Annotated in this window: 23 protein-coding genes and 1 pseudogene (1 of these 24 only partly in view); 11 read left to right on the top strand and 13 right to left on the bottom strand. The window is 68.2% G+C overall.

Annotated elements, in window-relative coordinates; translation table 11 throughout:
- From HWW87_RS14265 to HWW87_RS14215, 11 genes are all read right to left on the bottom strand, one after another.
- On the bottom strand, positions 1-19,466 hold the 5' portion of the coding sequence (locus HWW87_RS14265) for an SDR family NAD(P)-dependent oxidoreductase (protein WP_347879291.1). 1,345 nt of this gene lie to the left of the window's left edge; the window shows 19,466 of its 20,811 coding nt (coding positions 1-19,466); it begins with the start codon at positions 19,464-19,466; its stop codon lies beyond the left edge, outside the window.
- A complete protein-coding gene (locus HWW87_RS14260) occupies positions 19,463-31,978 on the bottom strand; it encodes an amino acid adenylation domain-containing protein (RefSeq protein WP_175820816.1) in 12,516 nt (4,171 codons plus the stop codon). Before HWW87_RS14260 ends, HWW87_RS14265 begins: the two co-directional genes overlap by 4 nt.
- A 142-nt stretch (positions 31,979-32,120) precedes the next feature.
- Entirely contained in the window at positions 32,121-33,218 is a 1,098-nt protein-coding gene (locus tag HWW87_RS14255; protein WP_175820815.1) for an alpha/beta hydrolase, read from the bottom strand.
- Entirely contained in the window at positions 33,215-34,156 is a 942-nt protein-coding gene (locus HWW87_RS14250) for a chlorinating enzyme (protein ID WP_175820814.1), read from the bottom strand. Before HWW87_RS14250 ends, HWW87_RS14255 begins: the two co-directional genes overlap by 4 nt.
- Entirely contained in the window at positions 34,157-35,986 is a 1,830-nt protein-coding gene (locus HWW87_RS14245; protein ID WP_175820813.1) for a non-ribosomal peptide synthetase, read from the bottom strand.
- Entirely contained in the window at positions 35,974-38,283 is a 2,310-nt protein-coding gene (gene fabD / locus HWW87_RS37120) for an ACP S-malonyltransferase (RefSeq protein WP_175820812.1), read from the bottom strand. Before fabD (HWW87_RS37120) ends, HWW87_RS14245 begins: the two co-directional genes overlap by 13 nt.
- Before the next feature lie 9 nt (positions 38,284-38,292).
- On the bottom strand, positions 38,293-39,180 hold the full coding sequence (gene fabD / locus HWW87_RS14235; RefSeq protein WP_175820811.1) for an ACP S-malonyltransferase: 888 nt from the start codon (positions 39,178-39,180) through the stop codon (positions 38,293-38,295).
- On the bottom strand, positions 39,177-39,932 hold the full coding sequence (locus HWW87_RS14230) for an enoyl-CoA hydratase-related protein (protein ID WP_175820810.1): 756 nt from the start codon (positions 39,930-39,932) through the stop codon (positions 39,177-39,179). The genes fabD (HWW87_RS14235) and HWW87_RS14230 overlap by 4 nt, the downstream gene beginning before the upstream one ends.
- Positions 39,933-39,985: 53 nt before the next feature.
- Positions 39,986-41,218 (bottom strand): hydroxymethylglutaryl-CoA synthase family protein, encoded by a 1,233-nt coding sequence (locus HWW87_RS14225; protein WP_174429059.1) that lies wholly within the window; start codon positions 41,216-41,218, stop codon positions 39,986-39,988.
- A gap of 138 nt (positions 41,219-41,356) precedes the next feature.
- Positions 41,357-42,166 (bottom strand): 4'-phosphopantetheinyl transferase superfamily protein, encoded by an 810-nt coding sequence (locus HWW87_RS14220; protein WP_175820809.1) that lies wholly within the window; start codon positions 42,164-42,166, stop codon positions 41,357-41,359.
- Positions 42,163-42,537: a DUF3224 domain-containing protein gene (locus HWW87_RS14215; protein WP_208449938.1), complete on the bottom strand. Its 375-nt coding sequence runs from the start codon at positions 42,535-42,537 to the stop codon at positions 42,163-42,165. Before HWW87_RS14215 ends, HWW87_RS14220 begins: the two co-directional genes overlap by 4 nt.
- Positions 42,538-43,211: 674 nt before the next feature.
- Between HWW87_RS14215 and HWW87_RS14210 the strand changes: the two are divergent.
- The 11 genes and pseudogenes from HWW87_RS14210 to HWW87_RS14160 form a co-directional block, all read left to right on the top strand.
- A pseudogene (locus tag HWW87_RS14210) lies at positions 43,212-43,544 on the top strand (transposase); the annotation flags it as partial.
- 240 nt (positions 43,545-43,784) lie between these two features.
- Positions 43,785-44,315 (top strand): DUF1697 domain-containing protein, encoded by a 531-nt coding sequence (locus tag HWW87_RS14205; RefSeq protein ID WP_279608017.1) that lies wholly within the window; start codon positions 43,785-43,787, stop codon positions 44,313-44,315.
- Between the two features lie 71 nt (positions 44,316-44,386).
- Positions 44,387-45,283 carry a DUF6039 family protein gene (locus HWW87_RS14200; protein WP_175820806.1) on the top strand — a complete coding sequence of 299 codons (897 nt, stop codon included), beginning with the start codon at positions 44,387-44,389 and terminating at the stop codon, positions 45,281-45,283.
- Positions 45,284-45,343: 60 nt separating this feature from the next.
- The gene (locus tag HWW87_RS14195) at positions 45,344-45,736 is read left to right on the top strand and encodes a DUF3224 domain-containing protein (protein WP_174429054.1); all 393 of its coding nucleotides are present in this window, start codon (positions 45,344-45,346) and stop codon (positions 45,734-45,736) included.
- On the top strand, positions 45,736-47,268 hold the full coding sequence (locus tag HWW87_RS14190) for a class I adenylate-forming enzyme family protein (RefSeq protein WP_175820805.1): 1,533 nt from the start codon (positions 45,736-45,738) through the stop codon (positions 47,266-47,268). Before HWW87_RS14195 ends, HWW87_RS14190 begins: the two co-directional genes overlap by 1 nt.
- Positions 47,269-47,311: 43 nt before the next feature.
- Positions 47,312-48,502 carry an FAD-dependent oxidoreductase gene (locus tag HWW87_RS14185; protein WP_175820804.1) on the top strand — a complete coding sequence of 397 codons (1,191 nt, stop codon included), beginning with the start codon at positions 47,312-47,314 and terminating at the stop codon, positions 48,500-48,502.
- A gap of 59 nt (positions 48,503-48,561) precedes the next feature.
- The gene (locus HWW87_RS14180; protein ID WP_175820803.1) at positions 48,562-49,551 is read left to right on the top strand and encodes a DUF6039 family protein; all 990 of its coding nucleotides are present in this window, start codon (positions 48,562-48,564) and stop codon (positions 49,549-49,551) included.
- Between the two features lie 162 nt (positions 49,552-49,713).
- On the top strand, positions 49,714-51,225 hold the full coding sequence (locus HWW87_RS14175) for an efflux transporter outer membrane subunit (protein ID WP_175820802.1): 1,512 nt from the start codon (positions 49,714-49,716) through the stop codon (positions 51,223-51,225).
- Positions 51,226-51,233: 8 nt separating this feature from the next.
- Positions 51,234-52,352, top strand: a complete 1,119-nt coding sequence (locus HWW87_RS14170) for an efflux RND transporter periplasmic adaptor subunit (protein ID WP_244107218.1) — start codon at positions 51,234-51,236, stop codon at positions 52,350-52,352.
- Positions 52,349-55,453, top strand: a complete 3,105-nt coding sequence (locus HWW87_RS14165) for an efflux RND transporter permease subunit (RefSeq protein ID WP_175820800.1) — start codon at positions 52,349-52,351, stop codon at positions 55,451-55,453. The genes HWW87_RS14170 and HWW87_RS14165 overlap by 4 nt, the downstream gene beginning before the upstream one ends.
- Positions 55,454-55,513: 60 nt before the next feature.
- Complete coding sequence (locus HWW87_RS14160) at positions 55,514-56,113, top strand: LysE family translocator (RefSeq protein ID WP_175820799.1); 600 nt, start codon at positions 55,514-55,516, stop codon at positions 56,111-56,113.
- Positions 56,114-56,437: 324 nt separating this feature from the next.
- On the opposite strand, the gene HWW87_RS14155 is transcribed toward HWW87_RS14160, so the two are convergent.
- Both HWW87_RS14155 and HWW87_RS14150 read right to left on the bottom strand, forming a co-directional pair.
- Complete coding sequence (locus tag HWW87_RS14155; RefSeq protein WP_175820798.1) at positions 56,438-56,893, bottom strand: sodium:proline symporter; 456 nt, start codon at positions 56,891-56,893, stop codon at positions 56,438-56,440.
- Positions 56,894-56,950: 57 nt separating this feature from the next.
- On the bottom strand, positions 56,951-57,619 hold the full coding sequence (locus HWW87_RS14150) for a nitroreductase (RefSeq protein WP_175820797.1): 669 nt from the start codon (positions 57,617-57,619) through the stop codon (positions 56,951-56,953).
- Positions 57,620-57,671: the final 52 nt, after the last annotated feature.

The following is a 57,671-nucleotide window of genomic DNA, read 5'->3' as shown; positions in this document are numbered from 1 at the left end:
CTAGCCATCGATACGTCGTGGCCGCGGTCGCACACGCGCTGTTCGAGCGCGCGCGTGATCGCTGGGTGATTGCTGGCCACGAGTCCGCCCGCATTGACGCCGAAATCCTTCGACATCGACAGCGTCAGCACGTCGGCCAAGCCGAACAATTCGGCGACGACCTCCCAGAACGACCGGTCGCTCGCCTCGCTGATCATCCACGCATTCTCGAGCCCGCGCGTCGCGTCGAACACGAGCGGGATCGACGCGGCCGCAAGCCGCGCCTTCACGGCGCGCAGGTTGTCGAGCGAGATTGCCCGGCCACCGGTTGCGTTCGGCGCCAGCTCGATGCAGCAGAGGCCGATCGTCGCCCGATGCTGCTCGATCATCCGGTCGAGATGCGCGAGGTCGATATCCGCGCTGCGCGGCAGCGTGGTCAGCCGATGCGGCACCCAGCCGAGTTCGAGCTGGTTGAAGGTCCAGCTCTGGAACAGATGGTTTTGCAGAATGCCTTTCCTCGGCCCCTCTGCCGCGCGCAGCAAGGCCATCTCGGCGGCGCGTCCCGACGGCGCCGCCTGCACGTACGAGAACGGCAGCAGGCGCTGATCCGCGAGGTCGAGGCAGATCGCATTGGCCATATCGGTCAGCTCGCGAACTCGCTCGGCGAACGCGAAGTCGTCGCGCTCCGCCCATGAATCGGTGACCAGATCGACGACGCCGGCAGCAGGCGGCAGGCGCAGCGGATTCCATCCCGCTTCACGCAGGCGCGCGCGCCGCGGACTTTCGCCGTGCACGGGCGCGCGGTCCACCGTCGCCGCGTCGATGCCGGCTGCCGCGGCGGCCTGCGCGTCATCCGGCACGACGGGCGGCGCGATCGATGCCGCGTCGCCGCGCGGCGGGATCGACGGGTTGACGATCAGCAGCAGCACCGACGAGACGTCGACTGCCGATGCCGCCGCGGGCTGGCACAGATACACCGGCAAATTGTCCGGCCGGTATTTGTTCTTGAACTGGAAATTGCCGTCGCCGCGGAAGATGCCCGAATCGCGCAATTCCCCGAGCGTGCGCTCGACATGCGGATTCGGATTCGGAGAATCGGCGACGACGACACCCAGCGTCGCGCCGAAGCTGAACATTTGCACGCCTTCCTGGGCGAGGCGCTCGATGATCGCCACGATCGTGTAGTCGAGCCCGCCGTCGCCCATCGCGTCGCCGAAAAACTCCAGATCGAGCAGATAGCCGTTTTCGGACGGAATCTTCGTCACGATGATCGCCGCGACGATCAGGCCGTCCACCCGGGTCAGGAACAACCGGTGACGCTTCGCGAGAATGCCCGCGCCGATCTCGTGCCGAACCGTGCCGACATACGGATTGACCATGTCCTTGCGTGCGGCCCATTCGTCGATCAGTTCGACGATCCGCCGGTCCGTGGCCGGCTCGCGGCCGAGCGCGTATTCCTCCACCGACACCGCGCCCGATCGCTCGAAGCGATTGATCTTCTTGCGCAGGCGTGTCATGTCCTTGCCGTTCAGGGAAAACGACGCGATGTCGGTCAGGCGCTGCACGGTGCCGAACGAGGTCGCGCAGAACGGCACCCCGGCCAGCTCGGGCAGCGGCATCATCGACAGCAGGTTCGGGCGCAGATTGCGCGACGTCGCCCATTCGACCCATTCCGCCGCGAGCGCGGCATAGCGGTGTTCGTCGACGACCGAGCTCCATGCGAGCAGCAGGCCGTCGCGCTCGGAAAAGTTCAGGTAGCCGCTGCCCTCGCTGCCGAGAAAGATCAGCGGCGCGATGTCGCGGCCGGGCAACCCGCCCTCCTTCGCCCATGCCGCTTCGAGCGACGCGACCGTGGCGGCGAGATCCGGATACGCGGACAACTCGCGCTTGGCGATCACGGCCGCCCCGTTGGCCAACCGCTCGGTTCGCACGGGAACGCGCGCGGTCGCGCCGCTAGCCGGGCGCGACGCGGCCAGCCTGATCGCCGCGTCGTCGCCGTAGGTGGCGGCGAGCCAGGATGCCAACGCTCGAGGCGTCGGGTAATCGAACAGCGAGCTTTTCGGCATCGGGCCGAACGTGGTCTCGAGGCCGGCGATCACGCGCAGCATGTCGAACGAGGTCAGGCCGGCGTTGCTGAAATCGTCTTGATCGCCGAGCTGCCGCCCGGTCAGCGCCTCGACGTGATCGCGAACCCACGAGGCATCGATGGCGCGGTCGGGCACGCTGTCGCGGGCCAGCGCGCTGTCGACCGCGTGGGACACGACGCCCGGCTGCGCCGTGGCGCCGCCGGCCGCACGGGTCGCCTCGACCAGTTGTGCGAGTGCCGCAACCGATTCGACGTTGTAGAGCGACTCACCGCTCAGTTGCGTCGCGAAGCGCTCGTTCAGGCGGCGCACCAGATCCATCCGAAAGATCGAATCGAGTCCGAGATCGTCGAAGCGCGCGTCGAGGTCGACCTGCTCCGGCGTCATCAGCAGGATCTCGGCCAGATCCCGTCGAATCGCATCGACGATCGATGGTGCCGAAGCCGCCGCCGTAACGGGCGCGCCGGTGTCCGTCACACGCGCCGTACCACGACGTGCCGCACCGGCTTCCGATGCCGCCGGCATGGCGTGCGACGGCGCCGGCGTGGCCGACAGCGGACGCAGCAGCACCGGCATCCGCGGCGCGACAGCGGACACCGGCGAAGGTCCGCTTTCCTTCACGGGCGTCCGCAGCGCCGCAGCGGCGGACGCATCCCGATCGGCAGGCGGCGTAGCCGGCGCAACCGCATCGGCGACCTCGTCGCCGCGCGTCGCGATACCGGGCGCCGCGAACCAGTGCCGCTCGCCCGCGAGCGGCACTGCAGGCAGCGAGCAGCGCCGGCCGCCGTGCTCCGGCCATGCGGCGCGAGCGGTGGACAGCCACTCGAGCGCCGCGTCGCGATCCGGCGCGGCAAGCAGGTCGAGCCGCGTTGCGTCGCGGGCGTCGCCACGCGCCAGCATCTGAAGCTGCCCCGTCAGTTCGGATATCGAATCGGCCACCAGCACGCAGCGGAGCGCGAGCGTGTCGCGCCCGTCGCACAGCGTGAACGCGACATCCTCGAGCGCGACGTCGCGCGTCGCCAGCGTGTTCGCCAGCGCGTCGGCATATGCGGCGAGGCGGCCAGCATCCGGCGCGGACAGCGGGAAAGCCAGCATGGCCGCTGCCGACGGCTCACGGACCATGGCCGGTGCGGACTCGAGAATCACATGGCTGTTGGTGCCGCCGAAACCGAACGCGCTGACGCCCGCCAGCAGCGGCGCGCCATCGGCCGCTGCCCAGGGCCGCCCATGATCGAGGAGCATGAAGGGCGAGCCGTCGAGGCGGATATAGGGATTGAGTTCGCTGAAATGGCGATTGGCGGCCAGACGCCCGTGCCGCATGCTGAGCACAGTGCGCAGGAAGCCCGCGATCCCCGCAGCCGCCTCGAGATGGCCGACCGTCGTCTTGACCGCGCCGAGCGCAACCCACGGCGACGCCGGGACGGTGACGCCGGCATCGTCACAGGCGAGCGCAAAGCCCTGCTTCAGGCCTTCGATTTCGACCGGATCGCCGAGCGGCGTGCCGGTTCCATGCGTTTCGACGAAGCTGATCCGGCGCGGATCGACCCCGGCATCGGCGATCGCGCGCCGGATGACCTGGGCCTGCGCGGCCGGATTCGGCGCGGTCAGCGAATTCGATTTGCCGCCGTGGTTGACGGCGCTGCCGCGCACGATCGCGAGCACGTTGTCGCGCTCGGCCAGCGCGCGCCGCAGCGGCTTGAGCACGACAGCGCCGACGCCTTCGCCGCGGACATAGCCGTTGGCTTTCCGGTCGAACGTCTTGCACGCAAAATCGGCGCTCAGCATGCCCGAATCGATGAACGCATGGAACAGGCCGGGCGACAGCGTGACATTGACCCCGCCCGCCACGGCCATCTCGCATTCGCCGTTGCGCAGCGCGCTAATCGCCCGGTGAACCGCGACGAGCGCACTCGAACAGGCGGTGTCGACGACCTCGCTCGGTCCATGCCAGTCGAACAGGTGCGACACCCGGTTCGCGATGATCGAATGCGCGACGCCGGATGCGACATGCGGTTCGACCCGGACACCCGCGTCCGTCAGCATGCTCTCGTAGTCGCTCGTCGATGCGCCGACGAACAGACCGATTTCGCGGCCGCCCAACCACTGCTGGCCATAGCCGGCATCTTCGACGGCCTGCAACACGGTCTCGAGAAAGATCCGCTGTTGCGGGTCCATCAGCGCGGCCTCGCGCGGCGAAATCCCGAAGCGGGCAGCGTCGAAGCGCGCGACGTCCGCGAGGAATCCGCCCTCGACGCGGCACGTGACCGGATCGTCGAGCAAGGCGGTGCGCTCGGACGGCGGAGCGCCGGTCAGGCTCACGCCGTGCTCCAGGGCATCCCAGAACGCGTCGAGCGACGCGGCGCCGGCGAGCCGGCCGGCCATGCCGATCACGGCGATCGCACCGGCCTCGCCGTCCACACCGCCCTCGTCACGCGACAGGCCGGTGGCGGATTCGGTCGGCTGAAGCACGGCCGCGCGCGTCGGCGTCTGCACCATCGCGTCCGCGACCTCACCCACCGGGCGCGAGGCCATCGCGACGGCCTCGGTCGACGGCGCCGCGGCAAACCGCGCCGCGATCCGCGCGCCATGCTCCCGGCCGAGATAATCCGCCACGTCGCCCAGCGTCGGGCATTCGAACAGCACGGTCGGCAGCAGGTCCAGCCCGAATTGTGCGTTGATCCGGTTGACCATGTCGGTCAGCGAGATCGAATCGAAGCCCAATTCGAGCAGTTCGCCTTCGGGATCGACTTCGGCCGGATCGACGAACAGATAGGACGCGCCGATTTGCTGCAACGTGGTCAGGATCGTGGCCCGCAGCGACGCGGGTGCAATCGCGCCCGCGGCAACCGGAGCAGCCGCCGGCGCGCGCGTTTCGTCGCGCGGCGTCACCGCCGGCGTGGACGCGTTGCCGGCCGGCGCGGCGACGTCACCGGACCGCGCGGCGAGGCCCGCGGTCCCGGCCCGATACCGCTGGACCAGCGCAAAGCTCGGATGGCGGCCGGCCAACGCGAATTCGAAGGCGGCCAGACCGGCTTCGGTGCTCAGGGCCGCCATCCCGAAACGCTCGCGGAACAACGCCTCGGTCGCCGCGTCGACGCGCATGCCGCCCGCCTCCCACAACGGCCACGCGATCGACACCGTCACCCCGTGCCGGCGCCCCGCCGCGCGTTCGCGCTCGCGTGCCGCGCCGAATTCGATCAGGAAGCGATTGGCGGACGCGTAGTCGATCTGGCCGATATTGCCGGTCTCCGCGACGAGCGATGAACAGAGCATGAAGAAGTCGAGCGGCGCGTCCGCCGTGGCCGCGTCGAGCGCGAGCGCGCCACGGACTTTCGGACGCAGCACGCGCGCGATCGCGCGATCGGTCTTGTTCAGCAGCAACGCGTCGTCGACGACACCCGCGGCATGCAGCACCCCGCGCACCGGTCCGTGCCGTTCGACGATCTCGGCGACTGCATCGGCAACGGCATCGGCATCACCGACATCGACGCGTGCGTATACGACACGGCTGCCGCGTACGCTAAGGCTCGCCATCCATGCATTCAGCTCGTCGGTCGCCTCGGAGCGGCCGAGCACGACCGCCGTCGCGGGGCCGCGCGAAACCAGATGCGCGGTGAACACTCGCCCGAGTGCGCCCGCGCCGCCGCTCACGATATAAACCGCGCCAGGACGCACTGCTGCCGCTGCCGTCGCGTCGCCCGCCATTGGCTGCAGACACCGCACGAGACGCGCATCACCGTCCAGACGCACCATTTCCTCTTGCGCCGGTGCGCAGAGTTCGTCGGCCACACCGTCGGCCTGCTCCAGCGCGCCCGGCGCAATGGCCAGATGACTGCAGGCGAGCCACGGAAACTCCATCGCCAGCGTTCGCGTGGCGGCCGCCAGCGCGCCCGCGACCAGATCGCCGCTGCGACCGACGACCAGCAGGCGAACCTTGCGCCCGTCGCGGCCGGCCTTCAGCCGTTCGAGCAGACGCCGCTGGCCGGCCAGTTGCGCAGCCAGCGCCGATGCTGGATCGGCGCCGGCCGCGTCGAGCAGCACCAGCACCGCATCGAGGCCCGACAGCGGCGCGCCGTCGTCGTGCAGTACGGACCAGCCGCGCCGGCGCAGTGTATCGCCGAGGACGGCATGATCGGCGCGATCGCCGCCCGACAGCAGGACCGTTCCCGCCGTCATCACGGCTGCCGGACATGGCATCGCGCGTTCGACCGCGCACAGATATTCCGGACCGCCGTTACCCGGCTGCGGCAGCGCCGCGATCCGCAGGCCGTCGAGCCGCAGCACCGCATGGCCGTCCGCATCCCAGAGCGTCAGGTCGAAACGCGCCGGGTCGGCCGTGCGCTCGACGAGCATGACGCGCGCCCGCTCAGGCGCACCGAATTGCATGACCGCGTCGATCGAGACCGGCACCGCGGGTTCGCGCGCCAGCAGCGCAACGAGCTGCATGGCGGCGTCTACCGCGACGGCGAAGGCCGTCTCGGGCACGAGCAGCGTCGCGTCGAGTTCGCCGACGACGCTGTCGTCAGTGGCGGCGAAGCGCGCTACCGCGCGCAGTTCGGGGCCGTATTCGAAGCCGCCTGCACGCAGCCGTTCATAGAGCGTCGCGCCTTCCGAGAAGTCGCCGTGAGTCGCCGTCAGTGCGGCAAGATCACGCGGGGCCGATGCGCTCGACGGCAGCTCGGCCGCCAGCGCGCGCGCGACGATCTCGCCGTCCTGCCCGCGTACCAGCATGCCGTCGGCATCGTCGGAGACAGGCAGATCGGTACCGTCCCCCTCGACCACCGCCTGGCGCAGCCAGCGCACCGCCCGCACCGCGCGTGGCGCGTCAGGCCCCTGTCGGTCGAGCATCAGGTCCAGCAGCGCTGCGCCCGGCACGAGCGCGCGGCCGCCGATGCGATGGGCCGCCGCGAGCCGCGTGAGCCGCGCGGCCGACTGCGCGGGCCGCGCATCGGCGGCGGCCCCGGGCGGCGGCATCATCCAGATTCGTTTGTGCTCGAACGGCACGGTCGGGAATGCGCAGCGGACGGGCGCCGCATCCCAAGTGCGCCGCCACGCGATCTCATGGCCATTGACCCACAGCTCGCCGAGCTGACGCAGCCCGCGACGCGCGATCAGCAGCGCGATCAGTTCATCCGCGATGCCGCCGAGCGACAGGGTGCCTTGCCCCACCTCCGGCGAAACCAGCGCCGCCGCATCGCGGGCGGCAATGGCGCGTAGCGCGGCCTGCAACGCATCGAGCGACCCGGCCATGGCGACCGCGCGCACCGGCAACGCACGACGGCCCGTCTGGCTCGTGAAGCAAAGACGGCTCAGCGACGCCTCGGGATGACGCTTCAACCAATCGGCCACGCGTAGCGCATACGCGGCGAGTTGCGCATGGCTGTTGGCCGACAGCAGGAACGCCTGCTCACCCGCCGTCTGCATGGGTACGCGGTTTTCCTGCCATTGCTGCAGGACCACATGGGCGTTCGCGCCGCCGGCTCCAAACGAGCTGACGCCACACGCCGATGGCCGGTCCTCGCCGAGCGACGCCAACGGCTGCAGCGTGCGCGCCGGCATCACGGCGGCACCGAAATCGATCTTCTCGTTGAGATCGTCGAGGCCCGCGCACGGCGCAACGGCGCGGTTTCTCAGTTGCAGAATCGCCTTGCTGATCCCGGCGATGCCGGCGGCGCCCTCCAGATGGCCGATGTTCGACTTGACCGAGCCCACCAGCAACGGCGCCGGCCGGCCGGTGCCGCCGTAGGCCCGGTTCAACGCGGCGATTTCGATCGGATCACCCAGTTGGGTGCCGGTTCCGTGCACCTCGATCGCGCCGACCTCGTCCGGAGCCAGGCCCGCGCGTGCCAATGCCTCGGTGATCACGTCGGCCTGCGCGTTCACGTTCGGCACGGTGTAGCCGCCCGTCTTGCCGCCCGCATTGATCATGCTGCCTCGCACCACCGCGAGAATCTCGTCGCCGTCCGCGAGCGCATCTTCGAGCGGCCGCAGCAGCACTGCGCCGACACCTTCTCCGGGCACGATCCCGTCCGCGGACTCGTCGAAGGTTCGGCACGCCAGCCCCGTGCCGAGCATCTGCATCGCGCTCAGCGCGATATGGTGCGCGGGATGCAGGATCACGTTCACGCCGCCGGCAATGGCCTGGCGGCATTCGCCGCGGCGAATCGCCTCGCAGGCGAGATGGAACGCCGTCAACGATGACGAACAGGCCGTATCGACGGCCATGCTCGGGCCGCTGAAGTTGAACGTGTAGGACACCCGATTGGCCACCGACCAATACGGACTGTGCCCCAGGTTGAACCGGCCTTGCGGCCAGCCCGCCGCCGCCGCGATCTGCCCGTATGACCCGTACATGATGCCGACGAACACGCCGGTACGCGTCTCGCGCGTGTCGCTGCCGTTGTGGCCGGCCTGTTCGAGCAGGTCCCAGCAGCTTTCGAGGAACAGGCGCTCCTGGGGATCCATCGCCGCCGCCTGGCTAGGCAGGATTCCGAAGAACTTCGGGTCGAACTGGTCGACGCCGTCGATGAAACCGCCCCACTTGCCGTAGCTGCGATCCGGTTGCGGCGTCGGATCGAAATACGCGTCGGCATCCCAGCGGTCGGCCGGGACGGTAACGATGGAACGGCGCCCCTCACGCAGGTTGTCCCAGAACGCATCGAGGTCAGGCGCGCCGGGATAGCGTCCGACCGACGCGATCACGGCGATGTCGCCGTCGCGCCGGCGAGCTCGTTGCGCGGGCCGCGCCGTCGACGCCGCCGGTGTCACGGGCGCCGGCTCGTCGAGTGCGAAGCGGCCAGCGTCGATGCCGTCCGCGTCCGGAACCGCCGCGGGGTTGCCGTCATCGACGGCGTCCGATCGCGGTGTCAGCCGCCGCGCGACCTCGGCGGCCCGCTCGGTACGCAGGTAACCGGCCACTTCGGCGATCGTGAGCCGTTCATAGAGTAACGTCGAGGGCAGGTCCGCGAAATCGGCCTTCAGCACACGCAGGATATCGGTGCCGAGCAGCGAATCGACGCCGTACGACTCGAAGGTCTCGTGCGGATCGAGTGCGTCGGGCTCGAGCTTGAGCACTCCGCCAAACACGCCGCGCACATAGTCGAGCACGACGGCGTCGGCCAGCGCGGTCACGCTCGAGCGGCTGGCGTTCGCCGCTCGGACCGACATCGCCGCCCGCGGAGCGCGTTCGGTGTCCGGCATCGCGGCGCCGGGGGCACTGGCGGGCGTCGCAACGCCGCCCGCCGGCGCGAACGCCGCGGCCAGCGCATCGCCCTTGTGCTCGACAAGGTACGCGGCCACTTCGGCGATCGTCAGCTTCTGGTAGAACAGCGTCGACGGCAACTCGCCGAGATCCTGTCGCAGCGCGCGCAGCAGATCCATGCCCAGCAGCGAATCGACGCCGAACGTGTCGAAAGTCTCGTTCACGTCGAGCGTATCGGCATCGCACTTCAGCACGCGCGCGAACACGCCCGCCAGATAGCGCTCGACCGCAGGCCGCGCCGTATCGGGCGCACCATGCGGCAGCGCCCCGCCCGACGACGGCTTGCCTCCATCTGTGTACATCGAATTCCCCTGTATCGAATGAACCACGGTCGCGGCGGACGGAGCCGTCGCGTTTTCAAGCGTCAAGCCAAACGACGCGAAACGGCCGGGATCGGCATTCATCACCATGGCCTGCGGCAGACCGGCGCCGAGCTGCATCCGCAGACAGGCGAAGCCGTCGGCGGGCTCGATCGAGCCGACACCGCGGGCGGTCATTTCGCGTTGATAGCGCGGCCCCGAGACGATCCCGACGCTGCCCCAGTAACCCCAGTTGACGACGAAGACCGGTACGCCGCAGCGGCGGCGCAACTCGCCTCCCCATGCGTCGAGATAGGCGCTCGCGGCCGCATAGTTGCCCTGCCCGGGCGAATCGAGCAGCGACGACACCGACGAGAACAGCACGAGCTTGTCGAGCGGTTCGCCTTCGAGGCTGCGATGGAGATTCGCGCATCCCGCGACCTTCGGCTCCAGCACGCCGGCCAACTGCTCGGGGCGCATCGTGTCGAGCGTCGCATCGTCGAGCACGATCGCACTGTGGATCGCGGCGCTTATCGGCCCGAACCGGCTGCGGATCGCGCGCACCGCGTCGGCCAGCGCCGCCTCGTCGCCGAGGCTGGCCGATACGTAGATCACGCGGCCGCCCAATTGCTCGATCTCGCGCATCCGTGCGCGGATCGATTCGTCGAGCGGCCGGCGTCCGATCCAGCCGAGCGCGGCGCCATGCGTGCGCGCGAGCTCCCGGCTGAGTGCGAAGCCGATCCCGCCGGCCCCGCCGACGATCAGGCAGGTCTCGCCGTCCCCGAGCAGCCGGTGCGGCGTCACATGCGCGACGGGCCGCATCACGCGGCCGTACCAGCGGCCGCCGCGCAGCGCCGCCAGGCCCGGCAAGCCGTTGGGCCGCGCGGGCAGATCCTCGCGCGACGCGGCGCTGTCATGCGCGAGATCGATCACCTGGAGCCTCAGCCCGGGGCGCTCGGCCGCCGCCGAGCGGGCGATGGCGGCCAGCGCCGCCTGTACCGGACGGACCGGCGCCGCGGTATCGACCGGGACCGCGCCGGCCGTCAGCACGGTTACCCGCAGAGCGTCGGGCTGCGAGGCACAGAGCCGGGCGAACAGCGCGCGCGCCGCTTCGAGCGTCCGTGCGGGTTCCGCTTCGTCAAGCGCGCGCGCGTCGACCACAAGCTCGCCGGTCACGGTGTGGGGCAACGCGAGATGCGCATCGGGACGCAGCGACAGATAAGTCCGATCGCCGGACGGCTGCGCAGGCGCGGACGGCATCTCGCGCCAACGCGGCTCATAGAGGCGGCTGCCGCCGTCCGGCGAGGTCACGAGCCGGAAGCCCGACACTTCGAGCACCGCATTGCCGTCACGGTCGCATGCGGTCACGTCATAGCAGCCGTCCCCGATACGCTGCGCGACGACCGTCACGACGGCATCGAGCGACTGATTGAGGCGCACGGTGTCGATCCGCCGCGGCAGCTTGAGCGCCGTGCCCTCTTCGAGGACCGCGACGACCTGGAGGATCGCATCGAGGGTCTGGATCATCCCTCGCCCGGAATCGGCGCGCAGCCACGCGACAGCACCCTGCGCGTCATGCGCGACGCGCGTGATCAGCCGATAGCTGGGCCCGTAGGCAATACCGGCCCGCGCGAACCGGTCATAGAGCACGCCGTGCTCGATCGCGTGCGGATAGCCGGCGGCGAGCGTGTCCAGCGCCATGCGCGGCCGCGGCCGGCCGGCGCCCTGCGGCACGCAGCGGGCGCGCGCAAACGACGGCTGGCCGGCGATGCGCATCTCGATGTCGTAGCGCCCCTCGTCATCCACGCTGCCTTGTATTTCGAGCGTGACGCGGCCGGCCACGCGGGCGGGCATCAGCCATTCGACATCGGACAATTCGACGGGACGGAAGCGCTGGGTGCGCGCGCTGTAGTAGAGGATCGCCGCGCCCGGCACCCAGTGCTGCCCTTGAACGCAATGGTCGCGAACCCAGTCCGTGTCGGGATCGATCGCCTCCTTGGCCGTGTTCTCCAGAAGCGCGCGGATGGGCCCCGTGGCGCCCGGCGCGGCGACGGACGGCGCCGCGCCGGCCGCATCGGGCACCCAGAAGCGCTGGTTGCTGAGCGGGTAGCCGCTCAGCGCGATACGCCGCCCGCGGCGGCGCTCGAAGAAGCCGGTCAGGTCGAGGCCCGCCTGCCCGCTGCAAAAGCGCTCGCCGAGCGTGGTCAGCGCCGTGCCGTCGAGCGCCCGATCGAACCCGGCGCTCGCATCCGCCGATGCGCAATGCGCGGAGTGAACGCCCTCCAGCGTTCCCTCGGCCAGCGCGCCGCGCAGCAGCGCGATCGCCTGCACGGCGTCACCGGCGACGATCGCGCAACGCTTGCGGAAGACCGCGCGCCCGACGCCGAGCGTATAGGCGACATCGCTCAGCGCGGCCCCGCGCTCGAGGTCCGTGACGAGGCCCTCGACCAGCGCACGCAATGCCGGCGAGGTGCGCGCCGAGACCAGCAGCAGATGGCCCTCGTCGACGAGATCGCCAGTGTCCGGCCGCGCTGCTTCGAGCGGCGCCTCCTGCAGCACGAAGTGCGCGTTGGTACCCGACATGCCGAAGCTGTTGACCGCACCCATGCGGCGTCCGCTCGGACCCACGGGCCACGCGCGACGCGTCGTCACCACCTCCAGCGGCACGCCGCCCAGCTCGATGTTCGGATTCATCGTGTCGAAATGCAGGCTCGGCGGGATCTCGCGGTGCTGAAGCGCGAGCGTGACCTTGATGAGCCCGGCGATACCCGACGCGAGCGTCGTGTGGCCGAGGTTTGACTTGATCGACCCGACGCCGCACGGCGGGAGCGTCGTGCTGCGGCCCCGCATCAGCCCCGCGAGCGCCTTCAGTTCGATCGGGTCGCCGAGCTGCGTGCCGGCGCCGTGCGTCTCGATATAGGCGATATCGTCGGGCGACACGCCGGCTGCCGCGTGCACGCGACGTTGCAGCGCGAGCTGCGCGTCGGCCGATGGCGCGGTGATGCCGTTCGTCTTGCCGTCGCCATTGATCCCGCTCGCCCGGATCACCGCGTAAATACGATCGCGATCGGCGAGCGCGGCCGACAGCCGCTTGACCACCACCAGCCCGGCACCCTCGCCGAGCACGAAGCCGTCCGCCGACGCGTCGAACGACGCGCACCGCCCGAGCTGCGAGAGCATGCCGGACTTGCTGTTCCAGATGTGCATCTGCGGCGTGACCATCAGCGCGATGCCGCCGGCCACCGCCATTTCACAATCGCCGCCGCGAATCGACTGGCATGCGAGATGAAGCGCGACGAGCGACGAAGAACAGGCCGTATCGACTGCGACCGTCGGCCCTTCCAGGTTCAGGAAGTAGGCGATCCGCCCGGCGAGAATCGACGCGGCGTTGCCGAGGAACACCTGTCCCGAGTCGCTCGCGCCCGCCGCTTGCAGCAACTGCATGTAATCGCCCGCGGCCGTGCCGACGAACACGCCGCAATTGATACGCCGCTCGGGTCCCACCGCGTGGCCCGCGTCCTCGAGCGCACGCCACGCCTGTTCGAGAAACACGCGTTGTTGCGGGTCCATCAGTTCGGCCTCGCGCGGCGAAATGCCGAAAAACGTCGCGTCGAACCGATCGACATCGGTGACGAGGCCGGCCACCTTGCTGCTCGTCTTGCCCGGCGCGGTCGGATCGGGATCGTAGAAGCGTGCGATGTCCCAGCGCTCGGGCGAGACTTCCGCGACGCTGAAGGTGCCGTCGAGAAGATTGCGCCACAACGCGTCGGCGGACGTCGCCCCCGGGTAACGCGCGGACAGACCGATGATCGCGATGTCGTCGTCCGACGCGGTGGCCGGCAGGGCGCCGGTCTCGGCCGCGTCAGCTCCGGCCGCGCCTGGCGTGATGTCGGACCCGGTCGTCTCGGGTTCGCCCGCGTCGCGCGTGGCTTCGATCGCCTGCGGGTCGGGCGACGACGCATCCGCCGTCGGCGCCAGCTTCAGGCGCAGCGGTGGCGGGGATGACGACGCGGGCGGCGTGATCTTCGCCGTCGGCCGCACCTCGACGCTCGCGCGGCTCGCATCGGCGACCGCGCTGGCCTGCGACAGCGGCATGGCAACGGCCTCGCGCGCCGGATCGACCGCCTCGCGCGTGGCGGCTGCCGGCTGCGCCGGCGCATCGAGCGCGATGGCGATCAGACCATCGCTCGCGGCCTGCGCGGCAGCAACATGGTCGACCAATGCGTCGATCGTCGGATGATCGTAGACCAGCACCGAATCGAGATTCAGGCCGAACGCGTGGTTCAGATCACGCACGATTTCGACGGCGCCGAGCGAATCGAGCCCCATCTCGGCAAAGGTTCGACGCGCGTCGAGTTCGTTCCGATGCACGAACAGATTCCGGCAGAGGGTCGTCTCGATCTCGTTCCGGATGCGCGGCTTCACAGGATCGGCGGCCGCGACGCGTGGCGCGGCCGGCGCCGGCCGGTCGGCATGCGCCGGCCCGTCGGTCCGGGCGGCGTCGGGCTCGGCGTGTCCGGTTCGCGCGCGAATCCCGGACACGAGATCGGCATGCAGCACCGCGTCATGCATCGCGGCCTCGCGCGCGATCACCTTCGCGAGATCGGCGCCGGCCCGCTCGGCCAATTCACGCTTCAGCGCGCTGACGACGGGAGCAGACTGCTCGGCGATCGCATCGGCGATCCGCAACGCGCTCTGCAGCACCTGCGGTCCGTCGGCGAATCGCAGGGCGACGCCCATGGCCTCGAGGTCACGCCCGGCATAGGTGGCGGCCGTCATGCACAGCTCGGCGGCCAGCGCGGCGCCGAAGCGGCGTTCAAGCGCATAGGTCGCGCCGAGGCCCGGCGTGAAGCCGAATTTGACGAAATTAGCGCTATAGGTGCCGTCGCGGTCGAGCACGACGTGATCGGCGTGCAGCCCGAACGTCAGCCCGCCACCGGCCGCGTGACCGCGCAGCGCGGCAATCACGGGCACCCGGCAGCGCGCGAGCCCCTCGTAGAGGAATGGCACGTCCGTGAAGCTGCCCTCCTTGCGCGCGAGGCGTTCGAGCGCTGACGGCGTGCCGCCCATGCTGAACACCTTGTCGGTCCCCGTCAGCACCACGGCACGCACGGCCGGGTCGGACTCGATCGAGCCGAATGCCGCCGCGAGGCCATCGAGCAGCGCCTCGGTGAACATGTTGTTATCCGCGACCGCCTGCATCCTGACGAGCGCCACGCCATTGGCGAGCACCTTCAGGGTGACCGGGTCGTTGCCTGCCACATCGCTCATGTTGGAATTTCCTGTTGATTCGGAGTGTCGGGCGGCGGGCGACACGACCCGCGCCGGCGCCTGGGCAGTCCCCTCGCGCTGCCAGCGGCCGATCCAGAAGCCCTGCGGGTGAAACAGGCGGGGCACCGGGAGAGCCACGCGACGCGCGCGCACACTGGCCCACGGCGCGGCGAAATCGACGTCGTGCCCGGCCACCCATCGCTCGATGGGACCGGCATCCAAGGCGGCGGGCGTGGCGGCCGCCCCCGCGTCGGCCGTCCCCGTCAGCACGCCCGTCACGACTTCGCTACGCACGTAGGCCCGCAGCAGCGCGACCGCGTCGCGAAGATCGGCTGCGCGGCAGGCGAGCCGGTGGGTCAAGTGGCTGCGATGCGCCTGCAGCGTGTAGGCGACGTCGGCGAGGCGTAGCGGATGATCGCCGACCGCGCCGGCACCCGAGAGCGCCTCGTCGGGATCGACATCGCGGCCGAGCCGCCGCGACAGCGCCTGGAGATCGGCGCCCTCGATGCCCAGGCTGCGCGGCGTCTCGTCGGGCCCGAGATCCGTGACGCAGACGCTGACGAGTTCGGCCGCGATCGCCAGCGCGTCGGGCCCGGTGTGGTCCGGCACCGCGTCGAGCGCCTGCGCCATCCGGTCCGCGTAGTCGCTCAGCCCCGCCGCGTCGCGGGCGGACAGAACGAGCCACTGCGCGCCACCGTCGGACGAATCCGCAGCCGCCGGGTGAACCGGAGGTTCGTCGATGATGAGATGTGCATTGGCGCCGCCGGCGCCGAACGCGGACACGGCGGCCCGCCGCGGCGCGCCGGCGATCGGCTGCCACGATGCGAGCGTTTGCTGTACGTGCAGGCCGAACGGCGCCATCCTCAGTGCGCCGTTCAGCTCACGCGAGTGCAGCGACGGCGCGAGTTGTCGCGCGCGTGCCATCAGCAGCACCTTGGTCACCGCCGCGATGCCCGCGGCGCTTTCGAGGTGCCCGATGTTCGACTTGACGGACCCGATCGGCAGCGTCGCGCCGCCGTCGCGTCCCAGCACGCGGCCGATACTCTCGACTTCGATCGGATCGCCAAGCGCGGTCCCGGTGCCATGCGCCTCGACGTAGGACACACTGGCGCCGTCGATGCCGGCGTCGCGCAGCGCGCGGGACATGACCTCGGCCTGCCCGGCCGGACTCGGCACCGTGAAGCCGCCGGTGCGGCCCGCATGATTGAGCGCATGCCCACGGATCACTCCCCACACGTGATCGCCATCGCGTAGCGCATCGCGGAGCGGGCGCAGCAGGACCGCGCCGACGCCCTCCCCGGGAACGTAGCCGCTGCCACCCGAGCCGAAGCTGCGGCACCGGCCGTCGTCGGACAGAAATTGGCCCTGCGCGAGTTGCAGGTATTTCTGCGGATGCACGGCGAGATTGACGCCCCCGGCGATCGCCATCGTGCAGGCGCCGCCGCGCAGCGCATCGATCGCAAGGCCGATCGCGGTCAGCGACGACGAGCACGCGGTGTCGACCGCCATCGACGGACCGCGCAGGTCCAGCGCATACGACACGCGGTTGGCCACCGACGCGTGCATGGCGGCCGGGGCGACCTCATCCGGATCGCCGCATAGCTGGTAGTGGTTCCACATCACGCCCGCAAACACGCCGACATTCCGGTCCGCCAGCGCGCCCGCAGGATGGCCAGCTGCTTCGAGCAGCGTCCAGCAGGTCTCCAGGAACAGGCGCTCCTGCGGATCGGCGCGTTCGGCTTCGCGCCGCGACATCTGGAAGTGCGCGGCATCGAACCCTTCGATATCGCCGAGAAAGCCGCCCCACCGTCCGTACGTGCGCCCCTCGACGCCGCGCTGCGGATCGAACAGCGCAGCATGATTCCAGCGTTCGTGCGGCACTTCGGTAATCGCGTCGTACCCGTCGCGCAGACGCATCCAGAATGCGTCGATATCGTCCGCGCCGGGATAGCGGCCGGCCAGACCGACGATCGCGATATCGTCCGCACGCTCGTGCGGCGCCGACTCCCACGCCGACTCGGCCGCGAGCGGCACGGCGCCGCCGTCGCCGCGTTCGCGCGACAGCCAGTCTCGATAACGCGGCGCATCGCCGTGCAGCACCGCGAGCGTCGTGTCCTCCGGCCGCGAGCGAAGCGTGGCTTGCAGGCACGTGAACGCGTCGGCGCTCGGCAGCGGACGCAGGCCCGTGCGCGCCATCGCCTCGTCGAGATCCGCGCCGGCCAGACGCATGCCGCCTTCCGCCCACAACGGCCATGCAATGGCCACGGTCTTGCCGCTGCGCGTCGGATCGAGGCGCCGGCGCTCGGCAAGCGCCTCGAGCATCGCGTTCGCGAACGCATAGGCCCCCTGCCCCGGGTTCGGGCGCCATGCGGCCAGCGACGAAAACGCGCAGAACAGCGTCAGCCGGTCCCGCGCCGTCGCTTCATCGAGCGCCTGGAAGCCCGCCACTTTCGATGCGGTCACCGCGCGGCAAGCAGCAGGCGATACCGTGAAGTGCAGTGCGTCCGACTGCACGCCCGCCACATGGAACACCGCGTCGATCCCGCCGAAACGCTGCCTGATCCGGTCGAGCACCGCATCGAGTCCCGCCCGGTCGGTCACGTCGCAGCGCTCATGCGCGATGCCGGCCGGCGCGGGCGTGCGCGCCCATTCGGCCAGCAGCGCGGCATCGGGCTCCGAGCGGCTGAGCACGATCACGCGGGCCCGCGCATGCGTCGCCAGCCAGTGCGCGAGCTGCACGCCGATGCCTCCTGTCCCGCCGGCGACCACGCACACGGCTGCGTCGGGCAGCACCGGCGTGCGCGCGCTGGCGTCGCCGACGGCAAGGGTGCGCGACACCAGCGCGCGTACGCGCGAGGACCCGTCCGGCAGCGCCGAGACGAGGCCGGCGGTCGCGGGAAACGTGTCGCCCGCCCGCGCGAGCTCGTCCAGCACCGCGTACTGCCAGCCGCGCTCCGGAACGAGCAGCGCACGCGCCGCGATGCGCGGGCTCTCGACGCGCACGCCGCGCAGAAACGCGGCGAACCCGTGCAGCGTCGCGGACGCGGTCTCGCCGCGCTCGACGACCAGCAGCGCGATCGGTCGCGCCCCGCGATGACAGGCCGCCGTCCAGCGCGCGAGTTCGGCCAGTTGCCCATCGGGCGCGCCGTCATGGTCACCGAACCAGACGAGCGCATCGGGCGCGCCGTCGCCGCGCGCGGCCAGGGACACCGGATCGTCGAGCGCGATGAGGTCGACGCCGCGCCGTTCGCGCGCGGCTGCGCTCAAGCTGTCGAACGCGCGCGCAGGCAGCCCGTGGACGGCGATTCGCGCAGCGCCGGTCGGGGCCGGGCGACGCCGATCCGGTATCCAGGCGGGCGCCGCGAACCCGGTTTGCGCCACGACCGGTGCGGCGGCGGGCGCCGCCGTCACGGGCTCGGCGCTCGCGTGGGCGGTCAGCGGTCCGAATGTGGCCAACAGGTGCGCATCGAGGGCCGCGATATCGCGATGCTCGAACAGCAGCGTCGGATAAATCTCATTGCCGACGACCTGTTCGAGCCGCGCCGCCAACGCGAGCAGATCGCGCGAACCCAGCCCGAGTTCGTAGAAGCCGAGGTGCGTGGCAATCGAGGCCGCCTCGATCGACAGAATCTCGCCGATCCAGATCCGCAGCAGCGCCGCATAGGAGCCGGCCTGGACCAGCTCAGCCGTGGCGGCCGGCGCATCGGCCAAAAGCGCGTCACCCGTCGCCCGTGCGCGCGGCAGCAGCAGCCGGGTGATCAGCTCGGGCTGACGGATCCGCTTGCAGGCAAGTCGGCGAAAGCTCGCGCAATGCCGTCCGTCGCGATCGTACAGGTCGTAGTCGTTGCTGATCACGTCGCCCGTCGCGGCCAGGATTTCCGTACCCGGCGCATGCAGGAAGAACTGCTCCGACAGCGGCGCGACGAGCCGCACGCGGTCGATCGAGACCGGAATGAACGGCGCGTCGAACGCGGCCTCGGTTTGCGCGTAAGCGGCGATCGTCGCGGCGTCGAGCGCAGCCGGGTGCATATGGAATCCCGGCTCCGGCGGCACTTCGAGCCGCAGCTCGCCCAGTAGCGCACCGCCGCCTGTCCATAGACGGCCGGTGCAGCGCATCGGCGCGCGATGGTCGATCCGTTCGAGCCGGGCGCGACGGTACATTTCGCTCATGTCGAGCGCATCCGTCATGCGCGCCTTCAGCGCGGCAACATCGAGCGCGGGCGCCGGCGGGTCGTGATCCACGACGAGCACCGCGCGCATGTTCTCGGCGAACGCGCCGTCGTCGCCCCAAACCCTGCTGTCCACCAGCACCGAGCCTGCATCGCCTTCCGGGAGCCAGATTCGCACGCGCAGTTCGCGATCGCCGTCAGTCGACGTGACGACGGGTTCGCTGAACAGGACCCGCTCCAGTGCGTATCCCGTCCAGGCATGTCCACGGGCCTCGAGCACCCGCGAGGTCAGGTCGAGAAACACCACGCCGGGCATCACGGACACGTCGTGAACCCGGTGGTTCTGCATGACGAGATCGGTATGTGCGAGCCGCAGCGTACAAAGAATAGATGGGTTGTTCACGATGTCGTCAATTCAGGGTAAGAGGCGGCGTCACCGAGGGCATCTCCGAAATGGAGGCTCAGCAACGATGAAGGAGCAGCCGCACGCGCAGCTTCGGGTGCCGGCGACGGGGCGGGCGGCCGTGCGCTCGAGCGCCGTCCATCGCGTTCGAGCCACAGGCGCCGGCGGCGCAGCACCGGCGGCGCGAGCGGGACCCGCACGGCAGCGTGCGCGGGCGCCTCGCCGACGATCACGTGCGCATTGCTGCCGCCGAGACCGAACGCGCTGACGCCGGCCACGCGGGGCCCCGGCAATGGCCACGCGGCACACTCGCGCGGAATGAAGAACGGCGAATGCGCCAGGTCGAAACGCGGGTTGGGCGTGTCGCAGAACAGCGTCGGCGGAACCCGCCCATGCTCGACCGCCAGCACCGTCTTCGCGAGACCGGCGGCGCCAGCCGCGCTCAACAGATGGCCGAGATTGCTTTTCACGCTCGCGACCGCGCAGTAGCCGCGCTGGGTCGTGTCGTGCCGATAGGCGTCGTTCAGCGCTTTCAACTCGATCGGATCGCCGATCTTCGTCGCGGTGCCGTGCGTCTCGACCATGCCGATCTCGTCCGGACGCCGCGCGGCCCGGGCCAGCGCCGCGCGAATCACGTCCTTCTGGGCGTCCGGGTTGGGCGTGGTCAGCCCCATTGTCCGGCCGTCGTTGTTGATCGCGCTCGCCTCGATGACCGCGCGGATCCGGTCGCCATCGGCCAGCGCGCGCGAGAGCTTCTTGAGCAGAAACACGGCGCAGCCCTCGCCCGGCACGAAGCCATCGGCGTTGCGATCGAAGGTCCGGCAGCGTCCCGTCGGCGACAGCGCGCCGGCGCGCGTGAACTGCACGTAAACCTCCTCGTCGAGAAGGACGTCGACGCCGCCGGCAAAGGCCAGCTCCGCGTCGCCCGACAGGATGGCCTGGCAGGCCTGATGCAGCGCGCTCAACGATGACGAGCATGCCGAATCGATGACCATGTTGGCGCCGCGCAGATCGAGGAAATGCGCCAGGTGGGCTGCGATGAAGTTCTGGTCGCCGCCGAGCCCCGAATCGAGCCCCGCGTTCTCGACGCGCTGCCCGTACCGGCCCATCCGCGCGCCGACAAACACGCCCGTATTGCTGCGCCGCACGTCGGCCGGCTCCCGTCCCGAATCGGCAAGGCAGTTCAGCGCCACTTCCATGAACAGGCGAATCGCCGGGTCCAGCGTCAGCGCCTCCTCCTCGCCGAGACCAAAGTAGTCCGGGTCGAACGTCTCGATATCGTCGATGAAGCCGCCCCAGCGCGACACGCTGGAGCCGGGCGCGCCCGCCGGGTCGAACAGCGACGCGGTATCCCAGCGTCCCGCCGGCACCTCGGTGACGGCGCAACGGCCGTCGGCGAGCAAGCGCCAGAACGCATCGACATCGGGCGCGCCGGGCAAGCGCACCGCCAGCCCGACGACGGCCACCGCGTCCCGGTCCGGCGTGACGGACGCCGTTTGGTCCAACGCGGACATGGGCGAGGTATCAGGCATCGGCGCAGGCTCGTCGCGCGTGCTTCGCGGCGCCCCGACCACAGCCGACGGACTCGTCGCGGCAGGCGCCGCGTGAGCGGACGGGGACCGGTCGCCGGTGTCGCCGTGCGCTTCGTTCCGCGCGGCGATCCCCATCGAGGACAAATACGCACTCAACGCATCGACCGTCGGATGTTCCAGCAGCAGGCCCGGTGCAAGCGGCTCACCGATGCATGCCTCGATATCCTCGACGAGCCGGCCCAGCATGATCGATTCGACGCCGAGTTCGGCAAAGCTCGCCGATGCCGGAATCCGCTCGATCGGCAGGCCGGTGCGTTTCGCGAGCACCTCCCGCAACCAGTCCGGAGCAAGCGCGCCGGATTCATGCACGGGCGATGCGGCGTCGGGCGGAACCCGAACGGACATCTCCGCCATGGCAGGCGCCTCCGCCACGGGGCCGGACGCGAGCAGCGCGGCATCGACCGGACAGTACCGGGCCGAGCCCGACAGCGCGACCGTCCGCCACAGGACGTCGAATGCCTCGGCATCCGACAGCAGCGGCAGCCCCTGACGCTGCATCGCCGCCATCGCGAATGCATCGACCCGCGAATCCCGCCAGGCCGGCCAGGCGATCGACTTCAATTGCGGAAACCCGCGCCGCTGCCATTGTTCGGCCAGCCGGTCCATCGCGCGATTGGCGGCCGAGTAGTCGCCCACGCCGGCGCCGACCGCGTCGACCACGGCCGAAATCGACGAGAACAGCACGATGAAATCGGGCTGCGCCGTCGCGACGCCGCGCAGCAGCGCGGCCACGCCTCCGGCCTTCGGCGCCATCACGTCCGCGATCGCGTCGGCGGGCCGGTCGACGAGCGCGCCATGGCCGCGTGCGCTCACGCCGGCGCAATGAAACACGCCGCCGAGCCGGCCCAATTCGCGATCGATCGCCGTCAGCCAGTGCCCGATCGCCACCTCGTCCTCGACGCACGCGTAATGGACGACGACACGCGCGCCTTGCCGTTCGAGCGCACCGACGAGGGCGTCGGTCTCGGCCGTGCGAGTTCGGCCCAGCAGCGCGATGTGACGCGCACCGCATCGCACCAGCTCGAGCGCGAGCCTCGCGCCGATGCCGCGCGTGCCGCCTGTTACTGCATAAGCGCAATCGGCGCGCGGCCGCCACGACGACGGCGCACGTTCGACGGGCTGCCAAGCAGGCACGAGACGGCCGAGCGGCGAGAGACAGAGGTCGCCCGCCGTCGGGCGCGCGACCTCGCCGGCCAGCATGGCCGACAGCGCTTCGCATGCAGCGCGATCCCCGAGCGCGATCGGTCCCACGTCGATGACCGAGCATGTGGTCCCGCGGTGTTCCGCGGCGAGCGCATCGAGCAGGCCCGCCAGCTCCGCGCCGGAGCCGCTGCCCGGTTCGGCCGACGGACCATGCAGCCCGCTGACCACCTGCACGATCCGCAGCGGGGTGACCGCCGATCCGCGCGCGAGCGCTGCGCAGATCTCGAACGCGGGCTGCCAGGCGCCGCCGCCGGCTTCGAGGTCGGTCAGGATCAACACGGTCGTGGGCCGCTCGCGCATGCCGGCATCGGCCCCCTGCCGAACGTGCATGCGGCGCGGCGCGAGCCGGACCGCCAGTGCGTCCGCCAACGCGCGCGCCGTCTGGCCGGCGATGCAGAGCACCGGGCCGTCGTCGTGCCCGCCGGCCGCTGCAGGCGGGTCACCGGCAGGTCGCCACACGCGCTCCGCGAGCGGAACGGGTCGCGCCGGCGGCGCCACGCCATCGTCGACCGCGTCGATCCAGCAACGCATCCGCGTAAACGGATAGCCGGGAAGCGCAGTCCACGCCGCGGCCCGTGGCCAGTCGACGTGCTGGCCGGATACCCACGCGCGCGCGAGCGCGTCGAGCGGCAGGCCGGCATCGCACGACGCGGCCTGTGGCACGGCACGGCCGCGCACGCCTACGGCCTCGCCATCGGCGAACGCCCGCAGCAGCACGATCGCCGCGTCGATGCTGTCGCACGGCGCGGCCCAGCGCTCACGCAGGGGCTCACGGCCCAATTGCAGCGTGGCGGCAACCTGCGCCAGCGACGGCGTTTCCTGGTCACGGCGTGCCAGGAACGCCGCCAAGCGGCCCGCCATCAGCCGCAGCGCGTCGTTCGTGGCGGCCGACAGCACGAGCAGCCGAGGCCCCGCCGCGTACGCGGCTGCCTGCGCCAGGTCCGGCGCAGCCTCCAGTACGACATGTGCATTGCTGCCACCAGCGCCGAATGCGCTGACGCCGGCACGCCACACCGGCCGGCCACCGTCGATGCGCGGCAGCCACGGCTGCGGCGTCTGCGGAACGACGAAGCACCGCCAGTCGATGTCGGGATTCCCGGCCGTCGCATGCAGCGACGGCGCCAGCGTCTTGTGACGCATCTGCAGCAATACCTTGGTCAGCCCGGCGATCCCGGCGGCGGCCTCGAGATGCCCGAGGTTCGACTTGATGGAACCGATCGCGAGCGGCGCGGGCGCCTGCGCAAGCGAGAACGCCGCATCGAGCGCGCGTGTTTCGATCGGATCGCCGAGCGCCGTGCCGGTGCCATGGGCCTCGATATAGGACACGCTGTCGCCCGCAATGCCGGCGTCGTCGAGCGACGCGCGCACGAGCGCCGCCTGCGCCTGCGGATTCGGCACCGTGTAGCCGTTGACCTTGCCACCGTGGTTGACCGCGCACCCGAGCACCACACCGTGGATACGATCGCCCGCCCGCTGCGCGTCGTCGCGCAAGCGCAGGATCACGACGCCGGCGCCCTCGCCGGGGATAAAGCCGTCGCCGCCCAGCCCGAAGCTGCGGCAGCGCCGATCGCTCGCGGTCATCCCCATGCGCGCCTGTTGCACGAACTTGTTCGGATGCAGCGCGAGACTCGCGCTCCCAACGATTGCGAGCCGGATGCGACCTGCGCGCAGTGCTTCGATCGCGAGCTGCATCGCCGTCAGCGACGATGAGCACATCGTATCGACGGTCAGGCTCGGGCCGCGCAGATCGAGATGGTAGGAAATGCGATTGGCCATGCCGGCCGGCGTGGCGCCAGCATCAACGAGGTGCTCGGGCGTGCCGGTCTCGATACCGAGCAGCGGATAGTCGTTGTGCATCGCGCCGATGAATACGCCGACCTCGCCGTCGAATTCGGCGCGCAGCCGAGCCGGCGGAAAACATGCGTCCTCCAATGCGTGCCAGACGGTTTCGAGCAGCACGCGCTCCTGCGGATCCATCCGGTGCGCGTCGAGGGGGGCGATGCCGAACACGAACGGATCGAAGCCGGCCACGTCGTCCAGGAACGCGCCCTGCATCAGCAGCGCGTGACCGGGAACATCGCGGGCCCGTTGCGGCGGCAAGCCGCCGACCAGGTCGGCGCCAGCGACGAGCCGCTGCCACAGCGTGTCGACGTCGTCCGCGCCCGGGTATCGGCCGGCAAGGCCGATCACCGCGACCGCGCGGTCGGCGTGGGCCGTGCCGAATTGCGCCGCCTGGGCGACGACGGGGGGGACGACGGGGAGGACGACGGAACCGGGGGGCGGCGCGCCGATTTCGGCGAGGCGCGCCGCGACTGCCGCCAGGTCGCGGCATTCATACAGCAAGGTGGCCGGCAGCGACGCAGCCGGCGCATGCCGTGATAGTTCCGCGACCACGTCGGTTGCGATGCGCGAATTCAGACCGTAGCGTTCGAGTTCGACGTGGTCGTTCAAGGACGGCTCCGCGATCCCGCTCGCGCTGGCGAACGCGGCGCGCAAGCGCGTGCGCCAGTCCTGCCCCGGCGCGTCGGCTTCGGCAGGCGCGGGCGCGGGCGCATTGAGCCAATACGCTTCGCGCGCAAACGGCGACGTCGGCAACGGCACCCGCGGCGGTACGACGCTCCAGAATGCGCGCCATTCGATCGTGTGGCCGGCGAGCCAGTCCTGCAACGCGCCGCGAAACCCGGCGGCCTGCGTCGCGACGCCGAATTTGTCGGCCGCCGCGCGCCCGACATGGATACGCCGATCGCTGCTGCTGCGCAGGTACGCGCGCAGCAGTTCGATGGCTTCCTCGCGATCGGCCGCTTCGATCGCCAGCCGATGTTCGCCATGGGCCCGGGCGAGTTGCGAAGTGCCGCACACGCCCTCCCACGAATCGTGGTCGCGGGCAGTTTCGAGCGCAGCGAGCCAGGCATCGGCCAGCGCCTCGAGCCGCGCGACCGACGGTGCCGACAGCAGCATCACGCGCGGCCCCTGTGCCATGACGCGCGAGCGGGCCGGGGGCGCGGCCAGAATCACCTGCGCGCTGGCGCCGGTACTCCCGATCGCGTTGATCAGCAGGTGCGGCCCCCCCCGCCGCGCAGGCAACGCAGTGAAGCCGCGAACCATGCGCACCGGCCCCGCGTCGAGCTCGACGAGCGGCGAGGTCGACGGCGCGACGAGGGTTGGCGCGAGCCTCCCGTATTCGAGCTGGAGCAGGACCTTCGATATCTGCGACAGGCCGGACGCCGCCTCGAGATGGCCGATGTTCGGCTTGACCGTCCCGGCCAGCACGCCGTCCGCAAACACGCGCGCGAGTGCCTGCCACTCCGCCGCATCGGATACCGGGCCACCGGCGATCGCGCATTCGACGTAGTCGATCTCGCCGCTGTCGAGGTTCGCCCGACGCAGGACCGCGCGCAGTCCCGCCTCGATAGCCGCTTCGCTGGGGCTGCCATAGGCGGCGCGCGCGCCGGATTGTTCGAGATGGGTGCCGAGGATCTGCGCGAGGACCCGGTCCGCGTGCGCATCGGCGGCGTCGGCGCGGCGCAGCAGCAACGCACCCGCCCCTTCGCCGATGACCCAGCCGGTGGTGTCGCCGTCGAACGCGCCGGCAGTCACGCGCGCCGCGACGAAGCCGAGCGCGCTCAGCGCGTCGATGTGCGACGGATGCGCGATCAGGTTGACCGCGCAGACGACGGCGCTATCGCAGTCCCCGTTCGCCAGCGCGGTACAGGCGAGATGCAGCGCGCTGAGACCCGACGAGCACGCGGTGTCGATCGCGAGGCTGGGTCCGGTGAAGCCGAACACGGCCGAGATCCGGTGAGCGATTTCCGAACCGCTGGCCGTCATCGCGGCGATGCGGCCCACGGCGCCCACACCGTATTGCCGGTAGTCCTGCCACAAATGGCCGACGAACACGCCGGTCCGCTCACCCGCCTGTTGCAGCGAACGCGCGTCGTGCCCGGCCCGCTCGAGACACTCGCGCACGACTTCCAGCAGCAGTCGCGTCTGCGGGTCGAGCTGCGCGGCATCATTCGGCGCGATCGAGAATGCAAGCGCGTCGAAGCCGTCGATCCGGTCGAAAAAGCCGCCAGCCAGCCGGTGATGCGCGCCGATGCCGTGACGGCGCGGCGCCTCGCGCAGCGCGCGCTCGCCATTGCTGAGCAGCGCCCAGAATGCGTCGGGCGTCGCCGCGCCCGGATAGCGCAATGCGTGACCGACGATCGACACCGGCGCGCGCGGCTGGCCCGCGGCATCATCCGCCATCCGCAGCGGCGCCGGAACCCCCGGTGCCGGCGCGTAGGCGACCGGCCCCAGCAGGAAGCTGTGCAGCACGGTCTGACCGGCGTGCAGTTGCAGGCTCGCCTGCACGTCCGCCGTGTCGAAGCTGCCGATCGGGCACAGTCCGAGGCCGCTCTCATGCTGGCCCAGCATCAGCAACTGGCCGATGTATCCGGCTTCGAGCAGCAGAAAGCGCTCGGCGTCCGGACCATAGAGCGGCGCGATCGCGCGCGGCTCGCCGACGAGGAACAACGCCATCGCGGCCCGGTCGCGCAGCGGCCGGTTGTAGATGAACTGCGCTTCGCGCGCGAACGTCGTGGCCCGGCCGACTCGCACGAGCGCCGCGGCCGCGCTGTCGAACCAGTAGTAGCCGGCATCGAAGCCGTCCACCCGCCCGACGCCGAGCCAAACATAGATCTGCACGCCGTAGGTGTCGCCCGCAGACGGATAGAGCCGCGCGTCACGCGTGCCGGAGCGCCGGCACGCCAGCAAACCGAGCAGCCGGCCCAATTGCGCTTTCGATACGACGCCATCGACAAGATCGCGCTGCGCGCCTCGCCAGGCGAACCACGGCTGCGGCAGGTCGACCGGCGGCAACGATGCGCGCGCCTGTCCGTCGAGATCCGCGCGACGATTGAGGCCAGCATCGAGGAACGCCTGCTTCGCGACGGGATCGAGCACGTCCACGCGCTCGTGGTCCGCCGGCCGGGCCGGCTCCGGCTGCCGCGCCGCGACCACCGGGGCGGGCGATGCCTGAACCGAGGGCTCCGCGCCGGCCAGATGCGACTGGAGCATCCGGGCGATGCCGGCCACGCTCGGGTCGCGCGTCAGCCATTCGACCTGCAGACGCACGCCGTAGTCGGCGCGCAACGCGCCGCTGACCTGAACCATCGTGAACGAGGTCGCGCCCTGTTCCCACAGTTCGCGAGCCGGGTCCGGTTCGCGTCCGAGAAAGCGTGCGAACAGCTGGCCCAGTTTGCCGGTCAGGGTGGCGAGGTCGGGCGCCGCGGCGGCCTCGCTGGACGGCGCGCAGACCGCGACGGTCGGCTTCGCGGCCACGTGGCCCATTCGATTCGTATATGCCGGGGGAGCGGCGCCGGCTCGAGCATCTGCCCTAGCCGCAGCGACGCTTCCCGCGTCGGCCGCGACGCGCGCCTGCGTCCCGCCCTCCGGCAGCGGCCACGGCAGCGCCTGCCGATCGAGCTTGCCGTTGCCGGTCGCGGGAAAGCCGCGCATCACATGGACGAAATTCGGCACCATGCTCGCCGGCAATGCCGACTGGCTGAACGTGCGCAACGCACCCGGATCGAGTTCGGATTCGCTGTCGACATAGGCGACGATCTTCGCGTCGCCGGACGGATCCTGCCGCACCACCACGACCGCCTCTCGCACGCGCGGATACTGGCGCAGCGCATGCTCGATCTCCTCGAGCTCGATGCGTACGCCGCGCACCTTGACCTGACGGTCCACGCGGCCGCAGAACGACATGCTGCCGTCCGGATAGAACGACGCGCGATCGCCGGTGCGATACATCCGCGCCGTCGGGTCAGCCACGAACGGATCGCGCACGAAGCGCTCGGCGGTCAGTTCCGGCCGGCGGTAATAGCCGAGGCTCAAAACCGCGCCGCCGATAAAGAGCTCGCCCTCGACGCCGTGCCCGCACGGCTGTCCTGCCTCATCGAGGATGTAGTAGCGCGCGTTGTCGATCGGTCGTCCGTACGGAATGCTGCGCCAGCCGGGGTCGATCTCGCCGACCTCGTGGAAGTTGGACCAGACCGTCGCCTCGGTTGCGCCGCCGAGCGAAACGAGGCGCGCGCGCGGAAACGCGGCGGCCAGCACGGGCGGCAAGGACAGCGGCGTATAGTCGCCGCTCAGGAAGACGAGGCGCAGCGCGTCGCGCACGGCGCCGACCGGCAGATCGTCGAAATGACGGCTGACCTGATCGAGCGTGGTCGGCGCCGAATTCCAGAACGTCACCGGATAGTCGGTCAGGATCGCCGCCAGCAGCGCCGGGTCACGTTGCTCGGACTCGCTGGCAAGATACAGCGCCGCGCCGTAGCCGAGCAGGCCCAGTATGTCGAACACCGAAAGATCGAAACCCAGCGAAGTCACGCAGATACCGAGGTCGTCGCCGCCGAAGCGGTACCGGCGCTGGCACCAATCGAGCAGGTTCAGCAGCGGCCGGTGGCTGACCGCCACCCCCTTGGGCTCGCCCGTGCTGCCCGACGTGAAGATCACATAGGCCAGCGAATCGACATCGTTGATCACGTCGAGATTGCGATCGTCATCGGAGCCATGAGGCAACGCGTCGACGGCCACGCAGCAAACCTGATCCGGCAGCGTCACATCGGCGGAGCGCGTCGACAGGACGAGCGCGAGCCGGCAGTCGGCCACCTCGATCATGCGTGCCGCGCGCGCGGCCGGCAGCGAAGGCTCGACCGGCACATAGGCGGCACCGGCCTTGAGCACGCCGAGCGTTGCGGCGATCAACGCCGGCGTGCGCGGCATCGAGATGGCGACCGTCGTGCCGGGGCCGGCGCCCAGTTCGCGCAAACGGCGCGCGATCGCATTGGCCCGCCGATTGACCTGCCCGAACGTCCAAGGCTCGCCGTCGCGCCAGTACACGGCGGGCGCATCGGGCCGCGCAGCCGCGACCCGTTCGAATGCGAGGTGGACCGGCCGCAACGGCTCAGCCGGCAGCGCCGTCGCCCCGCCAAGCACCTGCGGATCGGCGAGCCAATGCGCGAGCGCCGCGCGATAACGCTCGAACGCGCGCCGCGCGGCGTCAGGCGCGAAATCGCTTTCGCGGCAATCCCAGCCGATCAGCAGGCGATCGTTGACCGACAGCCCCACCGCATCGACCGATATGCCGGGCGTCGCGGTACGCCAGCGCAGCGTGTTCGCCACGCGTTCGTCAACGCGGCCCCATTCGACGATGCCCGTATAGACGACCGGCAGTGCAAGGAGCTCGCCCGCCTGCGCATTGCGCACCGACAGCGCGCCGAGACCTTCGATACCGCCGTGGGCGAGATCGTCGGCGCGGCGTTGCCGGATCGCGCGCGCCAGTTCCGGCAGCGGCGCGCGCAAGTCGATCGCATCGGGTTGCGCACCGTCCGAAAAGCTCAGCCATGCCATCTGCGACGCCTCGCCAGGGCGAACACCGTCGTCCTGCGGCCGGCAGCACACCACCGGCAGCGTAAACGGTCGCGACGCCTCGGGCCGCCACGCCGCGGCCATTGCCGCCACGAGCACGTCATCCGCATCGACTCCGGCCTCACGGCACGCGTCGAGGAATGCGCCGTAGCCGTCGAACACGGCCTCGATGCGCGTCCAGGGCGACCGCGCGGCGGCGCCCGAAAGCCGGTCCGGTCCCGCCGCGAGCGCGGGCATCCTCTCCGGCCAGTATCCGTCACGCATCGTGACGCCCGGCCATGCCACCTCCGCGGCCGCGGCGCGAACGACTGCGCCAGTGCCACCGCACAACCGGGCGGCAAGCGACGCCACTAGCCCGTGGATGCTGCTGGCATCGAGCATCAGCAGGTCGAAACAGACGTACAGCACGGCGCCGCCGGACGGCGTCGCCAACAGATGGGCCTGCTGCAGCGGCCAACGACCGGGCGGGAACGGAAGCGTCAGCAGGGTCCGCTCCAGGGCTTCGCCGTGCCGCGTCAGCGCCGCCTCGGCAACCTCGGTGACGCCGAGCCCCGCGACGACATCGCTGGCCGCATGGATTCGCACGTCCCCATCGGTTCCGACCTGGCTGCGCAGCGCGGGCGTCGCCGCGACGAGTGCACACCAGGCCGCTTCCACGCACGCGCGATCGAAGCCGCTGGCGTCGAACGAAAACACCGCGCAGCACGGCTCGGCGTCAAGCGAGGCGCTGCGCTCGACGAAATACGCCTGCTGCAGCCGGTTCAGTGCGGCGCCCGCCGACGCGCTCGCGCCGACCGCACTCAATCGCGCGAGCAGTCGGTCGAAGCACAGGCCGGCCGCCCCCGGCGGAAGCATCGCGTCGGCCACGTCCCAATGCAGTCGCAGCGCACCGTCCGCTTCCCACATCTGATGCTCGAGCGCCACGCCAGAGGTCTGGCAGCTGGCGGCGCGCGTGCGCAGCGCAGCCAGCGCGTCCACCTCGATGCCGAGCAGGCTCGTGAATACCACGGGCAGGCCGCGCGCGGGCGCCGAAGCTGGGCTTTCGCGTAGCGCGACCACAGCCGGGACCGCGCCGTGCGCGAGATGAGCCCACACCTCGCGATGCAACCGCACGGAAAACGCATCGACGGATTCGTGCACATCCCGCGCGACTGGAACGATCATGCTCGACGTATAAGGGCCGATCACGTCCTGCGCGGCCAGCGGCAGGCGGGATCGCTCGCTCGTCGTCATCACGAACGAGGCGGACCCGGCGCGATCGATCTCCAGCACGACCTCGGCGAACGCGGCAAAGACCAGCGACGTCGGGGATATGCCGAGCCGCTCGGCCTCACGCTTCAGACGCTGCCAGATGGCCGGCGACAGCTCGGCCTCGATACTTCGACGTGCGAACGGAGCCGGGCTGCCGGATGCGGCGCGCCGTTCAGCCAGCGCCGTCGTGACCTGCCGCACGAACGGTCCGGGCGGCGCATCGGCGAGCACGCCTCGCCAGTAGTCGAGCGAAGCCCGCGGCAATGGCCCGCCGAGCAGATTCGCGCACTCGGCGGGAGTGATGGCCGGGGCCTGCAGCACGCACCCTGTTGCCAGGCTCAGCCATTGCCGCAGCAGCAGTTGCAAACCGAAGCCGTCGAGCACGATCGCGTCAAGACTCATCTGCAACGAGACCCGCCCCGGCGAGCTGACGATCGCGACCGCCACCGGGCGCGCCGGCATCCGGTCGGCCCGCGCCCACCATGCATCGCGCCGCGCGGCGAGCGCGCCGTCGTGTGCGTCGTCCGTAACGCGGTCCACGTCCAGCGGCACGTCAGCGCCCGGCACCAGCGTGCCATCGTCCGCCAGCCGGACCGACAGCATCGGCTGCAGGGCGACGAGCCGCATCCAGCCGCTGACCAGCGCATCTGCATCGATACCGGTCACGTCGAACTCGCGATAGAGATGACAACCGGCCGGATCCGCGCTGTAGCCGGGGTCGGCGGTAACGAGAAACGCCTGTTGCAGCGGCAGCAGCGGCATCCCGGCCCCGCTGCCAGCGGCGTCGGGCGTTGACGCGGACGCGCGGGCGGTGTCATCGCGCCGCGCGCTTGCGATCTCATCGGCCAGTGCGGCCAGCGTCATCCCCGCGCCGAGATCGTCGACCGACACCGGCGCACCGAAATGCGCCTGCACCTCGAGTACGAAGCGCGTGGCCGCGAGCGAGCCGAGCCCTTGGGCAACGAGGCTCGCGTCGACGCCGAACTGCGTCCCGGGGCTGCACGATCGAAGGATGTCCTGCAGCGTATCCAACACGTCGAGCGAATTGTTCATTCCTGGAACCTTGTGAAATCGTGCCGCCGCGCGGCGGGCGTGTACGGTGAACCGGCCGGGACCGACCAGACCGACCAGGCCGGTCAGCGGCCGACGGCCGCGGCGAGCCTTGCGCGCGCTGGCCGCCGGAAAGGCCCGTTATTTAGTGCGGGTCATGACGACGTTGAAAGGACAGCACGCGGGCCAGATCGGCCGGAGCGCCGCGCATGCCGTCGAGATGGACGGCGCCGGGTATGGAGACGAGCTCCGCGCCGAGCAGGCCGGCGAGCGTGCGTGACCCTTCCGGATGCGTCGTCGTGTCGTGCTCGCCATACCCGACGAGGCAGGGCGCGGTGATCCGCGCCAGATACGGACGGCAGTCCGTCGACATGATCGGGTGGTTCATCCGGCAGTACCGCTCGAGCAGCGCGTCATTCGCGAACGGATACAGCACGAGCGGCGCGAGTTCCGGATCGGACAGACGCGCCATGAAACCCACCAGCACGCCGCGCAACGCCTGCGCGGAGACCTGGTTCGACGTCACCATCTCCATCAGCGCCTGCAGGTTGCGCTGGTGTTCGGTCTTGGGCACGTCGGTGCCCAGATCGAGATCGCCGAACCACAACGTCAACGTGCGCGCTCGCCGCGGATAGCGCGCGGCGAACGCGAGCGCAAGCATCGCGCCTCCGCAAATGCCGACGACGTGCGCGTCGTCCCATCCCGCGTCGTCGAGCACCGCCGCCGCATCGCCGACCTGGTCGTCGATCGCGAGCCCGTCGACGCGCCGATCGAGCGAACCGAACATGCCGCGCGTCTCCCAACTGGCGACCGGCCGCGACGCGCCGAGGCCCTGCAGCCAACCCGCGGTCAGCTCGGCCGGCATGCCCGGCGCACCGATCAGCAGTACCGGATGCGCCCGATTCGACTGCCCCGCATGGACGACCGGCAACGGCACGCCGTCGGCCGCACTGACGTTGCGGCGGATCACCACACCCTCGAGCCCGCGCGCGCGCGCGGCCGCGAGCGCGCCGGAAGGCGAGCGGCCGGCATCCGGCAGCGGGCCGGCCCCGGTGAGCACGCGCCCCGCGGCCTGCCCGAGGGCGTCCGGCATCGAATCGGGCGCGATGCGCCGCGGCGGGCGCATGCCGGCCGCGGCGAACAGCGCCTCGATCGCGTCGGGCGCGTCAGCGGGAATCCCGAGCGGAACGGGAAGCTGCCGCTCGAGCGGGACGAGTCGCAACACGGCGTCGGCCAGATTCATCGCGCGTCTGGGAACTTGAAGCCGCGCGTGGTCTCGGTGACGAGCCGGTTGTGTCCGTATTCGTCTCGTCCCGCGACGAGCGCCGCGCCGTAACGGTCGAGCTTGATGCTGCCGCCGTACTCCTCGATCGCGTCGGTATCGGGATAGATCCGCACGCAGGTCGGCACGTAACGCGCCGCGAAGCCGAGCCGCATCTTCTTCGTGTTGCCGACGTGCGGATGCGATGCATGCATCAGCGTCGACCAGAACATCACCGACTCGCCCGCCCGCAACTCGATCGACACGGCCTTCTCGACCTCCGGCTGCCAGTCAGGGTCGATCTGCAGCTCGCGGTAGTCGTAGCCGAAGAAGCCGCGCCGCACACCGTCTTCCTTCTCCATTGCATTGATCCGGCCGGGGTTGTAGCGCATCTCCTTCGTCTCGTCGTAAAACATCTGCGTATGCGTGCCCGGAATGAACTGCAGGCAGCCCATCTCGATGCTGGCCTCGGTGAACGCGGTCCACACCGTGATCGTGCCGCCGAACGCCCGGTTCTGCGGCCAGACGATCTGCGGCGTGCCGGACGCATTCGCAAAGGTATCGGCCTGATGCCAGTCGGTCCCCTCGTCACCGGGATATTTCGGAAAAAACTCGCTGCGCCAGCACAGCACGTCCGGCCCGAGAATCGACGTGACGCGGCCGACGATTTCGGGAGCGAACACGTGTTCGGCGAGCATCCGGGAATCGAGATGCCGATCGTAATTCGCGATGTTCGTATTGCCGGACAGGCTGTCGAGATCGTAGACGGCGGCGGAACGGTCCATGAGGCGCAGGCGTTCGGCCTTCCACAACGCGTCCATCTGTTCGGGTTCGTAGACCTTGATCGGTGCAATGAAGCCGTTGGCCTTGAACGAGGCGACTTCCTCGTCCGTCAGTCGGGGGAGCGTCGAAACCGTCATTCAGGTGTTCTCCAGTTGCTGGGGGTGGCGTTTCGATTCGCGGTTGACGACGGCCGCGATGTTCGTGATCGAACAGTCGCCGTCAAACTCGACGCCGGTAAGCGGTAGCCCGAAACGGGCGTTCAGTTGAAGGATGATTCGGCTGATCGACAGCGACGTCGCGCCCTGGTCGAACAGATCCACGTCCCACGACAGCCCCGCGTCGTCGAGCGCCTCGCCGCAGATGCCGGCAACCACCGCTGCGATCGAGCCCGTTGGCCGGCCTTGTCGCGCCGATTCGGCGTGACTGAGTGTTTCCAGTGTTTTCATGAGTGCTTGCCCGTTACGTTTTCCGTTGGAAGTCAGAGGGATGGCAGGAACTCCGATAAGGCGCGCCGGCACCATCTGCGGCGGCAGTCGTCTTGCCGCCTCGGCCATCAGCGCGGCGGCGGAGTGATTTCGCGAATCGGGCACGTAGAACGCGAGCAGACGCCGGTCGTCGTCACCCAGGTCCTGGACGACGACGACGCAGGACTCGATGCCGTCGATCAGACCGAGCTGATACTCGACCTCGCGAAGTTCGATCCGGAAGCCGCGGAGCTTGATCTGGTCGTCGCCGCGCCCCACGTAGCGGAGTTCTCCGTCGATGCGGCAGCCGAGATCGCCGCTGCGGTACGCGCGCACGAGCGCGCCGTCGGGGCCGAGCGGCAGCATCACGAACCGTTCGGCGTCGAGTGCCGGGCGCCGTAGATAGCCGCGCGCGACACCGGCGCCCGTCACGACGATTTCGCCCGTCTCGCCCGGCGGCGTCGCCCGGCCCGCGGCGTCGAGCAGATGCACGTCGAGATCGTCGAGCGGCGCGCCGATCGGCGTCGCCTGTTCGTGGACGAGATCGGCGCAAGACAGCGCGCGATAGGTCACGTGAACCGTCGTCTCGGTGATCCCGTACATGTTGACGAGCCGCGGCGCGTCGTCGCCGTAGTGTTCGAACCAGCGCCGGAGATGGCTCGCCTCGAGACGCTCGCCGCCCATCACGATATGGCGCAGCGCGGGAAACCGGCGTCCAGCCGCGATCGCCGCCCGCGTGAAGTGACTGAATGCGGTCGGCGTGAGCGACAGCATCGTGACGCCGGCCGACTCGACCAGCCCGGCGAAGCGTCCGGGCGCCTCGGCCACCGCGGCCGGCACGATCACCAGCGTGCCGCCGTGCAGCAGCGCGCCCCAGATTTCCCACACGGAAAAATCGAAGCTGACCGAGTGAAACAGCGTCCAGACGTCGTCGGCGCCAAAACGGAAGTGGCGAACGCTCGTACGAAACAGCCACGTCACGTTTCCGTGCTCGACGACGACACCCTTCGGCTGTCCGGTGGAGCCCGACGTGTAGATCACGTAGGCGCTGTCGCGGGGCGTGACCTCCACGCCGGCCCGAGCCGGCCCGGACGACGCGGCGAGGTCGGCCACGACGCGTTGCGCGCCTCCAGGAACCGGCCGGGTGTCACCCGCTTTCACGACGACGCCGGCCAGGCGCGCGTCGTCGACGAGATAGCGCAGCCGTGCGTTGGGATACCGGGGGTCGAGCGGGACGTAAGTAGCGCCCGCCTTGAGGATGCCGAGCATGCCGACGATCAGCTCGCAGCTGCGCTCGACATACAGGCCGATCAGCGCGCCCCGCTCGGTGGCGACACCAGTCAGTCCGCGCGCGACCGCGCTCGCGCACGCATCGAGTTCGCGATAGGTCAGGCGCACACCATCGAATTCGAGCGCGATGCGCTCCGGCGTCGCGGCGGCCTGCTGCTCGAACAACGTATGCAGGCCGGCGGCTTCGGAAGAAGACGATTTCAGGACGTCCATGCTTGTCTCGACAATTGATGTTCGGCGCGCGCCATCAGCTCCTGCGCGAGCGCGTCCACGTGGCGGCTAGCGCGGCTCTCGAACGCGCCGCCGCGCGCAAATGCGTTGAATGCGCCCATCGCCGGACCGCTGTGAATCTGGAAATTGGCGCGCTCTGCCTCGGCGCCGTTGATCGCCGATTCGATCGAGCGCGAGAAGTACCATTTGAAGACGCGTGCCATGCGCGCCTTCGGGTCCGTCTCCAGGCGGGCCAGCTCGGCCGGCCGGTGCCGCGCGAGCCGTTCGCGCGTGAGATCCCAGATCGCGTCGAGCGACATGCCCATGAAGCGCTCGAAGCCGTCCCGCGTGCGCGCCGGGAGCGCGGCGATGCTGTCGTGGGTCCGGTAGGCGAGATACAGCTGGTTCGCACGGGCCGGAAAGAGCGTGCCGCGCCGGACGACCTGCACGCGCGCGCCGGTGACGAACAGGTCGCCCGCCGGTGCGTAGGCGGTGTCATGCAGCGCGAGTTCCGCGAGCATGTCCTTCACCAGGTCCGAGGTGCCCGCCTCCGGCGAGCACTGGTTCACGGACCCGACCAGCACGAATTCCGCCCCCAACACGAATGCCGCGGCAATCGATTCCGGCGTGCCGAGCCCACCCGCCGCCCCGACCCCGGTCACCGCGTCGAGCGGGGCCTGCGCCGTCATCGCGTCGCGCAGCCGCACGATCGCCGGCAGCAGCGCCAGCGCCACGCCGCCGTCGGTATGGCCGCCGGAGTCGGACTCGACGCACAGCTCCGTCGCAACGGGCAAACGCCGTGCCGCCTCGATCTCCGTCGCATCCAGCCGGCCAGCCTCATGCAGCCGCGTCAACAGCGCCTCGCTCGGCGCAGCGAGAAATGCGCTCGCGACCTCGGCGCGGGACACCTTGGCGAACACCTGGTTCGGCGCATGCGCGCGTCCGTTGCGGATCGACGCGCCACGGAAGCGAAATTCGACGATGGGCGCGCTCACCTGCATGAACGCCGACGCCTCGATATGGCGCACGCGATGCTTCAGATACAGATCGACCGTCTGTTGCTCGAGCGTCGGGCGCTCGGGCGACGCCAGCAGATTCATGCCGAATGGATGCGCGTCGCCCAGCATGCCGCGCAGCTCGACGATGGCGCGCTCGACCTCGTCGAGCGGCAGGCCACCCGCGCCGAAGAAGCCGAGCAGGCCGGCGCGCGCAGCACGCACGACCATCTCGACCGACGCGATGCCGCGATACATCGAACCGGTCACATAGGGGAGACGTACTTGATGCCGCTCGCAAAATGCGCGGCCGAGTCGCGCCCCGCTCCGTGACGGGACGGCGGCCATGCGCTCACCGCCCGCCGGCGCGCCCATGAAGGCCGATGGCCCGACCGCGGCCTGCTGCGCCGCCTTCGCGTCGGGTGCGACAGCGCAGACGGATCCGAGCGCCTCGTTCCAGAGCTTCGACATGGCTTGACCCGGGCCGATCTGCCGCGCGGTCGCGACGCCGCACCGGCGCAGCATCGTCAGCCCATCCCACCACCGGACGCTGCTTGCCATCTGTCTCGCGAGGAGCGTCCGGACATCGCCCTGCGGATACAGCTCACCCGTCACGTTGGCCACGACAGGCGTGTGCGGCTCGCGCATCGGCGTGTTCGTCAAGACCGCCGCGAAGCGGTCGGCGGCCTCGCGCATGTGACGGGAATGGAACGCGGCGCTGACGGCGAGCGGGATCACGTTCGCCGTGCGCGTCTTGCGCAGATGCGCCGCCAGCGCCAACACGCCTGCGGCGTCACCCGATACGACCAGTTGCGTCGGCGAATTGATGTTGGCGATCTCGAGACTGTCCGCGCAGCCCGCGCGCATCATCTCGGCCTGCAACGCGTCATGATCGAGCCCGAGCACGGCGGCCATCGCTCCGCCCTCGACCTCGCCCATCAAACGGCCGCGCTCGGCCACGAGGCGAAGCCCCGTTTCGAAATCGAAGCAGCCCGCTGCATGCAGCGCGTTGAACTCGCCGAGACTATGGCCGGCGTAGTAGTCCGGCGACGCGCCGTTCTCGCATTCCCGGTAGGCGCTCAACGCATTGACCACGAACAGCGCCGGCTGCGTGAATGCCGTCCGCTTCAACTGCTGGCCGGCGTCTTCGAGACACAGCGCCTCGATCGAATAGCCAAGAATCGCATCGGCCTTCGCGACGTACTCGGGATACGCCGCGAACAGCTCGCGTCCGCCCATGCCCTTGAACTGGGCGCCCTGACCGGGAAACAACCATGCCACCGTTTCCTGCTTTCGCCTATCCATTCGACATCCTTACTGTATCGCCAACTTTCCGGGATGCCCCGGCAGCGCGCCCGCCCCTGGTTCAAAGCGTTCCCACAGCCCGTCGAGCACGCGGCCGGGGCCGATTTGCACGGCATCGGTCACGCCCCGGTCGTGCAGGAACTGCATCGCGTCGACCCATCTCACCGGCCGCACGATCTGCGTTTCGAGCACCTCGCGCACGGTGCCGGGCCGGTATACCTGGCCGGTAGCGCTCGATACGGTCGGCCATTTCGGATCGGCCAGTTCGAATTCACGCAGCATGTCCCTGAAGCGCGCGGCGGCCTGCTCCGCGTATCGCGAGTGGAACGCGCCGCCTACATGCAGATGAACGGTGCGCGCCAGCTCACGCTCGACCAGCACTGCGTCGAGCGTGGCGATACTCGCGTCGGGGCCGGCGAGCACGGTCTGGGTCGGCAGGTTGTAGTTGGCGACGTCGAGCCCTGTCAGGTCGAGTTCGTCGATCACGCCCAGCAATTGCTCGAGATCGAGGCCGATCACGGCGAGCATCGACCCGTTTCCCGCCGGCGCCATGCAGCGCGCACGGCACTGCACGATCCGCAGCCCCGTTTCGAAATCGAAGCAGCCGGCAGCGAACAGCGCGCTGAACTCACCGAGGCTGTGTCCGGCAAGGAAGGCCGGCCACGGCTCACGACGGCGTCTTTCCAGAAACATCAGCGCATTCACGACGTACAGTGCCGGCTGGCAGTATTCGGTGGTCGCGAGGCGCTCGTCGGGATCCTCGACGCACAATTCGCGGATCGAATATCCGAGAATCCGGTCCGCCTTGGCGACCAGGCCCGGGAACAGATCGAACACCTGCGCGCCCATTCCGCGCCGTTGCGTGCCCTGCCCCGGAAACAGCCACGCGCGGCTCATGTCCGCACCGCCGCCGCGCACGCGCCGTCGTCGGCCAATCCGCGCGCCGTCGCAACCTCCCACGGATAGCGCCGGCTGCGTGCAAACTCGGTCAGGCGCTGCACGACATCGGGCGACGCCAGGATCGTTTCCAGCTCGTCCAGCGCGCTGTCCAGCGTGACGTCGTCGATCGCGTCGAGGCGTCCCAGATAGCGCTTCGCGCGGCCGATACCTTCCGGCGCGACCATCCGCAGGCGCTGCAGCAGCTTCGGCAGCGCGTCGTCGGCCAGCGTGTCGGCAAGCCCGCACGCTTGCGCGGCCTCGGCGTCGATCGGCAAGGTCGTCAACGTCATCCGCCGACATGCCTGAAAACCGATCCGCCGAATCAGAAACGGGGCAATCAGGCACGGCACCAGCCCCCACAGAATCTCCGGCAAGCTGAACACGCTGCGCGGCGTCGCGATGACGTAGTCGCTGGCGGCCGCGAGACCGACACCGCCGCCACTCGCCTTGCCGTCGACGATGCTGATGACCACGACATCCGCCTCGGTCATGTGCCGCAGCAGTTCGAGAAAGCGCTGGCCACCCGAGCCTCTGACCGCGTGGCCCGTCGCCGCCGCCTCGAGATCCATGCCGCTGCTGAAGTGGCCTCCCGAGCCTTCAATGATCAGCGCGTGCGCGGCCGGGTCCGCTTCGCATGCGCGCAACGCGTCGTGCAACGCATCGACGATCCGCGGCGACAGCTTGTTCTGGGTGGCAGCGGCGTCAAGCACGAAACGGTGCCAGCCAGGCCCACGCTCGGTCAGAACTTCGTGGTTTTGCATATTCAGGCCCACCGGTATTCGCGATGAAAATTACGGATGCCCGCCAGCACGAGCAGGCCGCTGCCGTCGAAGTGAGACTTCATGATGTGCGCGTAAGACGACAGGTCGGGTTGGAGGTCCTGCACGCCGCACATCCTTTGCAGGCTCAGGTCGCTGATCCGCTCGTAATCGTCCATCCCGAGCGCGAGCCGGTCCGCTATCGCGCGCGACAAGCCGCCCTCGCGGAAGCGCCGGATGCCTTGAGGCTGGACCACGCCGCTGTAGAACTCGGACGCGCATCCCGATCCGTACGAGAACAAGCCGATGCGTCGCGCGACCGTCTCGTCGACGTGTTCGAGCAGCGAGCACAGCGCCAGATAGAGCGCCGCAGAGTAAACATTGCCGACCATCTGGCAGACCCGGATCGACGGCTCGACCCGCGACGCGAAATCGGCATCGATGTCGGCCGCGGTCCAGCCGCCGACGCGACTCAGCAGGCGGCGATGCGCCGACTTGACCATCCCGGCAAAAGGCGTATGTAGCACGAGATAGCGGAACGAATCGGCTAGATCGACGCCCTCGACCCGTTCGCAGTAGTGCCGGTAGCTGGCCTCGAGACAGGTCATGTAGGACAGGATCGACAGATCGCTGTCGCCGGCCTCGAGGTCGGGTCGCGGGCGCAAGGTGTCCATCACCTCGAAGCTGTGATAGCCATTCGCGCCGAAATCGACGGCGAGTATCTCGGGCTGGTTGCTGACGAGCATCGCCACCGCGCCGGCGCCCTGTGACGGCTCCCAGTAGGTGTTGCGCGCTGCGATGCTCGACGCATCCGCGGCGATCACGAGCGCCTTCACATCGGGGCGCGGGCTCGCTTTCACAAACGACAGCGCCATCTGCAACGCCGCCGTGCCGCCATAGCATGCATGCTTGACCTCGAACGAACGGCAGCGTCGCGAGAGCCCCAGATAGTGCGCAATGTACGTGCTGATCGGTTTGCCGAAATCCAGCCCCGACTCCGTACCGACGATCACGAGTTCGATCGCGTCGCGTTGCTCGGGCGACAATGCCTCGATCAGCGGCTTGGCCGCATTGACCCCGTTGGTCACCGGGTCCTCGATCGGCAGATTCACCGACTTGCGCGCCATCAGCAGATTCGACATGCGCGCCGCATCAAGCCCTCGCGCCTCGAAAAGCTCCGCGACGCCGAGCGACATGCGTCCGACGTACGCGTGGATCGCCTCAATTCCTACATTCATACATGCTCCACCGCGTTGTGGTCACTTCTCACGCTTTCCAATTAGGTATGCGAAATTTCAACAACATTGATATTTCGGCTGTTGAAATTTTCCATATCAGGATTTTTCCATCCGGACAGGCTCCGGCAGCCCCCGCAGCTACGCCTCGGAAGATAGTCGCAGCCTTTGCATGCCACGCCGATTGCGGCGCCCCATCCATTCGGTGCCGCGATCCGGCATCCCCCCACACGCCTGCGTCATACGCGAATCGGGCCACTCGATGCGGGTCAAGTCGATCTCCGCATCCCCGCCGATGCGCAGCGCCAGCGACTCGACGTGTCGGTCATGGGTGACGTGCTGGGCCAGCCGCCAAGGCCCGGCCGCGGCTGCCGGCGCAGCGCGCAGGCGCGGCGCCGCCTCGAGTTCGAACGCAAGCTCACAAAAAGGCAGGTGAAGCCCCATTCCGACGCCCTTCGCGACGGCCTCCTTCAAGGTCCAGAGCCGGACAAACTCGGCATCGCGACCGGGCCCGTCGAGTCGAGCGATGCGCGCCCGCTCCGACGGAGCGAGACACGCATCCATGACGACGCGGCCCAGATTACGTCGAAGCGCCTCCACATCGACGCCGCACGGAATCGTGCCGCTGACGACACAGGTCACGCGCGTCTCGCAATGCGAGAGGTTGAAGCGCGGACGGCATCGAAACCGTTCATCCAGTTCGGGACGGCCGTATCGGCCCGTCGAGAAACGCCACTCGCGGGGCGCGCAAGACGGCTCGGCGTGGCTCAGCGCCCGACGTAGCAAACCATGCGCCGCCAGATAGGCGTGCCGATCCCGCTCGAACACGAAACGCCCGGCACGCATCATCTCGTCGTCGTCGCATGACGCGGCTAGCGCCTCGATTCCACTCGCCCCGAGCGCGTCGATCGACGCGCTCCACCAGGCAACTTCGTGCCGGCTCGACGTCATGCCCGACGGGTGTCGATAATCAGCGTGCTCTTCATCGGGTTCCCCGTGTCGGCCTCGATGCGCACGACCGCGTCAAGGCCGACAAAGGCCCCGGAGCACGCATCGGCAACCACACCCGCCTCGATCGTGGCGACGCCGTTCTCGAATATACCGTCGTGACGCAGGACTAGTGCGCCCTGCAAGCCGCCGCTGGCGACCGTGATCGTCTCGAATCCGCTGAACAGCGCCGTTGACGGCGTCAGATAGACGAGCGAATACGCGACGTTCGATACCGCGTCGAATCCGCCTTCGTACTGGTAAGTGACGGCCGCACTGGCCATCTTGCGGCCGTCGCCGAATTCCGACAGGGTCTGTTCCACCCAGTTCAGCATAGTCCGAACCACGACTAACTGTTCGTTCATGTTGGCACCTTGTTAAACAACGCCCGGCGTTGATCGATCTATTTCAAAAAGACGAAAACAACTATTCGGCGAACGACATGCGAATTCGAATGCCCGGTCGCCCCCCTGCCAAAACGGACCAATTCTCCGACATACGGCACTCCACAGCCAAATAACTTTTTATTATCCTTATAAGTATTCCGATAAACAGATCGGAATGTTATCGCCGACATGTAGCACGGAATTTTTTTGTCGATATTTTTTATCACCTTCTCGCCTCTCAGCAATTCATTGTGCTAGCATCCGCCCTGTTTGGTCCCGCAGGAATAGCTCACGCAATACATGGAAACTGATCGAAATTCCCAACGAAAAGGAGTGAATCGATCTGAACCATAACGCGCGCACGGGCGTTTCCCAGCTGTTTTCAAACACTAAGCGACCCAAAAAGATCTATTTCAAAAAGACCGTACCCATGTTTCAAAAAGACTGACATCTCCATTTTTGTTATTGAGATGTCAGTTTCAAAAAGACTGTTTTCGTTTCAAAAAGACCATCATTCCACTCCCAGAAGAATGCTGCGTCTGTTTCAAAAAGACCTTGAATAGGCGATTAACTTTTTTAAGCTGACTGCACACCACCTCGATTAAGGTAGGCGGATCGGTCAGTTGGGTGGTCCAGTCATGGATGATCAACTGTGGGCAAGAATCGAAGCACTGTTACCTCCACCGAAGCCGCGCCGCTTCAAGTACCCGGGGCGCAAGCCCGTACCCGACCGCGTGGCCCTGACGGGAATCATTTTCGTTTTGAAGACAGGCATACGCTGGGGCGACCTGCCGCCGGACCTGGGTTGCGGTTCAGGTGTCAGTTGCTGGCGCCGTCTCCGCGACTGGCAACAGAGCGGGATATGGGAAAAGATGCAAGCGATCCTGATGGACGAAATCGATGCGGAAGAAAAAATCGACTTCTCACGGGCAGCAAAACGTGCCGGAGCCGTCCGAAATCCACGCGTGAAAGAGGGGCCGCCGCGCAGCCAGTCCGGCGAATCGTCGGGCACGCGGATCACGCTTTAGCCGCAACGGAGTTCGTCAGGAAGACCACCGGTCTCCAAATCGTGCCACGGAAAGAGGACTCGACGCATCGCGTCACCGGCGGTATCGGTCGACGGCATTCACGGCGAAGGACCTTATTGGTCTCCCTCTATAGAATGGATCCTCCTTCCACCTGAATCCCTTATATCCATGCGTTACATCTGCCTGCTTAGAGGAATCAACGTCAGTGGCCATCGCAAGGTGACAATGAAAGAGTTACTGGAATTGTGCACGAATTTGAAATTCCGGAACGCCGTCAGCTACTTGCAGAGCGGCAATCTGGTTCTCGAATCGACGCTGAAGGCAGCCGAACTCGAATCAACGCTCGAGCGTGAAATCGCCGACCGTTTCGGCTATGTCGATGTCTCCGTGATGGCGCTCACCAAGGCCGGCCTCTCGGCCGTGATCGACGGACTACCGAAGCACTGGCGCGAGTACGACCCGTCCAAGCTGCACTTCTCGTTCCTGAAGAAGGCGGGCGCCCAAGCTGGCAGCGCCGCGTCGAAAGACTATCTTCCCGACGAGTACGCGGTCGGCGAGCGCGTGGTCTACGTCCATTGCCCAAACGGATATGGACGCACCAAGCTGAACAACAGCTTCGTCGAACGGCTGACTGGCACGCAGGCAACGACCCGCAACTGGAACACCACGCATCACCTGCTTGAACTCGTCGCGGCCTAGCTGGCGCGGCATCTGAACGACTCGGCGCCAGCTCGCCCAGGGCCAGCGCATTAGCCAGATGAACTAAGGAAATGACAGACAACCGAACCAGTCGTGATACCCGCAGCTTCGTGTCGGCTGCCGTCGCACAATTGCCCGACGGTGCTGCGGCCATGCATTCGCTAAATGCCGGGATGGTGATCCACCGCGAGGCCCAGGTCCATTACGACTATCTGCCCGAGGCGCGCGCGTTCGCGATCCAGCTTCAGAACTATATGAACATGAAGCTGTCTCCCGACGCGGTCACGCTCGTCTACGAGGAAGTGTTCGGACGTCACGGAAAGATGCATTGGTTCGTTCATATGAAGACACCGTCCGACTACGGCCGCCTCCTCGACCTGGTCGACCACGACAAGGCGTTCCAGGATATCTATCAGGAAGACCGTCTGCCCGAGCGAGGCGGTGGCAACTGGGAACGGATCTTCGTCCAGGGCAGCTTCCGCGAGCACGTGATCGTGCCGCAGCACGGTTTCGCACGCGAAGCGATGGACGAACTGGATCCGCGCAGCTTTCTTCCTCCCGCGCGTCACCAGATCGCGGACGCGAACGCGCCGTTCCTTCACTCGGGCAATTGCGGCGTGCTGGTGCTTCGCTCGCTGCAGGCCCGGTACGAATCGCGCGACCTCGCACGCTTCTATCTGAGCGAATGGCAATCCGTTGTCAACGCTCGTCTGGGCGGAAGCGCCACCGTCGCGCAATTCGAGGAAATGTGGGGTACGCAGGACCACCTGCATCTGCTGATCCATTTCCGCGATCTCGATGCCTGCCATGCACTTCAGCAACTCGAGGCGACTGACGCGGAGCTGCGCGAGCTGATGGGCAAGCCGCGCGTCAACCTGAAGGGCGAGCGCGCGGCCTGGGGCGGCCTGTTCGAAACGGGCTCGATGCACGACGTCGTGATGCTCGCCGTCGAGCCGGATCGGCCCTGAAGGCCATCGTCGGCATGGCGATACCGAGCCATGCCCTACCAACTTCAAGGAGTAAGAATCATGATGACCCGCAAGAGCGCTTTCAAGATTACGCGTTGGGAAGAACAGGAGAACGATCAATGGGCAGGCGGCAAGCTCACGCGCACCGTGGCAACCAAGGAGTTCACCGGCGAGCTCGAAGGCACGGCGGTACTCGAGGCGATCATGCTGCGCCTGTCCGGCGATGACGGCGTGATGAGCTACGTCGGCGTCGAACGGATCCAATGCACGATCGACGACCGTGAAGGCACGTTCATTCTGACTCACCACGCCGAGGCGCGGCACGACGAGCGTCACGCGACCTGGAAGATCCTGCCCGGCTCCGGGACAGGCGGCCTGATCGGCATCCATGGAAGCGGCAGCATCACGCCGGACCACGACTTCATCCTGACCTACGCGTTCGGCGAACAGTGATGCGCCTTCTGGGTACCTTCAACGGCTGGCGTACGCGCACGCCGAAACTGACGCCGTCGCGGGACACCGGTGCATTGACGGTACCCGACTTGCTCGACGCGCGCGCCGACGTCCGAGCCGATCACGCGCCGTTGCGCCTGCCCTCGGGCGCTCGGCTGACGTACGGCGCATGGCGCGCGCGCTCGGGCTCAGCCGCACTCGGACTCTATCAGAACGGGCTGCGCATCGGCGCACGGGTCGCACTGATCTTCGACGGACTGGACTGGCTCGACTACGCGGTCGCTTATATGGCCGTCCTGCGTTGCGGCGCGACCGCCATTCACATGAATGGCCACATGCCCGACGCGGAAATCCAGCGGCGGCTCGCCGAGTGCGACTGCTCGATCCTGATCCGCTCGCGCTTCGTCGCACCGCCGCGCGGTTTTTCCGGCCAGCATTTCACGATCGACGAACTGCTGCGCGGCGACGAATCGCTGTCGGCAATCCCGATCGCGCCCGACAGCATCGCCGAGATCCGCTATACGTCGGGCACCACGGGCGCCGCAAAGGGCTACCTCGTCAGCCACGACAACCTCACCTTCGGCCGCACCCTCGACTCGATGCAGGCGCTGTCCGGCGCGTCGGGTATGTTGGTGCCGATGACGCTTGGCACCTCGACCAGCGCGACGCTGCTCGTGATCGCGCTGACTTCGACCGCGCCGATGCTGCTGTGCTCGCCGCTCGATATCGAGTCGATGGGCGAACTGATCGAGCGCGAGCGGATCACGGCCTTTATGATCACGCCGCGTATCGCGCAGGAAATCGTCGACGCACGGCTCGGCGAGCGCCACGATCTCGGCTCCGTCCGGCTGGTCGCATCGGCCTCGTCGCCGCTGAGCCCGTCCATGGCTGCATCGATGCTCGCGATGATGCCGAATGCGACCTTGCAGATCGCCTGCGCGCAATCGGAGGCGAGCCCCGCGCTGCTGACACATACCTATACCAAGGACCGGCCGTTCTCGGTCGGTCGACCCTCGCCCGCCACGGAAATCCGCGTCGTCGGACCGGATCTGAGCGATGCGGCGGACGGCGAGCTTGGCGAACTCTGGCTGCGCACGGCCGCACCCAAGCGCCTGTTTCTGACGGCGCCCGACATCAACGCATTGCTGCGCAAGGACGGCTGGTACCGCACCGGCGATCTGGTGCGCCGCGACCCGAGCGGCGAAATCGAATTCTTCGACCGCAAAGCCGACGCGCTCGTACGCGACGGCCAGCTGATTTCGTCGATTCACATGGAGGCGACGCTGATGAACGACGCAAACGTGCGTGAAGCCGCCATCGTGTCGGTCGACCGCGGCGCCGAACCAGCGCAGATCGTCGCCTTCGTCGCGTTGCGCGATCCGAATGCGTTGCAGGCCGTCAAGGACGCGTTGTTGAACACGGTCCCGCCGGCACAGTTTCCGGACGCATTCGTCGTCGTGTCCGCACTGCCGCGCACGCAGAACGGCAAGGTGCTCAAGCGCGAACTTCGGTTGAACGTCGGCATCCGGTAACGGATGCCGACCCTGATGTCACCAGGAAAAAAAGGATCCAGCCATGTATGACTTGATCGTGGTCGGCGCACGCGTTGCCGGCTCGCCCGCCGCCATGCTCGCGGCCCGCGCCGGCCTGCGCGTGCTGCTGCTCGACCGCGCGGGCTTTCCGTCCGACACGCTGTCGACGAACTACATTCATCAGCCCGGCTGTGCCCGCCTTGCGCGCTGGGGCTTGCTTCAAAAGGTGATTGATTCCGGCTGCCCGGCAATCCCTCGCACGCGTTTCGAAACGCGCGGCATCGTGGTCGAAGGCGGAATCAGCACCGATTATGTCCAGGACGCGGCCTATGCGCCGCGCCGCTACGTACTCGACCCGCTGCTGCTGGAGGCCGCCCGCGATGCGGGCGCCGAGTTCAGGGAGCATTGCACCGTCGTCCAGACGCTCACCAACGACGGCCGCGTGACCGGCGTGGTTCTGCGGAATCGGTCGGGCGCGCTGCGCGAGGAACGGGCGCGTCTCGTCGTCGGCGCGGACGGCATGCATTCGACGATTGCGCGCCTCGTTGATGCAGAGGTCACGCGCGAGGATCCGATCATGACCTGTGCCTATTATTCTTTTTGGCAGGGTCTTAATTCGCATTACGAACTTTATGAAGGCGATGACCTGTGGGTGGGCGCCGTACCGACCAACGACGCCATCCTCGTCGCCACGTATTTCCCGCAGCACGCGTTCGAGACGATCCGCTCCCGGTCGTTCGACGCGCATCTCGACGCCGTCGCCACCTGCTCGCCCGCGCTGCGCGACCGGATGCGCCGCGCGACGCAGACCGGCAAGCTTTGGGGGACCGGCGTGCAGCGGAATTTCTTTCGGCGCGCCGCTGGCCCGGGATGGGCGCTCGTCGGCGACGCCGGTCATCACAAGGATTCGATCAGCGCCCGCGGCATCACCGACGCGTTCGTCCAAAGTGAACTACTGATCAAGCGGATCCAGCACGCGATTCATGACGACGCGCAACTCGACGCGGCACTGGCCGAATTCGCCCGCGATCGAGACACGCTGATGATGCCGGGCTATCTCGCCACGCTCAATGTCGCGCAGATGGACAAGAAGGACAGCCGGCTGAACCTGCTGCGGGGGGTAGCCGCGGACCCGCGGCTCACAGCCTTGTATTTCGACGTCGTGGCGGGCATCCGGCCCGGGACCGACCTGAAGCGCGCACTCGACGAACGTATTGCCGCCACGCAGCCCTGACGCCCCCGGCTTGCGCATTGTTTCGCCGTTCCCTTCCACTCACCAGACGCAGAGGAATCATGACCCAACATTCCAACCACCCGCTCGCGGACAACGACGTGCCGTGCGCGCGCCATCAGACCGCGATTCCGTACGAGCAGATTCTGCATTCGGCCAATGCCGGTCTCGTCGTCCACCGCAAGGCGATCGCGAAGGCCGAGTTCCGCTCGGAGGCCCGCATATTCGCGCGTGAGCTCGGCGAGTACATCACGAGCCGCCAGATCGGCGTCGCGTCGGTCTTCGTCTACGAAGAGACCTTCGGCACGAAGGATGTCGTGCACTGGCTCATGCACATCTCCAGCCTCGATGCTTACCAGACGATGGTCCGGATGGGCAACAGCGATCCGGGCTTTCGCGAGATCTTCTTCAAAGAACGGATCGACGCGAAGAAGGGCGGCGGTACCTGGGACCGGGTTTTCGTCGATGGCAGCGTGACCGAAACCGTGCTTCTGCCTCAGTTCTACGGGATGTACGGCACGGCCATCGAAGGCCGCCCGGCCGTCGTGACGAAGGAGACGAGTTCCGGCGGCCTGATCCTGCCGCCCGCGCAACATCAGACATCGGTGCCGCCCGAGCAGTTGCTCAATTCCGCCAACGCCGGCATCGTCATCCATCGTACGGGCCAGCTGGCTTTTCGTTTTCGGTCGGAAGGACGGCAGTTCGCACGTGCGGTCGCCGAAACGATCAACACGCATCAGCGCGGCGTCGCATCGGTGTTCCTCTACGAAGAAGCATTCGGGCGCTCGGACCGCATTCACTGGCTGATTCACCTGAAGGACCTGTCGGCCTACTACTCGCTGATCGACATGCGCGCGGCCATGACACCAGAAGTGGCGGCCGTCTACAGCAAGCAATGGATTCCCGACGAGAAAGGAGGCGGCGACTGGAGCCGCATGTTCCTCGACGCGACGCTCGAGGATGTCGCGCTCACGCCGCAACACTGGAACATGTATGCGACCCAGGGCAGCGCGCAGGCTACCGTGGAAGCGTCCGCCGCGGCACTGGAGTAAGGCCATGGCGCCCGATGGCATGAATCCCGGTCCGCGACGCCGTGCCGCGCGCGGCCGACGGAGCGGTTGGTTGTGCCCGGCCGCCGGCCCCTTCGGCAGCCCCGTATGGGGCTGCCCGAACCGGACCGACACTGACAAGCAAGTTATGACCCGATGCTCTCCTTGACTCTTTCCGCCAGGGCGTGGGTGATCCCCGGTCTGTCGCTGCTGCTGAGCGCCTGCTCGGTCAGCCCGCCCCCTCCGCCCGCGATGCCGGCCGCCCCCGCCCGATGGAGTGATCGGCCGGGCACCGACGCCGCCGTTGCGTCGATACCCGCCATACCCGCCACCAGCACCGCCTGGTGGACGAGCCTTGGCGATCCCGCCATTGACGCACTGATTCAGGCTTCGCTGGCCGATAACCCGACGCTCGAGCAGGCGGCGGCCCGCGTCGATCAGGCTCGGGCCGCGGCAGGCATCGCGGCCGCACAACGGTTGCCGACGCTAACCGCCAACGGCTCCGCGAGCCGCGCGCAAACCGCCTATGTCAACGGAACCAGCAACAGCGCGGGCTTAGGCGGCAACGCCAGCCAGGTCGGCCAGAATCTCGACCTGCTGTACGGCACCGCGCAGATCGGCCCGGCGCTGTCGTGGGAAATGGATCTGTGGGGACGTGTCCGGCAGTCGCGAATCGCCGCGAACGAGCGGCTCGCGGCCCGCAACGCCGACGCCCGCAGCGCGCGCCTCGCGATCGAGGCCGAGGTCGCACGGAATGTGGCCGAATTGCGCGCGTGCCGCTACTCGCTCGAGGTTCGCGATAGCGATATCGCATCGCGTGACCTCGAACTCGGCCTGATCCGGCAACGCCTGGCGGCAGGCAACGTGGCCCGCATCGACGAGGCCAGCGCGATCGGCAATCTCGCCATCTCCCGCGCCAGCCGTCTGGACCAGACCGAACGCTGCGACCAGCTCGACAACGCGCTGGTCGCGTTGTCGGGGCTCGACCTCGGCACGGTCAAGTCGCTGATGCGCCGGCCGCTCGCCAACAACGCCCGCATCCCGGAACCGCCACCGACGCGGCCGGCACTGCCGGCCAGCGTCCTGGCGATGCATCCCGATATTGTCTCCGCCCGGCGGGAAGTCGACGCCGCGTGGGCGGACATTGGCGTCGCGCGCGCGGAACGCCTGCCCCGACTCGAACTCGACGCGATGCTGGCAGGCCAGTGGCTGACCGCGCTTGGCAAAACCTTCAGCATTCTGGCGTGGTCCGTCGGCCCCACGCTCAGCGGAACGCTGTTCGACGGCGGCGCGGGCAGCAGCAAGGTCGCCGCCGCGCGCGGGCGCTATCGCGAAGCCGTCGCGAATCTCGACGCGCACATTCGCGAGGCCGTACAGAACGTCGAAAACGCGCTCGCGCGCCAGGCATCGGCCGACGCACGCCTCACGTCGTCGCGCGAAGCGCGTCAGGCCGCCGGCGACGCGCTTCGCGCCAACGAGGCCCGCTGGCGTGCCGGCGCGATCAGTCGCTTCGAACTCGAAACCTCGCGTCGTCAGTTCGAAACGGCCGAGGAAAGCGTTATCGACGCAGCCCGGGACCGCTGCACGGCCTGGGTCGCGCTGGTCAAGGCGACCGGTTACGGGCCGAGTCTCGCGACCGCCTTGCCGAGCTCTTCCGGCGACTCTTCCCCATCATGAAACCCGCAATGATCCGACTCTTGAAGCTGTCCGCCGCCTGCGCGCTGGTGGGCATTGGCGCCGGCATTTACGCCTTCGCATCCGCCCCCCCCGGCGACAAGACGCCACGCCCCGGACGCGAACCCGCGCTCACCGTGACGGCCGCAACCGCGCGCGAGGTCGACTGGCCCGTCACGGTCAGTGCATCCGGCGCCATCGCCGCCTGGCAGGAATCCAGCGTCGGCGCTCAGGTCAGCGGCTATCGCCTGATCGAGGTCGATGTGAATGTCGGCGACATCGTCAAGCGCGGTCAGATGCTCGCGCGCATCGACGCGGAACAACTGCGCGCCGCAGTGCGCCAGTCGGCTGCCACGCTCGCGCAGGCGGAGGCCACCGCCGCGCAGGCTGAACTCAACCGCGCGCGCATGACCGGCCTGCGCGACAGCGGCGGCATCAGCGAGCAGGAAATCCTCCAGTACGTCACCCAGGCACGAACCTCAAAGGCGCAAGTCGACTATGCGCGGGCTGTCCTGGAGCAACAACGCATCCAGTTGCGAGATACCGAAGTGCGCGCGCCCGACGACGGCGTCATCAGCGCACGCGACGCGACCGCCGGTTCGATCGTCACGACCGGGCAGACGCTGTTTCGCCTCATCCGCCGCAACCGGCTCGAATGGCGCGGTGAACTGACGGCCTCCCAACTCGCCCAGATCGGCATCGGCGATACGGTCGCGCTGTCGTTGCCAGACGGAACGAGCGCCGATGCGCGCGTCCGCAGCCTCGCCCCGTCGCTCGACCCGAAGACACGGCTCGCGCTCGTCTACGCCGACATCGTCCCCGGCAGCCACGCACGTGCCGGGATGTACGCGAGCGGCGTGCTGTCGGTCGGTCGGCACAAGGCGCTCGTCGTGCCGTCCGACAGCGTGGTGGTGCGCGACGGGATCAGCTACGTGCTCGCGCTGCACGATGGCAGCGCGACGCCGAATGTCGATCGACTGACCGTCACGGTGGGCCGCCGGCTCGGCAATGAAGTCGAGATCCTGAGCGGGCTCGTCAATGGTCGCCGCGTGGTGGTGCAAGGCGCCGGCTTCCTGAACGACGGTAACGTGGTGCGCGTGGCTCACGCCCAGGCGGGAGGCGCATCGTGAATCTCGCAAACTGGTCGATCCGCAATCCCGTCGCCGGCATCCTGCTGTTCGCACTCCTGTCGCTGGCAGGCATCGCCGGCTTTATACGCCTGCCCGTGCAGGCGTGGCCCGACGTGCAGTTGCCGACCGTCGAAATCACGTTGACGGAGCCCGGTGCGGCACCAGCCCAGCTCGAGGCTGATGTCGTGCGCAAGGTCGAGAATGCGCTCGCCGCGCTCGCGTCGGTCAAGCACATCCTGACGACCGTCACTGATGGCAAGGTGTTCATTTCAGTTCAATTCGAGCTGGGCAAGGATCTGCCGAGTGCGTTGATCGAGTGCAAGAACACGGTGGACAGCATCCGCCCCCAGCTGCCCGCGAGCCTCGAACAGCCCATCGTCGCACCGGTCAACGCATCTGGCGATCCGGTACTCGTCTACGCAGTGTCGTCGTCGCGCATGAACGAGCGCGACCTCTCCTGGTTCGTCGACGACACCGTGTCGCGCGCGGTGCAGGCAATCCCCGGCGTCGGCGCGTTCCAGCGTGTCGGCGGCGTGCAGCGGCAGGTGCGCGTCGAAGTTGACCCGACCCAGATGGCTGGGCTCGGCATCAGTTCGGCCGACGTGTCGCGGGCGCTGCGCGACATGCAGCAACAGTCGTCGGGCGGTCGCACCGACCTGGGCGGGTCCGAGCAGTCGATCCGGGTCATCGCCACCGTCCATCAGGCCAGCGAGCTGGCTGCGCTTCCGCTCACGCTACGCGATGGCCGCACGGTCCGGCTCGACCAGTTCGCGACGGTCGCCGATACGCACGCCGAGCGCACGCAGATGGCATTGCTCGACGGTAAGCGGGTCGTCGCCTTTAGCGTGTCGCGGGCGAAGGGCCATGACGAAACCGCGATCGCCGCGCAGGTCGGCCACGTGCTGGCGCGGTTGGGCGCAAGCCACCCCGACGTCCGCTTCCTGGCCACGGACGGTTCGATCACAGCCACGCGGGCGGTCTACTCCGGTTCGATGCACATGCTTTACGAGGGCGCGCTCCTTGCAGTGATCGTAGTCTGGTGGTTCCTTCGGGACTGGCGCGCTACGTTCGTCGCCGCCTGTGCTCTGCCGCTGTCGATCCTGCCCACCTTTGCGGCCATGTCATGGCTCGGCTTCTCCCTCAACACGCTCACGCTGCTCGCGTTAGCCGTGGTGATCGGCATTCTGGTCGACGACGCGATCGTCGAAGTCGAAAACATCGAGGCGCACCGCCGCAACGGCAAATCGATCCGACGGTCGGTGGAGGACGCAATCCATGAAATCGCACTGCCCGTCGTCGCCACGACGATGGCGCTCGTCGCCGTGTTCTTGCCAACCGCGACGATGGCCGGCATCACGGGCCGCTATTTCGTGCAGTTCGGCTGGACGTCCGTGATCGCGGTACTCGCGTCGCTGCTCGTCGCGCGCGTGCTGACGCCAATCCTGGCGATCGCGCTGCTCGGCAACCGGCCCGTACATCGCGAGCGCGACGGCCGCCTGATGCAGCGCTACCTCGATGCCGTCCGCTGGTGCCTCACGCATCGCAAGCTGACACTGGGCGCGGCGGCCCTGTACTTCGTCGGCTCGCTCGCGCTGGTTCCGTTCATACCCAGCGGCTTCGTGCCCGCGACGGACAATTCGAGCACCAGGGTCACACTGAGCCTGCCGCCAGGCAGTTCGCTGGCCTCCACGGCCGCAATGACGGAAACGGCACGCGCGGCACTGGCGACCTTGAAGGGCGTGGACCATGTCTTCGCCAACGTCAACAAGATCAGCGCTGAACTGACGCTGATTCTGGCGCCGCGCGGCGCACGTCCGAATCAGACTGAGATCGAAGCGCAGGCCCGCCGCGCGCTGTCCGGCATCCCCGGCGCACGCTTCACGGTCGGCGGCAGCGGTGCCGGCGACCAATTGCGCCTGATTCTCGCAAGCGACGACGACGGGGCGCTCAACCAGGCCGCCCGCGCACTCGAAAGCGAACTCCGCGGTGTCGGGTCGTTGACGAACATCAATTCAACGGCCAATCTCGAACGGCCCGAACTCGTCGTTCGGCCCAATCTCGACCGCGCGAGCAATGTCGGCGCCAGCACTGAGGCGATCGGAGACATCGTGCGCATCACGACGAGCGGGGATTTCGGCACGAACCTCGCCCGACTGGATCTCGACAATCGCCAGGTCGACATCAATGTCAGCATGCCCGACGCGTATCGGCGCGATCTGTCGGCGCTCGCCAATCTCCGTATCCCGACCACAACCGGCACGGTCCCCCTTGCCTCGGTCGCCACTCTGGCCGTCGGTAGCGGCCCGTCCAGGATCGACCGCCGCGACCGCCGCCGCTATATCGTCATCAGCGCGGACCTGGACGGGATGCATCTCGGCGATGCAATTTCGGCCGCCTACAAGCTGCCCTCCGTGCTCGCGCTGCCGACCGGGGTAGCGCTGATTCCCGACGGCGATGCCGAATTGCAGGGCGAACTGGCGAGCAGCTTCGTGACCGCAATCGTCGTGGGGATACTGTGCGTCTACTGCGTACTTGCGTTGCTATTCCGCGACCTGCTGCAGCCGGTGACGATCCTTTCCGCACTGCCGCTGTCGATCGGCGGCGCTCTGCTGGCCTTGCTGGCCACCCGCAACGAACTCAGCGTTCCGTCGATGCTCGGGCTGCTGATGCTGATGGGCGTGGTCAGCAAGAATTCAATCCTGCTCGTCGAGCACGCGATCCTGCGTATTCGGGGCGACGGCCTTACGCTCCATCAGGCCCTGCTCGATGCATGTTACAAGCGTGCCCGGCCGATCGTCATGACGACCGTGGCGATGACAGCGGGCATGGTCCCCATCGCGCTCGGCTTCGGCGCCGATGCCAGCTTCCGCCGGCCGATGGCGGTCGCCGTGATCGGCGGCCTGATCACGTCGACGGCGCTAAGCCTGCTCGTGGTGCCGGTGGTGTTTTTCTACATCGACAGGTTCCGGCAGTTCCTGATTCGCATGACCACCCGGCCGGCGCGCACACGCGAGACGGTGAGGCGTGGCATTACACCCGCCCCAGCGCAACCGAAGACGTCCCGCTCGCCAGTGGGCGCGGCCGGTATGCAAAACGAATAACCGCTGATCCGGCGGTCCGCCCCGGAGGGCAGCGACCGTCATCAATAAAAAGGAGGCAAGATGCCGACATTGGATGTCATGTTGGAGATGGCGCTCTATGTTTCACTGGTCCTGGCCACGCCCGGGCCGACAAATACCCTGTTGTTGTCGTCGGGTGTCAAGGCGGGCTTCCGGCAATCGCGGCACCTCTTGGTTGCCGAGGCAGCGGGGTATGGCTTCTCGATCTCTCTGTGGGGCTTCTTTGTAGCGGTATTCGCGGCAACACGCCCTTGGCTTTACGATGCGCTGAAGCTGGGAAGCTCAGCCTACATTTTCTATCTCGCGCTGTTGTTGTGGAAAAGTCCGCGCTTCGATGAGATACAGTCGAGCCCCATCGGTTTTCGTGACATGTTCGTCGCCACAACCATGAACCCGAAATCGATCTTGTTCGCCACCGTGATCTTTCCCACGGAGGCTTTCGCCTCGGCTCCGTTCTATCTCTGCGCGATCTCGGTCTTCACGACGCTCGCCGTAACGATCGGTTCGATGTGGCTAACCATCGGCGGTGCCTTGAAGGCACGCCGGTCGTTGGCCGCATATACTGCAACGCTGCTTCGCGGCGCATCGGTCGTGCTGTTGATGTTTTCTGGCTCGCTGTTGTTTTCCGTGCTTAACCGCTAAGCACCATGGAAGAGCTATTGAAGCAAACCCTTTGAAGTAATACGACGATTCGGAGACTCGTGTCTCGAAGGAATCCTTCAAATGGATGCATCCGATGCAGCGTGTGCTGATCTCGGTCCGGGATAAAAGCCATCCAACCCATCGAGAGGATTGCCACCCGACATGTACGATCTGTGAAGACGTTATCACTGCATTCGCCGTGACCGGTAGCGTCGCCTGCGTCGCGTGCTACCTGATTGCCGGTCTCCTGCTTCGCGTGCCCAAGCTCGCGTCGATTCTGTAGACGCATCCGCTCTCGCCGCTTTTTGTACAGGGTCTCAGCGGCTAGCGTCGGGCGACGTAGTACACAGCCGCTGCGGTGATCCCGAATACCAGATGAGCGATCAGCGTGATCGCGCCGCGAACCGGGATGAACCACGGAAAGATCGCCGTGAATCCGTACAGGTTCACGCCGTACAGGAGAAGCCCGAATGCGCCGCCCGCAAGCAGCGCGGCCACGCACGACAGACTGTGGACCAGCCGTGCCAGCACGGCCGCATAGACGAGCGAAAGCATCGCATGCACGAGCGTCGCCACGCCCATGACCCGCGGATCGAAGCCGCCGGACGTATCGAGCACGCTTCGCCCCATCACGATCGCGGCCGTGAGGCGCGCGTCGCGCAACAGATTCTGGACGGCATCATCGCCGGCGATTGCCCAGAGCAGCAACTCGATGACGGTCGATCCGACCGCCGCGCCGAACGCTGCCCAGAGCATCGGGACCCCACTCGCTTGTTTCAATGGTCGTCCTCATGGCGGGCCGGTCGATGCATCGAACCAACCGCCGTGCAACCCGGCTTACCGCACCCCTTCGCAGTCCGACCAGTACGCAAACGGGTCGCGATGTTTCGGATAGTGCTCGTCCAGCCATTTCAACAGCGTCGCCCGCGCATTGTCCATGTCGGCCTTCAACGACGACGTCGTCAGTTCGTGCACCTCGATGGACTTTTCCCGATCGATCACGAAGCAGTTCCAGTCGGGGCCGTCGAGATCCGGATCGTCGGACGCCTTCGACGACTTGCTCCAGCCGAAACGCTTGCGCGCATCGATGTAGTAGCGCGGATGCACCTTCAGATACGACATCTCGCCGCCCTGCAGGCTGCTCTCGGCGCGCAGCACGTCGCGTTCGTCGACGATCTGCGTGACTTCCGGAAGCCGGCGCGAGCGCCATCCGGCAGGCAGCGTCGCCACCGCGCGGACGCTGTCGTACGTGCCCCATTCGAGGCCCCATGCTTCGGCCATGCGTTTCATGAACGCGTCGGCGCTCGGATAACCGCGCAGCTGGATGCGGGTCGACAGCGTGACCTCCACCCCGCCGCGACCGCCGGATGCGCTCGACACCTCGTCGTCCGTTGCGAACGGATTGCCCGGACGCGGCGATTCGCGCTTCGCGTCCGCAGGCGCCAGGCCGGAAAACAGTTGATCCAGCGCCGCACGCGCTTTCGACGACTTGTCTGGTCTATTCATCGGTTCCCTTTTGTACAAATTTGAACCCGTACTGCAATGGTTGGTGATTGCC

The sequence above is a fragment of the Burkholderia sp. BCC0419 genome, assembly GCF_902830285.1.
Taxonomy (GTDB): Bacteria; Pseudomonadota; Gammaproteobacteria; order Burkholderiales; family Burkholderiaceae; genus Burkholderia.
Note: the sequence above shows the minus strand (reverse complement) of the source record. Positions and strands in the feature narration are given on the sequence as shown.

What these genes read in the sequence shown, in the direction of transcription:
- HWW87_RS14220 (WP_175820809.1), bottom strand. Translation starts at nt 42,166, where the DNA reads ATGACGTCGAGCCGGCACGAAGTTGCCTGGTGGAGCGCGTCGATCGAC.
- HWW87_RS14205 (WP_279608017.1), top strand. Translation starts at nt 43,785, where the DNA reads ATGCGTTACATCTGCCTGCTTAGAGGAATCAACGTCAGTGGCCATCGC.
- HWW87_RS14200 (WP_175820806.1), top strand. Translation starts at nt 44,387, where the DNA reads ATGACAGACAACCGAACCAGTCGTGATACCCGCAGCTTCGTGTCGGCT.
- HWW87_RS14260 (WP_175820816.1), bottom strand. Translation starts at nt 31,978, where the DNA reads ATGAACAATTCGCTCGACGTGTTGGATACGCTGCAGGACATCCTTCGA.
- fabD (WP_175820812.1), bottom strand. Translation starts at nt 38,283, where the DNA reads ATGGATAGGCGAAAGCAGGAAACGGTGGCATGGTTGTTTCCCGGTCAG.
- HWW87_RS14245 (WP_175820813.1), bottom strand. Translation starts at nt 35,986, where the DNA reads ATGGACGTCCTGAAATCGTCTTCTTCCGAAGCCGCCGGCCTGCATACG.
- HWW87_RS14185 (WP_175820804.1), top strand. Translation starts at nt 47,312, where the DNA reads ATGTATGACTTGATCGTGGTCGGCGCACGCGTTGCCGGCTCGCCCGCC.
- HWW87_RS14215 (WP_208449938.1), bottom strand. Translation starts at nt 42,537, where the DNA reads ATGCTGAACTGGGTGGAACAGACCCTGTCGGAATTCGGCGACGGCCGC.
- HWW87_RS14180 (WP_175820803.1), top strand. Translation starts at nt 48,562, where the DNA reads ATGACCCAACATTCCAACCACCCGCTCGCGGACAACGACGTGCCGTGC.
- HWW87_RS14170 (WP_244107218.1), top strand. Translation starts at nt 51,234, where the DNA reads ATGATCCGACTCTTGAAGCTGTCCGCCGCCTGCGCGCTGGTGGGCATT.
- fabD (WP_175820811.1), bottom strand. Translation starts at nt 39,180, where the DNA reads ATGAGCCGCGCGTGGCTGTTTCCGGGGCAGGGCACGCAACGGCGCGGA.
- HWW87_RS14150 (WP_175820797.1), bottom strand. Translation starts at nt 57,619, where the DNA reads ATGAATAGACCAGACAAGTCGTCGAAAGCGCGTGCGGCGCTGGATCAA.
- HWW87_RS14250 (WP_175820814.1), bottom strand. Translation starts at nt 34,156, where the DNA reads ATGACGGTTTCGACGCTCCCCCGACTGACGGACGAGGAAGTCGCCTCG.
- HWW87_RS14225 (WP_174429059.1), bottom strand. Translation starts at nt 41,218, where the DNA reads ATGAATGTAGGAATTGAGGCGATCCACGCGTACGTCGGACGCATGTCG.
- HWW87_RS14190 (WP_175820805.1), top strand. Translation starts at nt 45,736, where the DNA reads ATGCGCCTTCTGGGTACCTTCAACGGCTGGCGTACGCGCACGCCGAAA.
- HWW87_RS14195 (WP_174429054.1), top strand. Translation starts at nt 45,344, where the DNA reads ATGATGACCCGCAAGAGCGCTTTCAAGATTACGCGTTGGGAAGAACAG.
- HWW87_RS14255 (WP_175820815.1), bottom strand. Translation starts at nt 33,218, where the DNA reads ATGAATCTGGCCGACGCCGTGTTGCGACTCGTCCCGCTCGAGCGGCAG.
- HWW87_RS14160 (WP_175820799.1), top strand. Translation starts at nt 55,514, where the DNA reads ATGCCGACATTGGATGTCATGTTGGAGATGGCGCTCTATGTTTCACTG.